Annotated in this window: 41 protein-coding genes (1 of these 41 only partly in view); 18 read left to right on the top strand and 23 right to left on the bottom strand. The window is 65.0% G+C overall.

All coding sequences use genetic code 11. From position 1 onward, the window contains the following. Positions 1-176: 176 nt before the first annotated feature. Complete coding sequence (locus AC0L20_RS30400) at positions 177-950, bottom strand: MBL fold metallo-hydrolase (RefSeq protein WP_473294279.1); 774 nt, start codon at positions 948-950, stop codon at positions 177-179. 12 nt (positions 951-962) lie between these two features. After that, on the bottom strand, positions 963-1,874 hold the full coding sequence (locus tag AC0L20_RS30395; RefSeq protein WP_473294278.1) for a DMT family transporter: 912 nt from the start codon (positions 1,872-1,874) through the stop codon (positions 963-965). 95 nt (positions 1,875-1,969) lie between these two features. On the opposite strand from AC0L20_RS30395, the gene AC0L20_RS30390 reads away from it, so the two are divergent. After that, positions 1,970-2,833 carry a LysR family transcriptional regulator gene (locus AC0L20_RS30390; protein ID WP_473294282.1) on the top strand — a complete coding sequence of 288 codons (864 nt, stop codon included), beginning with the start codon at positions 1,970-1,972 and terminating at the stop codon, positions 2,831-2,833. Here the strand turns inward: AC0L20_RS30390 and pdeM are convergent. The 4 genes from pdeM to AC0L20_RS30370 all read right to left on the bottom strand — a co-directional run bounded on the left by pdeM (position 2,830) and on the right by AC0L20_RS30370 (position 8,575). Next, positions 2,830-3,528: a ligase-associated DNA damage response endonuclease PdeM gene (pdeM, locus tag AC0L20_RS30385; protein WP_473294277.1), complete on the bottom strand. Its 699-nt coding sequence runs from the start codon at positions 3,526-3,528 to the stop codon at positions 2,830-2,832. The two genes, AC0L20_RS30390 and pdeM, sit on opposite strands and share 4 nt — an antisense overlap. A gap of 115 nt (positions 3,529-3,643) precedes the next feature. After that, entirely contained in the window at positions 3,644-6,208 is a 2,565-nt protein-coding gene (locus AC0L20_RS30380; protein WP_473294276.1) for a ligase-associated DNA damage response DEXH box helicase, read from the bottom strand. A 96-nt stretch (positions 6,209-6,304) separates the two neighbouring features. Beyond that, positions 6,305-7,534: an ABC transporter substrate-binding protein gene (locus tag AC0L20_RS30375; protein ID WP_473294275.1), complete on the bottom strand. Its 1,230-nt coding sequence runs from the start codon at positions 7,532-7,534 to the stop codon at positions 6,305-6,307. Positions 7,535-7,648: 114 nt separating this feature from the next. Then, positions 7,649-8,575 (bottom strand): class I SAM-dependent DNA methyltransferase, encoded by a 927-nt coding sequence (locus AC0L20_RS30370; RefSeq protein WP_473294274.1) that lies wholly within the window; start codon positions 8,573-8,575, stop codon positions 7,649-7,651. A 66-nt stretch (positions 8,576-8,641) separates the two neighbouring features. Between AC0L20_RS30370 and AC0L20_RS30365 the strand changes: the two genes are divergently transcribed. The 5 genes from AC0L20_RS30365 (at position 8,642) to AC0L20_RS30345 (ending at position 14,093) form a co-directional block, all read left to right on the top strand. Then, positions 8,642-9,679, top strand: coding sequence for a ligase-associated DNA damage response exonuclease (locus AC0L20_RS30365; protein ID WP_473294273.1), 1,038 nt, complete (start codon positions 8,642-8,644; stop codon positions 9,677-9,679). Continuing rightward, complete coding sequence (locus tag AC0L20_RS30360) at positions 9,676-11,334, top strand: cisplatin damage response ATP-dependent DNA ligase (RefSeq protein ID WP_473294272.1); 1,659 nt, start codon at positions 9,676-9,678, stop codon at positions 11,332-11,334. Before AC0L20_RS30365 ends, AC0L20_RS30360 begins: the two co-directional genes overlap by 4 nt. Before the next feature lie 313 nt (positions 11,335-11,647). Next, the gene (locus AC0L20_RS30355; RefSeq protein ID WP_473294271.1) at positions 11,648-11,953 is read left to right on the top strand and encodes a DUF6460 domain-containing protein; all 306 of its coding nucleotides are present in this window, start codon (positions 11,648-11,650) and stop codon (positions 11,951-11,953) included. A gap of 21 nt (positions 11,954-11,974) precedes the next feature. Then, positions 11,975-12,709: an MBL fold metallo-hydrolase gene (locus AC0L20_RS30350; protein ID WP_473294270.1), complete on the top strand. Its 735-nt coding sequence runs from the start codon at positions 11,975-11,977 to the stop codon at positions 12,707-12,709. A 1-nt stretch (position 12,710) separates the two neighbouring features. Next, on the top strand, positions 12,711-14,093 hold the full coding sequence (locus tag AC0L20_RS30345; protein ID WP_473294269.1) for an MATE family efflux transporter: 1,383 nt from the start codon (positions 12,711-12,713) through the stop codon (positions 14,091-14,093). 91 nt (positions 14,094-14,184) lie between these two features. On the opposite strand, the gene AC0L20_RS30340 is transcribed toward AC0L20_RS30345, so the two are convergent. Together AC0L20_RS30340 and AC0L20_RS30335 are read right to left on the bottom strand one after the other, a co-directional pair. Beyond that, complete coding sequence (locus tag AC0L20_RS30340; RefSeq protein WP_473294268.1) at positions 14,185-15,282, bottom strand: quinone-dependent dihydroorotate dehydrogenase; 1,098 nt, start codon at positions 15,280-15,282, stop codon at positions 14,185-14,187. Further along, the gene (locus tag AC0L20_RS30335; protein WP_456766500.1) at positions 15,279-15,623 is read right to left on the bottom strand and encodes a DUF952 domain-containing protein; all 345 of its coding nucleotides are present in this window, start codon (positions 15,621-15,623) and stop codon (positions 15,279-15,281) included. The genes AC0L20_RS30340 and AC0L20_RS30335 overlap by 4 nt, the downstream gene beginning before the upstream one ends. Positions 15,624-15,827: 204 nt before the next feature. On the opposite strand from AC0L20_RS30335, the gene AC0L20_RS30330 reads away from it, so the two are divergent. Together AC0L20_RS30330 and AC0L20_RS30325 are read left to right on the top strand one after the other, a co-directional pair. Next, positions 15,828-16,481: a S24 family peptidase gene (locus AC0L20_RS30330; RefSeq protein WP_473294267.1), complete on the top strand. Its 654-nt coding sequence runs from the start codon at positions 15,828-15,830 to the stop codon at positions 16,479-16,481. 140 nt (positions 16,482-16,621) lie between these two features. Further along, the gene (locus AC0L20_RS30325) at positions 16,622-17,368 is read left to right on the top strand and encodes a carbonic anhydrase (protein ID WP_473294266.1); all 747 of its coding nucleotides are present in this window, start codon (positions 16,622-16,624) and stop codon (positions 17,366-17,368) included. Between the two features lie 132 nt (positions 17,369-17,500). On the opposite strand, the gene AC0L20_RS30320 is transcribed toward AC0L20_RS30325, so the two are convergent. The 5 genes from AC0L20_RS30320 to AC0L20_RS30300 all read right to left on the bottom strand — a co-directional run bounded on the left by AC0L20_RS30320 (position 17,501) and on the right by AC0L20_RS30300 (position 21,947). Beyond that, positions 17,501-19,144, bottom strand: a complete 1,644-nt coding sequence (locus tag AC0L20_RS30320) for a lysine--tRNA ligase (protein WP_473294265.1) — start codon at positions 19,142-19,144, stop codon at positions 17,501-17,503. A 227-nt stretch (positions 19,145-19,371) separates the two neighbouring features. Further along, on the bottom strand, positions 19,372-20,307 hold the full coding sequence (locus AC0L20_RS30315) for a transporter substrate-binding domain-containing protein (protein ID WP_473294264.1): 936 nt from the start codon (positions 20,305-20,307) through the stop codon (positions 19,372-19,374). A gap of 92 nt (positions 20,308-20,399) precedes the next feature. Beyond that, positions 20,400-20,990 (bottom strand): SCO family protein, encoded by a 591-nt coding sequence (locus tag AC0L20_RS30310; RefSeq protein WP_473294263.1) that lies wholly within the window; start codon positions 20,988-20,990, stop codon positions 20,400-20,402. A gap of 24 nt (positions 20,991-21,014) precedes the next feature. Beyond that, a complete protein-coding gene (locus AC0L20_RS30305; protein WP_027570000.1) occupies positions 21,015-21,209 on the bottom strand; it encodes a hypothetical protein in 195 nt (64 codons plus the stop codon). 267 nt (positions 21,210-21,476) lie between these two features. Then, the gene (locus AC0L20_RS30300; RefSeq protein ID WP_027569999.1) at positions 21,477-21,947 is read right to left on the bottom strand and encodes a Clp protease/crotonase-like domain-containing protein; all 471 of its coding nucleotides are present in this window, start codon (positions 21,945-21,947) and stop codon (positions 21,477-21,479) included. Positions 21,948-22,238: 291 nt separating this feature from the next. Here AC0L20_RS30300 and AC0L20_RS30295 point away from each other — a divergent pair, with 291 nt between their 5' ends. The 4 genes from AC0L20_RS30295 (at position 22,239) to AC0L20_RS30280 (ending at position 25,795) form a co-directional block, all read left to right on the top strand. Beyond that, a complete protein-coding gene (locus AC0L20_RS30295) occupies positions 22,239-23,897 on the top strand; it encodes an FAD-binding dehydrogenase (RefSeq protein WP_473294281.1) in 1,659 nt (552 codons plus the stop codon). Positions 23,898-23,900: 3 nt separating this feature from the next. After that, positions 23,901-24,818, top strand: a complete 918-nt coding sequence (locus AC0L20_RS30290) for an extracellular catalytic domain type 1 short-chain-length polyhydroxyalkanoate depolymerase (protein ID WP_473294262.1) — start codon at positions 23,901-23,903, stop codon at positions 24,816-24,818. Between the two features lie 151 nt (positions 24,819-24,969). Beyond that, the gene (locus AC0L20_RS30285) at positions 24,970-25,320 is read left to right on the top strand and encodes a RidA family protein (protein WP_007599359.1); all 351 of its coding nucleotides are present in this window, start codon (positions 24,970-24,972) and stop codon (positions 25,318-25,320) included. A 109-nt stretch (positions 25,321-25,429) separates the two neighbouring features. Continuing rightward, positions 25,430-25,795: a nuclear transport factor 2 family protein gene (locus AC0L20_RS30280; RefSeq protein WP_063994233.1), complete on the top strand. Its 366-nt coding sequence runs from the start codon at positions 25,430-25,432 to the stop codon at positions 25,793-25,795. 304 nt (positions 25,796-26,099) lie between these two features. Here AC0L20_RS30280 and AC0L20_RS30275 read toward each other — a convergent pair whose 3' ends face one another. Next, a complete protein-coding gene (locus AC0L20_RS30275) occupies positions 26,100-27,020 on the bottom strand; it encodes an amino acid ABC transporter substrate-binding protein (RefSeq protein WP_027569995.1) in 921 nt (306 codons plus the stop codon). Between the two features lie 12 nt (positions 27,021-27,032). Beyond that, positions 27,033-28,328: a dicarboxylate/amino acid:cation symporter gene (locus AC0L20_RS30270; protein WP_473294261.1), complete on the bottom strand. Its 1,296-nt coding sequence runs from the start codon at positions 28,326-28,328 to the stop codon at positions 27,033-27,035. Positions 28,329-28,536: 208 nt separating this feature from the next. Here AC0L20_RS30270 and AC0L20_RS30265 point away from each other — a divergent pair, with 208 nt between their 5' ends. The 4 genes from AC0L20_RS30265 (at position 28,537) to AC0L20_RS30250 (ending at position 33,518) form a co-directional block, all read left to right on the top strand. After that, positions 28,537-29,538: an NADP-dependent oxidoreductase gene (locus tag AC0L20_RS30265; RefSeq protein WP_247405921.1), complete on the top strand. Its 1,002-nt coding sequence runs from the start codon at positions 28,537-28,539 to the stop codon at positions 29,536-29,538. Positions 29,539-29,690: 152 nt separating this feature from the next. Then, positions 29,691-30,500, top strand: coding sequence for a cysteine rich repeat-containing protein (locus AC0L20_RS30260; protein ID WP_473294259.1), 810 nt, complete (start codon positions 29,691-29,693; stop codon positions 30,498-30,500). A gap of 268 nt (positions 30,501-30,768) precedes the next feature. After that, positions 30,769-31,908: an FAD-dependent monooxygenase gene (locus tag AC0L20_RS30255; protein ID WP_473294258.1), complete on the top strand. Its 1,140-nt coding sequence runs from the start codon at positions 30,769-30,771 to the stop codon at positions 31,906-31,908. Then, a complete protein-coding gene (locus AC0L20_RS30250) occupies positions 31,905-33,518 on the top strand; it encodes a benzoate-CoA ligase family protein (RefSeq protein ID WP_473294257.1) in 1,614 nt (537 codons plus the stop codon). Before AC0L20_RS30255 ends, AC0L20_RS30250 begins: the two co-directional genes overlap by 4 nt. Before the next feature lie 169 nt (positions 33,519-33,687). Here the strand turns inward: AC0L20_RS30250 and AC0L20_RS30245 are convergent, their stop codons facing one another. Together AC0L20_RS30245 and maiA are read right to left on the bottom strand one after the other, a co-directional pair. Continuing rightward, a complete protein-coding gene (locus AC0L20_RS30245; protein ID WP_473294256.1) occupies positions 33,688-34,200 on the bottom strand; it encodes a MarR family winged helix-turn-helix transcriptional regulator in 513 nt (170 codons plus the stop codon). Continuing rightward, positions 34,190-34,822, bottom strand: coding sequence for a maleylacetoacetate isomerase (maiA, locus tag AC0L20_RS30240; RefSeq protein ID WP_473294255.1), 633 nt, complete (start codon positions 34,820-34,822; stop codon positions 34,190-34,192). The genes AC0L20_RS30245 and maiA overlap by 11 nt, the downstream gene beginning before the upstream one ends. Before the next feature lie 90 nt (positions 34,823-34,912). Between maiA and gtdA the strand changes: the two genes are divergently transcribed. Continuing rightward, positions 34,913-35,953: a gentisate 1,2-dioxygenase gene (gene gtdA / locus AC0L20_RS30235; protein WP_473294254.1), complete on the top strand. Its 1,041-nt coding sequence runs from the start codon at positions 34,913-34,915 to the stop codon at positions 35,951-35,953. Positions 35,954-36,061: 108 nt separating this feature from the next. Here the strand turns inward: gtdA and AC0L20_RS30230 are convergent, their stop codons facing one another. The 4 genes from AC0L20_RS30230 to AC0L20_RS30215 form a co-directional block, all read right to left on the bottom strand. Further along, entirely contained in the window at positions 36,062-36,886 is an 825-nt protein-coding gene (locus tag AC0L20_RS30230) for an ABC transporter permease (protein ID WP_473294253.1), read from the bottom strand. Next, positions 36,879-37,652: an ABC transporter ATP-binding protein gene (locus AC0L20_RS30225; RefSeq protein ID WP_473294252.1), complete on the bottom strand. Its 774-nt coding sequence runs from the start codon at positions 37,650-37,652 to the stop codon at positions 36,879-36,881. The genes AC0L20_RS30230 and AC0L20_RS30225 overlap by 8 nt, the downstream gene beginning before the upstream one ends. A 252-nt stretch (positions 37,653-37,904) precedes the next feature. Continuing rightward, positions 37,905-38,909, bottom strand: coding sequence for an ABC transporter substrate-binding protein (locus AC0L20_RS30220; protein ID WP_247363014.1), 1,005 nt, complete (start codon positions 38,907-38,909; stop codon positions 37,905-37,907). A 33-nt stretch (positions 38,910-38,942) separates the two neighbouring features. Beyond that, positions 38,943-40,307 (bottom strand): FAD-dependent oxidoreductase, encoded by a 1,365-nt coding sequence (locus AC0L20_RS30215; RefSeq protein WP_473294251.1) that lies wholly within the window; start codon positions 40,305-40,307, stop codon positions 38,943-38,945. A gap of 112 nt (positions 40,308-40,419) precedes the next feature. Between AC0L20_RS30215 and AC0L20_RS30210 the strand changes: the two genes are divergently transcribed. Continuing rightward, a complete protein-coding gene (locus AC0L20_RS30210) occupies positions 40,420-41,304 on the top strand; it encodes a LysR family transcriptional regulator (protein WP_249806803.1) in 885 nt (294 codons plus the stop codon). Positions 41,305-41,349: 45 nt separating this feature from the next. On the opposite strand, the gene AC0L20_RS30205 is transcribed toward AC0L20_RS30210, so the two are convergent. Beyond that, a complete protein-coding gene (locus AC0L20_RS30205) occupies positions 41,350-43,386 on the bottom strand; it encodes a methyl-accepting chemotaxis protein (RefSeq protein WP_473294250.1) in 2,037 nt (678 codons plus the stop codon). Between the two features lie 16 nt (positions 43,387-43,402). Continuing rightward, positions 43,403-44,388, bottom strand: the 3' portion of a protein-coding gene (locus tag AC0L20_RS30200) for a TRAP transporter substrate-binding protein (RefSeq protein ID WP_473294249.1). The gene runs 1 nt beyond the window's last position; the window shows 986 of its 987 coding nt (coding positions 2-987); the start codon is cut by the window's right edge — 2 of its three bases fall inside, at positions 44,387-44,388; its stop codon occupies positions 43,403-43,405.

The raw sequence follows: 44,388 nt of genomic DNA, 5'->3' as shown, positions 1-44,388 counted from the left end.
GCTGTTTGTAAGTCCGCCCCATGGCAACACCTCCAGATGGAAGTGTTGCACTTCGTTTGTGAACTCAGGGGACCCATAACCACAGGCAGTCGTGGTTACGAGGATTTGGAGTTACCACTAAGCGTCAAACTGCTCCTGGGGTAATGGGTCCTGGCTTTCGCCAGGACGACGTTGGGCTACGGCGCCTGCACCACCGTCGGCACCCCTGGCTCCAGCAATCGCAACCTTGTCCCAAAACCCAGCACATCAAACGTCTTGCGCAGATCCTCGCTGTTCTGGCGGAAATGCGCCCAACCCTCCGTATGAACCGGCACGATCATCGCATCGGGGAAGGCGCGTGCGGTCTCGATGGTGTCGTTGGTGTCCATGGTCAGATGGAACGGCCCGCGCGTTTGCGCGGCGCCGGCGAACGGCATCACCACGCCGCATTTGAAACGGCGCGCGACCTCGGCGACGCCGTCGAACCAGGTGGTGTCGCCGCTGATGTAGACCGGGGTGGTATCGGTCCGGCTCGACGACACCACGAAGCCGATGACATCGCCTGACAGCGGCTCGATGCCGGCCGGGCCGTGACGCGCCGGGGTCGCGGTGATCGTCAGCGTGTTGCCGTCACGATCTTTCAGATGCGCCGTGCCCCACGGCGCCAAACCTTCGACATGCCCGCCGAGGCGCTGCGCGCCGGCCTCGGTCGTCAGCACGCGCTTCACATGTTTGATAAAGTCGCGGCCGGAATTGTCGAGATTGTCCGAATGCTGGTCGTGGCTGAGCAGCACGGCATCGATCGGGCCGATCGCATCGGCCTTGAGCGCAGGGCCGATCGTCTTCTCCAGCTTCACATGCGGCAGTTGATAGGCGCCCGGCGCATCGAAGGTCGGGTCAGTGAGCAGGCGAAAGCCATCGATCTCGATCAGCGCAGTGGGACCGCCGATCAGGGTGATGGAAATGGGCATGATGGACTCCTGTTACGAGACGGATTTGGCGGGCCGCGTCACCAGGTAGATGCCAAGTGCGACCGGGATTATTCCGAGCAGATCGCGCGCCTCGACATGCTCGCCGAGGACGAGATACGCAAACAGCATGCCGAGCGGCGGCATCAGGAAATGATAGGCACTGGCAGCCGTCGCGCCACACACTTTCAGGAGATGAAACCAGAGCCAGTAGGCCATGATCGAGCCGCCGAGCACGAGGAAGGCGAAGGCGCCGATCAGGCCCGGCGTGACGTCTATGGCATGAACATCGGCGAAGGTCAGCGCGACTGGCGTCAGCACGATGCCGGCGGCAAGATTCTGCACGCCATTGCCGATCCACAGCGAGCCCTTCGGCGCGAGCAGCTTGAACAAAATGGTGCCGGCGACGAGGGAGGCGAGCGAGGCCAGCGTGAACACGATGCCGTGCAGCGAGTCGGTGCCGACCGACAGGCGGTGCCAGACGATCAAGGTCACGCCGATGATGCCGAGCAGGAGGCCGCTCGCCTTGCGCCAGGTCATGCCTTCGCCGAGCAGCAGCGCGGCGAGGCCCGCCGTGAACACCGGATTGGCCGACACGATCAGGCCGCCGAGACCGGCGGAGACCGATTGCAGTCCGGTGTAGCCGAGGCCGAGATAGAGCGCGTTGTTGGCGACGCCGAGCACGGCGAAGATCGCGGCATCGCGCCACGACAGCGACCAGTCGTCGCCGCGGGCCAGCGTGGCACCAAGGATCAGGATGCCGGCGAGCGAGAAGCGCGCGGCGAGCAGGATCAGGGGCGGGCAATGGGTGACGCCAATCTTGCCGGCGACGAAGGCGTAGCTCCAGAGCAGGCAGAACAGGCCGATCGCAAGCGGAAGCGTGTTGAAGCGGCTGCGGGGAACGGCAAGCGAGGGGGCGAGCGACATGACAATCTCCTGAGCCCTCGATCTAGGGAGCCAGCTTGTCATTTGGAAATTAAATGATTAACTTCCAGTCAGTGGATTTTTGAATGGAGACGGCCATGCTCGATCTGGAGCTCCTGCGCAGCTTCGTGTCGGTGGTCGATGCCGGCGGCTTCACCCGCGCCGGCGAGCGCGTCCATCGGACGCAATCGACCGTCAGCCAGCAGATCAAGCGGCTGGAGGAGGATGTCGGCCAGGTCCTGCTGCATCGCGACGGCAAGGATTTGCGCCCCACCGAAGCCGGCGAACGGCTGCTGTCCTATGCGCGGCGGCTGTTGTCGCTTGCGGAAGAGGCGCGCGACGTGCTGCGCCAGCCGGACGGCGAAGGCGCAATCCGGCTCGGCATTCCCGAGGATTTTGCGGCGTATCAACTGGCAAAGCTGCTGGGGACGTTCTCGCGCTCGCATCCGGGCCTGCGGCTCGATGTGCGCGCCGACCAGAGCAAGAATCTGGCCCGCGATCTCGAACGCGGCGAGCTCGATCTGGCGCTGTTCAAGCGCGAGGCCGGCGCGAAGGGCGCCATTGCGGTGTGGCCGGAGCAGGTGCACTGGGTCACCAGCAAGAGCCATCCGATCCACGCCGATGTCGCCTCGGTGCCGCTGATCGGCTTTCCGCTCGGCTGCCTCTACCGCGCCGGCGCCATCCACGCGCTGGAAAGCGCGGGCCGCATCTGGCACATGTCCTATACGTCATCGAGCCTCGCCGGCATCCAGGCCGCGGTCGCCGCCGGCATGGGCTTGAGCATCCTGTCGGAGATGGCGATCCAGTCCGACCACCGCGTGCTGACCGCAAAGGACGGCTTCGCGCCAATCAACCGGACGGAAGTCGCGTTGATGGCCGCGCCGGGCGCAAGTCCCGCGACGCTGCGGCTGGCGGATCGGCTGGCGGAGTTCTGCGACGACGTGCAGGCGAAGGCGGCTTAGCTGCACCGCGACGCGGCAATCGCGTGGACGCGGCGGTCGCCGAGCAAATGCGCGACAAACCCGTTCTTCGGAAAGATCTTTGCAAACGCCGCGTCGCGGATGCTGAGGCCGCCGGCATAGGCGCCGAAGGCGGGCATCACGGCGCGCATCCCGTCGCAGGCGAAGCAGCGGCGCTCCATCGAGCGGCCGCGCGCGGAGACGCGGGCCTTGGGATGGAGATGGCCGGCGATCTCGCCGCCCGCGCCGGTCGGCTCGTGGCGGAAGGTGATCGGGCCGATCGCGACTTCGTCGGCGACGGTGCCGCCGAGATCGCGCGGCAGCGCCGGATCGTGATTGCCCGAGATCCAGATCCAGTCGCGGCCGGCCTGCAAGGCGGCGACCGCGTCGCGATCCTCGGCCGACAGCCGTCCATGCGCGGTGCGATCATGAAAGCTGTCGCCGAGCGCAATGACGATGCGGGGATCATGGCGGGAGATGACAGCAGCGAGCCGACTGAGCGTCGCGATGGTGTCGTAAGGCGGCAGCAGCACGCCGCGCATGGCGAAGCTGGAACCTTTTTCCAGATGCAGATCGGAGACGACAAGCAGGCGCTGCTCTTCCCAGAACAGCGCGCCGGAAAGATCGGCATGGAACGGAATACCTAGGACGTCAACGCTGCGCGTCGTTGTAACCGAAATTGCCACTTGCTCCGTCATGGCCGGGCTTGTCCCGGCCATCCACGTTCTTGCCGCAGCAACAAAGACGTGGATGCCCGGGTCAAGCCCGGGCATGACGGTGTGGATGGATCAGCGCGCCTCACTGGAAAATTCTCTATCCCATCGCCTCTTTGACGAGCTCGTCGGCGGCCTCCGCCAGGAGCTCGTCTCCCGCTTCGCCATAAACTGACTCGCGGCCGATTTCCAGCATCACGGGGACGGCGAGCGGGGAGACACGGTCGAGTTCCCGATGCGTGATGCGGCCCTGGATGCGGGTGAGCATGTCGCTGAGGCGGCGCAGATCGAGCAGGCCGGTGGCGGCATCAGCGCGGGCGGCGCGCAGCAGCACGTGATCGGCCTGGTGCTTGCGCAAGACATCGTAGACGAGATCGGTCGAGAACAGCACCTGGCGGCGGCTCTTCTCCTCGCCGGTGTGACGGCGCGCGATCAGGCCGGAGATGATCGCGCAATTGCGGAACGTGCGCTTCATCAGCGCGGATTCGGCAAGCCAGGCTTCGAGATCGTCGCCGAGCATATCAGGATCGAACAGCGCGTCGAGGTCGATCCTGCCGTCCCGGATCATGGACGACATGTCGCCGAGCGCCCAGACCGCGATCGCATATTCGTTGGCGACGAAGCCGAGCGGCCGGGCACGGGCACGCTCCAGCCTCCGCGTCAACAGCATGCCGAGCGTCTGGTGCGCGAGACGGCCTTCGAAGGGGTAGCAGACGATGTAATGCTTGTTGGCACGGGGAAAACTCTCGACCAGCAGCTCGCGCACCGCCGGTACGCGCGAGACGTCCTTCTGCAGCGACAGCCAGTCGCGCACCTGCTCCGGCAAGGCGACCCACGCGCGGCCGTCATCGAGCAGGCGACGGACCCGTTCGGCAAGATAGGTCGACAGCGGAAACTTGCCGCCCATATAGGACGGCACTTTCGGATCCTTGTCGTTGGCGCGCGAGACGTAGACCTGGTCCTCGACCAGGGTCTCGTAGCGCACCACCTCGCCCGAGAATACGAAGGTGTCGCCGGGCGAGAGGCCCTCGATGAAGGCTTCCTCGATCTCGCCGAGCAGCCTGCCGCCGCGCGCGATCACGCCTGTCGACCCCGCCCCACCGCCGCGCGATCGCACCAGCCGCACCTTCAGCATGTCGTCCTCGACGATGGTGCCGACATTCATGCGGTAGCTCTGCCGCACCCTGGGATTGGCGACGCGCCAGCGCCCCTCCTTGTCCTGCTTGATGCGTGCGAAGCGCTCATAGGTCTTCAGCGCGTAGCCGCCAGAGGCGACGAAATCGACCACGTCGTCGAAATCCTGCCGCGTGAGATCGGCGTAGGGCGCGGCGGTGCGCACCTCATCGTAGAGCTCGTCGGAGAAAAACGGCTCGCCGCAGGCGCAACCGAGCACGTGCTGGGCCAGCACGTCGAGTGCACCGATCCGCAGCGGCGGCGTGTCCTGCGCATTCTCGGCGATGGCGTCGATCGCGACACGGCACTCCAGCACTTCGAAGCGGTTCGCCGGCACCAGCACCGCGCGCGAGGCTTCGTCGAGCCGGTGGTTGGCGCGGCCGATGCGCTGCATCAGGCGCGAGGAGCCCTTGGGCGCGCCGATATTGACGACGAGGTCGACGTCGCCCCAGTCGACGCCGAGATCGAGCGAGGAGGTACAGACCACGCCACGCAGTCTGCCCGCCGACATCGCGTCCTCGACCTTGCGGCGCTGGGCGACGTCGAGCGAGCCGTGATGCAGCGCGATGGCAAGGTTGTCGTCGTTCATGCTCCAGAGGTTCTGGAACAGCATCTCGGCCTGGCTGCGGGTGTTGACGAAAACAAGCGTGGTCTTGTTGGCCTTGATCAGCTCGTAGATCTCGGGAAGCGCATGGCGCGCGCTGTGGCCGGCCCAGGGCAGGCGCTCGCGCGTGTCCATCATCTCGACCAGCGGCGGCGCGGCGCCGCCGGCCACGACGATGTCGGCCGCCGCTTCCTTGCCGCCGGGCTGCGGCACCAGGAAGCGCGCCAGCGATTCCGGCTCGGCCACGGTCGCCGACAGGCCGATCGCGCGCATCTGCGGCGCCAATCGCCACAGCCGCGCCAGGCCGAGCGACAGCAGATCGCCGCGCTTGGACGTCACCAGCGCATGCAGCTCGTCGAGCACGATACGCTTCAGCGAGGAGAACAGGAATGGCGCGTCGTCGGAGGACAGCAGCAGCGCGAGTTGTTCCGGCGTCGTCAGCAAAATGTCAGGCGGATAGCGCCGCTGCCGCTGCCGCCGCGACGTCGGCGTGTCGCCGGTGCGGGTCTCGATCTTGATCGGCAGCCCCATCTCGGCGACGGGGCGCTCGAGGTTGCGCGCGATATCGACGGCGAGCGCCTTGAGCGGCGAGATGTAGAGCGTGTGCAGGCCGCCGCTGCGTTGCAGACTGCGGCCGGTGGAGATCACCGATTTCGCCGAAATTTTGGGCGCAGAGCTCAGCTCCACCAGCGTCGGCAGAAATCCCGCCAGCGTCTTGCCGGCGCCGGTGGGCGCGATCAGCAGTGCGGACCGGTCCTCGCGCGCCTTCTCCAGCAGCGCCAATTGATGCGCGCGCGGCGACCAGCCGCGAGCCGCGAACCACGCCTTGAAGCGGTCGGGCAACAGCGCGGCAGGCTCGGCCGGGATTTTGCGGATGCGGGGCGGCACGGCATTATAGGTAAGCCGTGGGTGTGGGTTCGTCGAGGGGGCTTACTTCCCCTCTCCCCGCACGCGGGGAGAGGGGAAGAGACAGCGGTGCGCCCCCTATTCCGACATCGGCTTGTCGGAGATGTCCCAGTCCTTGCCGGTGAAGGTGGAGATGAAGAGCGTCTTCATCGGCGTGTAATCGTCAGGCGTGTAGTCGTAGGTGACGCCGTCGAGGAAATAAGGCGAGTGGAAGCCTTTGAGGTTGGAGGCCTGCTTCAGCACGTTGGCGCGGGTGAGCTCGTCGCCGCAGCGGCGCAGGATCTCGCCCATGGTGACGGCCTGGCCGTAGCCGGCGAAGGCGATGGTGTTGTCCTGATCGATCGCCGGCGTGTACTTCTTGCGCAGCTCCTCGAACGCCATCACGTCGGGGTCCTTCTCCCATTTGGGCAGGCCGACTTCCTTGTTGTAGCGGATGGCGACGATGCCGGCGGCGTTCTCGAGGCCCGCGGCATTGAGGATCGAGCGGCCGGTCGAGCCGGCCGACAGCAGCTGCAGCGGCTTCCAGCCGAGCTCGGCCACTTTCCGGATCGACTGCGACGACGCCTTGCCGGTGGAGATGTTGTAGAAGACGTCCGCACCCGATTTCGAGAGGTTGATGAGCTGGGAATCGACGGTCGGATCGGTCAGATCGTAGGTCTGCTCCATGATCACCTTGGCGGTGCCGCCGGCATCTTCCAGAACCTTCTTGAAGGGGCCGAGGAAGTCGCGGCCGAAATCGTCGTTCTGGTAGAGGATGCCGACCTTCGCGTTCGGTTTCACGCTGACGACGTGCCGCGCCAGAATCCGCGCCTCGGTCGGATAGAGCGGCAGGCCCGCCATGGTCCATTTGAACTCTTTCGGATTATTCCACTTCGACGCGCCGGTGTTGAGCAGAAGCTGCGGCACACCCTTCGAATTCAGGTATTTGTGCACGGCGGTCTGCGGCGCGGTGCCGAGCGAGCCGTAGAGCGCGAGCACCTCCTCCTGCTCGACCAGGCGCCGCGTCGCCTCGACGCATTTCGGCGCGCTGTAGGCATCATCCATGGTGAGGAATTTGACCTTGCGTCCGTTGATGCCGCCCTTCTCGTTCAGCATCTGGAAATAGGCTTCGCCGATGCGCCCGAGCACGCCGTAGAGCGAGCCGGGGCCGGAATGCGGCACGGTCTGCCCGATCTTGATCTCGGTGTCGCTGGCCCCCGCATCGTATTTCTTCTCCGCGGCCCAGACGTAGGGCGCCGGCAAGGTGGATGCCGCGATGGTGGCGAGCGCGGCGGCGCTGAAATCGCGCCGCGATGGATTCTTCGTCATTATTCGTTTCTCCCTGGTGCGCGCATTGTGCTGGCATCGCCGCACGGCTCGCAAGTGGGAAGTCACGGCTTTGCGACGCAATGACGCTCAAAGCGCCGTATATAGCGCCTAGACTCAAGTTTTCTCGGCGACCACGACGAGGCCGCGCACCGGCTCGTTGTTCTCGGTGCGTGGCGAGGCCTGCTCCAATGTGAGGAGCTTGAAGCCGGCCTGCCCCATCGCATCGCGCACATATTCCGCCGAATGGGCATAGCGCAGGCCTTCGCCGAGAACGATGCCGCTGCCGTCATGGGTCTCCAGCGTGAACGCAAGCACCCCGCCGGGCGCGAGCACGCGCCTGGCTTCACCGAGCACCGGGGCGAGATCGGGGAGATAGACGAACGCATCGGCAGCGACGACGAGGTTTGCACTCGCCTCGCTCCTGCTGCGCAGGCCTTCGATCATGTCGGCGACTTCGAGCCCGGCATAGAGGCCGGTGGCGCGCGCCTCCTTCACCATGCCGGGCGACAGATCGATGCCGATGAACTGGTCGACCTGTTTTGCGAAGGCGGCGGCCGCGAGCCCCGTACCGCAGCCGAGATCGATGGCGCGCTTGAACAGGGCGGGCTTCTTCGCGGCGACGCGGGCGGCCACCACCGCCTTGAAGATCAACGACGGCGCGCGATAGCCGAGATCGTTGATCAGCACGTGCTCGAATCGCGGCGCGTATTGATCGAACAAGGCCTGCACATAGGCCTTGGGCATCTCGGACAATTGCGCGTCGCCAAGGCGTATCAGATGCAAATGAGCGCCATGCTGATCGCTCGGGTCGGACTCGCGCGATTTGCGAAAGGCCGCAATCGCCTTGTCGCGCTCGCCGAGTTGCGCGCGGATTTCGCCGAGCGTGAACCAGGCCGAGGTGAAATTCGGCGCAAGCTCGATGGTCTGCTCCAGCAGGTCGGCGGCGGCCGCCAGATCGCCCTTGAGCTGGAGGTCGCGCGCGAACTCGAAGCGGCGGTCGGCCATGAGATCGCCGGAGGTCAGGAACAGGCGCAGGGGCATTGGGGAACCAGGAAGCGAAGTGGGCGGGTGACTCGAAGATGCGGGGTCGCAACCTATATAACAGGCATGCGTCCGCAAGACATCCTGCTGCCAGTTGCCGCCGGCCTATGCTGCAAGCCGGGCGGCTTCCATATCGACCCCGTCCGCCCGGTCGAGCGGGCCGTGATCACCCACGGCCATTCCGACCATGCCCGCGCCGGCCACGCCGCGGTGCTGGCGACGCAGGAAACGCTGGACATGATGCGGCTGCGCTATGGCGAGAATTTTGCCGGCTCCACACAGGCGATCCGCTATGGCGAGGAGATCCGGCTCGGCGATGTCAGCGTGAAGTTTCATCCGGCCGGTCATGTGCTCGGCTCGGCGCAGGTCGCGGTCAGCTGCAAGGACACCTGCATCGTCGCCTCCGGCGACTACAAGGATGCGCCAGACCCGACCTGCACGCCGTTCGAGCTGGTGCCCTGCGACGTCTTCATCACCGAGGCGACGTTCGGTCTGCCGGTGTTTCGCCATGGCGATGCGGCCGACGAGGTCAAGAAGCTGCTGGCTTCGGTGGCGCTGTTTCCGGAGCGCGCGCATCTGGTCGGCGCCTATTCGCTCGGCAAGGCGCAACGCGTGATCGCGCTGCTGCGCCAGGCCGGCTACGACGCGCCGATCTATCTGCATGGCGCGATGGAGAAGATCACGCATTACTATCAGAGCCGCGGGATCGAGCTCGGCGAGTTGCGGCCGGTGAAGGGCGTCAAGAAGGCGGCGCTCGCCGGCACCATCACGCTGGCGCCGCCCTCTGCGACATCCGATCTCTGGACCCGGCGGTTTCCCGATCCCGTCACGGCCTTCGCCTCCGGCTGGATGCGGGTGCGCGCCCGCGCGCGGCAACGCGGCATCGAGCTGCCGCTGGTGATCTCGGATCATGCCGATTGGGACGGCCTCACCGCCACGATCGCCGCGACCGGCGCCGGCGAGATCTGGGTCACCCACGGCCAGGAAGACGCGCTGGTGCATTGGTGCCAAAGCAAGGGTTTGCGGGCACGGCCGCTCGATCTGGTCGGCTACGGCGACGAGGAGGAGACCGAGACGCCGCTCGCTGACGAGGCCGAAGCATGAACCGCTTCGCCGAACTTCTCGACCGCCTCGCCTACGAGCCCGGCCGCAACAACAAGCTGCGGCTGATCACCAGCTATTTTCGCGAGGTCGCCGATCCCGATCGCGGCTACGCGCTGGCCGCGCTGACCGGCGCGCTGAGCTTCAAGCACGCCAAACCTTCTCTGCTGCGCGATCTTATCGCCCAACGAACTGACCCGGTCTTGTTCGGTCTATCCTGGGACTATGTGGGCGATCTCTCCGAGACGATCGCGCTGATGTGGCCGAAGGCCGTGGGTGTCCACAACAATCCACCGCCGCCGACGCTGACCGAGGTCGTCACCACGCTGCGCACACTCGGCAAGACCGAGCTGCCGAAGCAGCTCGAGCGCTGGCTCGACGAGCTGGATGAGACCGGCCGCTGGGCGCTGTTGAAGCTCGTCACCGGCGCGTTGCGCATCGGCATCTCCGCGCGGCTGGCAAAGACCGCGGCCGCGGCACTCGGCGACAAGGACCCGCATGAGGTCGAGCTGATCTGGCCGGGTCTCGCGCCGCCTTATCTGGACCTGTTCGCCTGGCTGGAAGGCCGCGGCGACAAGCCGGTCAATCACGATCCCGCGCCGTTTCGCCCGGTGATGCTGGCGCATGCGATCGAAGACACCGATTTCGCCGCGCTCGATCCCGCCGACTACATCGCCGAATGGAAATGGGACGGCATCCGCGTGCAGGCGGTGGCCGGCCGCGACGAGCATGGCCACATCACCGCGCGGCTCTATTCGCGCACCGGAGAGGACATCACCGGCAGCTTTCCGGACATGGTCCCGTCATTGCGGCTACCAGGCGCCATCGACGGCGAGCTTCTGATTCTGCGCGAAGGGCGCGTGCAGAGTTTCAATGTTCTGCAGCAGCGACTGAACCGCAAGGTCGTGTCTCCGAAGCTGATCAAGGAGTTTCCGATTCATCTGCGCGCCTACGATCTGCTCGGCGACGACAAGAACGATTTGCGCGAATTGCCGTTCGCGGAGCGCCGCGAACGGCTGGAGACCTTCATCGGCAAGCTCGACGATCCCCGCATCGATCTCTCGCCCACCGTGCCCTTCGCAAGCTGGGAGGCGCTGACCGCCGCACGCGCCGATCCCGCCAGCGCCGGTGCGGGCGAAGACGCGGACGCCGTCGAGGGCGTGATGCTGAAGCGGCGCGATGCAGCCTATCTGCCGGGACGTCCGAAGGGCCAGTGGTGGAAGTGGAAGCGCGATCCGCACATCATCGACGCCGTGCTGATGTATGCGCAGCGCGGCCACGGCAAACGCTCGTCCTACTATTCCGACTACACCTTCGGCGTCTGGACCGCAGGTGCGGGCAGTGACGAGTTGGTGCCGGTCGGAAAAGCCTATTTCGGCTTCACCGACGAGGAGCTGCTCCAGATCGACCGCTTCGTGCGTCGCAATACCACCGAGAAATTCGGCCCCGTCCGCCACGTCGTGCACGAGCCGGACAAGGGGCTGGTGCTGGAGGTCGCCTTCGAGGGGCTGCAGCGCTCGCCGCGGCACAAATCCGGCGTCGCGATGCGCTTTCCCCGCATCAGCCGCTTACGCTGGGACAAGCCGCCGCGGGAGGCCGACCGGCTGGAAACGCTGGAAAAGATGCTGAAAGCGGAGGCGGCCGAGGTCGAGGCGTGAGGGAGACGGAGTTAGAGCCCAGGTGCAGCCACCCGGCAGGTGCGCTCCCTCGCCCGCTTGCGGGAGAGGGTCGGGGAGAGGGTGCCTCCACATTGGGAATCCCCAAGAGGAGAGAGCCCTCACCCGCGCCTTCGGCGCGACCTCTCCCGCAAGCGGGAGAGGTCGCAGCGAGCCTGCGGCCCGATCATCCCACAACGAAGGCGGCACGCCCTGCCTGCATTAAAATCCCGTAAGCCGATTGACGCGCCGTTGCGGGTTCCCCATGTCCCCCGCCGTGCCCTATACTGGGGCCGAATCCGCTGAGGAGTTTGAGATGGTCCAAGACGTCAGAGATTTGCCGGCCGGCCGCACGGATGGCCTGAACCGCTTTCTCGGCGGCTCGCCGCTGGCAGTCGCGTTTCGCCTGGTCCTGCTCTCGATCCTCGTGGGCGTCGTGCTGGCGGCGATCGGTTTCGATCCCTGGAATATCATCTACAGCATTCGCCTCCTGTTCCAGCGCTTGTGGGATCTCGGCTTCGATACCGTGAACTGGCTGTGGCGCTACTTCCTGCTCGGCGCAGTCATCGTGATCCCGATCTGGCTGCTAATGCGTGTTTTCGGCACGCCGCGCGGCCGGTAAGGTTTTGGAGGTCCGCAGCCGATGCAATTGCGTTTTGTCGGCTGCGGCGACGCCTTCGGATCGGGCGGCAGGCTCAACACCTGCTTCCACATCTCGGGGCGCGAGGCCAACTTCCTGATCGATTGCGGCGCGTCGGCTTTGCCGGCGCTGAAGCGACTCGAGATCGACCGCGATGAGATCGATCTCATCCTGATCACGCATTTCCACGGCGACCATTTTGCCGGGCTGCCATTTGTTCTGCTCGACGCACAATTCTCGCGGCGGACGCGGCCGCTCACGATCGCCGGCCCCAAAGGCATCGAGACGCGGCTGCGTGCGGTGACGGAGGCTCTGTTCGAGCATTCCTCGAAGACGAAACAGCGCTTCGAGCTGTCGGTCGTCGAGCTCGCGCCCGAGCAGAGCCAAAGCTTCGGCGCGGTGACGGTGACGCCCTATCCCGTCGTTCACGGCGAATCCGGCGGACCGTTCCTTGCCTATCGCATCGAAGCGGAAGGCCGCACGCTGGCCTACAGCGCCGATACCGAATGGACGGAGATGCTCATTCCGCTGGCGCATGGCGCCGACCTTTTCATCGCCGAGGCCTATATGTACGAGAAGGTGGTCAAGAATCACCTCAGCCTGAAGACCTTGGAACAGCATCTTCCCGAAATCGGCGCAAAACGCCTCGTGCTCACCCATATGAGCGAAGACGTGCTGTCGCGCCTCGACGACATCGCCCACCTCGCCGCCGAAGACGGCATGGTGCTCGTGTTCTGACATGCACGCACCCGTTCACTTGAAGATCGGCTCCCGCCAGGTGTTCGCCATCGCAGGCCCCGCGATGGTCGCGAACCTCACCACGCCGCTGATCGGCGTGGTCTCGACCACCGCGATCGGACGGCTGGACGATGCCGCGCTGCTCGGCGGCGTCGCCATCGCGTCCGTCATCTTCGATTGCCTGTTCTGGCTATTCGGCTTCCTACGCATGAGCACGCTCGCCTTCACGGCGCAGGCACTCGGCGCCGGCGAGACGCGCGAGCTGACCGCGATCCTGGTGCGCGGCTTCATCGTCGCGGGCCTGATCGGCGTAGCCCTGATCGTGCTGCAACTGCCGCTCGCCGCAATGCTGTTCGACCTGATGGGCGGCAGCGAAGGCGTCACGCGCGCGGCGAAAACCTACTTCGTGATCCGGATCTGGTCGGCGCCGCTCGCGCTCGCCAATTACGTCATCCTCGGCTGGCTGGTCGGCCAGGCCCGCGCCAATCCGGCGCTCGCGCTCCAGGTTATCATCAATCTCGTCAACGCGGCGGCGACGATCCTGCTGGTGTTGGTCTACGACACCGGCATCGCGGGTGCTGCGATCGCCGCGCTGCTGTCTGAAGCGGCCGGATTCGGGCTCGGCATGATGGTCTGCCGCCGCTATGCGGATGGCGGGTTCGCGGTGCCATACGCAGAGCTGTTCGACCGGGCCAAGCTGATGCGGCTGCTGGCGGTGAACTCCGACATCCTGATCCGCACCGCGGCGCTGATCGCGGTGTTTCTATTTTTCACCGCCAAGGGCGCGCGGGCCGGCGACGTCACGCTGGCCGCCAATTCCGTGCTCAACAATTTTCTGCTGGTCAGCGCCTTCTTCCTCGATGGTCTTGCGAACGCAGCCCAGCAGCTTTGCGGCCGAACGCTCGGCGCACGCGACGCCAGGGGATTTGCGGATTCGACCCGGCTGGTGCTGCTATGGGGGCTCGGCTTCGCGCTGGTCGTGTCCGCGCTGTTTGCGCTGTTCGGACCGAACTTGATCGATGTCATGACGACGAGCGAAGCCGTTCGTCGCGGCGCGCGGGAATTCCTGCCGTTCGTCGTGCTTGCGCCCATTCCCGGCGTGTTCGCCTTCGGCTTCGACGGCATCTATATCGGCGCGACCTGGGCGCGCGAGATGCGCAATCTGATGCTGGCCTCGCTCGCGATCTTTCTCGCCACATGGTGGGCGCTGCAATCGTTCGGCAATGCCGGGCTGTGGAGCGCGCTGATCGCCTCCTACGTCTCGCGCGGCGGCTTGCAGGCCGCGCGCTATCCGGCGCTGTACAGGAAGACGTTTCTTTCTTCTCCTTCTCCCCGCTTGCGGGGAGAAGGTCGGGATGAGGGGGAGTCTCGGCAGGAACGGTGAGAGTGGGACTCGCGGAGAGTCCCCCTCACCCGGATTGCATCTTCGATGCAATCCGACCTCTCCCCGCAAGCGGGGCGAGGTGAAGAAAACCCTACATCCCCGGCCAGGCTTCCGCCGTCAACGTGGCGGCGTCGGAGCCGACGATCTCGGAGAGAGAATCCCGCCCGGTGCGCAATAGGGTCGAGGTGAGGTCGCGCTTAATCTCGTCGACGAGTCCTAGGCCCTTGTAGACCAGCGACGAATAGAGCTGGATCAGGCTCGCGCCGGCGCGGATCTTCGTCAGCGCGGCGCCGCCCGAATCAACGCCGCCGACGCCGATCAGGGGGAATGCGCCCTCGACGCGCACATAGGTCTCGGCGACCATCCGCGTCGACAGCCGGAACAGCGGCCGGCCGGACAGGCCGCCCTGTTCCCTGGCGCGCATCTCCTCGCGCAGCGTGCTCGGCCGCGCGATCGTGGTGTTCGACACGATCATGCCGTCGACCCGGCGCGAGCGCGCGACCTGCACGACGTCGTCGAGCTGGGCGAGGCTCAAGTCGGGCGCGATCTTGAGCAGCACCGGCGTGTCGCCGGCGCTCTCGCGCACCCGCTGGCGCGCGTCGATCACCCTGGCGAGCAGATCGTCGAGCAGCGCGCCTTCCTGCAGATTGCGCAGGCCCGGCGTGTTCGGCGAGGAGACGTTGACGGTGAAATAGCTCGCGACCGGCGCAAAGGTCTCGATCAGCCTGACGTAATCATTGACCCGATCGGGCGAATCCTTGTTGGCGCCGACATTGACGCCGACGATGCCGCCGTGCTGCGCGCGCGCCGCGAGCCGGCGCAGGGCTGTCTCCGCGCCGTCATTGTTGAAACCCATGCGGTTGATCACGGCCTCGTCGCGCTCCAGACGAAACAGCCGCGGCCGCGGATTGCCGCTTTGCGGCTTCGGCGTCACCGAGCCGATCTCGACGAAGCCGAAGCCGAGCCGCAACAGCGCATCCGGCACTTCGGCACTCTTGTCGAAACCCGCTGCCATGCCGATCGGATTCGGGAAGTTGAGCCCGAAGGCACGTACCGCAAGCTTGGGATCGTCAGCGTGCGGCTTGCCCGGCGGCAGGAAGCGCAGGCCCTGGATCGCGAGGCGATGCGCATCCTCCGGATCGAGCCAACGCAACACCGGCAGCGAGAGAGCGTCGAAAGCGCGGATCACGGGGCAAGCTCCGGAACGTCGTGGCCGCCGTCGGAGCGCGTGTTGAGGTTGATCACGGCAATCACCGCGCCGAGATCGAGCTCGCCATAGAGATGCGGAAACAGCTCCTCATTGCGCGAACGCTCCCAGCGCAATGCGCTGCCGAGCGCATCGCCGTCGACCTCGACTAGGAACAGCGCGCGCTGCCCGACATAATGCTTCTGCAGGGTCTCGGGAACCTGGGATGCGGTCGAGAAATGGATGAATCCGTCGCGCGAATCGTCCGCGCTGCCGCGGTAGACGCCCTGCCGTTCCGCCTCGCGCCAGGCCGAGGCCGGACAGATTTTGTAGATCTTGACCACCGCTTGCGCAGCCCTGTTTGCCCGTGGAGACAGCTCTTTGAGTCTCCTGGGGATTTTCGTCTCTCGTGGGTCGTTAAATCCCGGGCGGGACCGTAAAGGCCACCCCTGCCGAACTCAAGACTTAGACGCCGCCTCTTGCACCGAAAACGGAAAACCGGTTGATTTGAGGATAGTTTTCCTGAGTTGCGACGGGCTGGACCTTCCATGGTCAAGCAGGCCAAAGCGCAGAGGATGCTCACCCACGACCAGATCTGGGGCGCGCTGGATCGGCTGGCGGCGCATGCCGGCCTGTCGCCGTCCGGCCTCGCCAAGCGCGCCGGGCTCGATCCCACCACCTTCAACAAGTCCAAGCGCGTCACCTCCGACGGCCGCGAGCGCTGGCCCTCGACCGAATCGATCGCGAAAGCGCTGGCGGCGGCAGATTCGTCGATCGACACCTTTGCAAGGCTGGTCGCCGACGAGGCAGGCGGCGGCCGCTCGGTGCCGCTGCTCGGCTTCGCGCTGGCCGGCGCGAGCAGCGCCTTCGACGAGTCCGGCTTTCCCACCGGCAAGGGCTGGACCGAGTTTGCCCTTCCCGACGTCGAGGGCAACCACAGCTTCGCGCTGCAGATTTCCGGCGAAGCGCTTGCGCCCGCCTATCGCGACGGCGACATCATCCTGGTCGCCCCCGGCGCGCCGATCCGCAAAGGGGATCGCGTGGTGGTGAAGACCAAGGCGGGCGAGGTGGCGGTGGCGACGCTGAAGCGCCGCACGGCAAAGGGCCTGGAGTTGCAGCCGCTCGATACCTCTCAGGCCGAACGCAGGATGACGGCGAGCGAGGTCGGCTGGATGGCGCGGATCGTGTGGGCGAGCCAGTGATCGGGTCTCGCTTGGGCGTCGTGACCGGGCGATGGCGTCAGCCGCGCCGCATTCGCCGCGGGCAGCCTTGCGACTCATCATCTCTCTCGCATAGGTTGCCGCCACTCATTGCCGAGCAAATTCATGTTAGGGGGAATATGATGAACCGCCGTCACGCATTGAAGGCCCTCGCGGGCCTTGCGCTTTGTCCGCTCTGCAAGCCGGCCTTCGCCGCCGAAGGTGCGCATTGGAGCTACGAAGGCGCCGGCGCCAAATGGGGCGATCTCGACGCGGCCAACAAAGCCTGCGCGGTCGGCCTGCAACAATCGCCGATCGACATCGAGGCGACGGTCAAATCGCAACTACCAGCGCTGAAGCTGAACTGGGGCAAGAGCGCCGACACCATCATCAACAACGGGCACACGATCCAGCTCAACTTCGCCGAGGGCAGCACGCTCACGCTCGGCGACGTCAAATACAAGCTGCTCCAGGTGCATTTCCACCGGCCGAGCGAGCACATGATCGGCGGCAAGAATTTTCCGATGGAGGCGCATTTCGTCCATCGCAACGAGGCCGGCGGGCTCGCCGTGGTCGGCGTGCTGATCGCCGAGGGCAGGCCGAACCTGGCCTTCGCCAAGATCGTCAAGACCATGCCGGCCGCCGAGGGCCCCGCCGTGAAGGCGGATACGACCATCGATCCCCACGCCATGCTGCCCACGAAGCTCAGCTACTTCCGCTATCCCGGCTCGCTGACGACGCCACCCTGTTCGGAGGTCGTCGAATGGCTGCTGCTGACCAACCCGATCCAGGTGTCGGCCACCGATGTCGCCGCGTTCGCAAAGCTCTATCCGATGAACGCGCGCCCGGTGCAGAAGGACAACCGGCGCTACGTGCTGCGGTCGATCTGAGCTGCGGGCGAAGGTCCGTAGCCCGGATGAGCGAAGCGACATCCGGGGTTTTTGCTAGCTAGCCGCACCAGCGGTCCCGGATGTCGCTACGCTCATCCGGGCTACGAGGTCGCTAGAACGGAAGCTGTCGCGTCACGCACTCCGCGCCAGCGCGCCGTCGATCATGTTCACCGCGTTCTGCACGCCATACACCGCGACAAAGGAGCCGAAGCGCGGGCCCTTTTCCTGGCCGAGCAGCACCTGGTAGAGCATGTTGAACCAGTCGAGTGTCACGCCGGGACGGCCGTCCTTGCCCTTCTTGACCTGGTCGAGGAACGGCTCGCGCCGGCCGATCTCGTAGACGACGTTCTGGATGTCCTCGGCCGAGGCGTCCTGCGGCAGCTGCGATAATGCATCCCGCAAATCCTGCAGCGCCGCGCGCTCGGTCTCGGTCGGTTCGCGGAACGTCTTCGTCGGCGCGACGAAGTCGCGATAATAATTGATGGCATAGCCGACCATCGCATCGAGCTTGGGATGCGTCTGCGGGCTCACGCCGGGCCGATAGCGGCCAATGAAACCCCACAGCGTCTCGGCATTCTCCGCATTCGACGACGACACCAGCGTCAGCAGGAGCTGGAACGTGACGGGCATATCGAACTTCGGCGGATGGCCGCTGTGGACATGCCAGACCGGATTGCCGAGCTGCTGCTTGGCGTCCTGCTTGGCATAGCCGTCGATGAACTGCTGGTAGTCGTCGACGTTGCGCGGGATGACGTCGAAATACAGCCGCTTGGCCGCCTTCGGCTCGCGATACATGAACAGCGACAGCGATTCCGGCGAGGCGTAGCGCAGCCATTCGTCGATGGTCAGCCCGTTGCCCTTCGACTTCGAGATCTTCTGGCCCTTGTCGTCGAGGAAGAGCTCGTAGTTGAAGCCTTCCGGCGGCGTGGCGCCGAGCGCCCTCGCGATCGCACCGGAGAGTTTGACCGAGTCGATCAAATCCTTGCCGGCCATCTCGTAATCGACGCCGAGCGCGACCCAGCGCATCGCCCAATCGGCCTTCCACTGGCACTTGACGTTGCCGCCGGTGACCGGGGTCTCGACTTCCTGGTTGGTATCGGGATCGAGATAGGTCACGGTGCCGGCCGCAACGTCGCGGCGGATCATCGGCACCTGCAGCACCACACCCGTGGTCTTGCTGATGGGGAGGAACGGCGAATAGGTCGCGCGGCGGTCGGGTCCGAGCGTCGGCAGAATGATTGCCATCACCTTGTCGTAGGCCGCTAACATCTTGAGCAGCGTCGCGTCGAAACGGCCGGACGTGTAATAGTCGGTCGAGCTCGCGAACTCGTAGTCGAAGCCGAAATGATCGAGGAAGGCGCGCAGCCGCGCATTGTTGTGGTGCCCGAACGACGGATACTCGTTTGAGAACGGATCCGGCACGCGTGTCAGCGGCTTGCCGAGATGCGCGGCCAGCATCTCCTTATTGGGGACGTTGTCGGGCACTTTCCGAAACCCGTCCATGTCGTCGGAGAACGCGAGCAGGCGCGTCTTGATCTTGTTCTCGGTCAGCACATGAAAGGCGTGCCGCACCATCGAGGTGCGCGCGACCTCGCCGAAGGTGCCGATATGCGGCAGGCCTGATGGCCCGTAGCCGGTCTCGAACAGCACCTCGTCCTTCGGGCTTTTCTTCAGCCGCGCGACAATGGCCTTCGCCTGCTCGAACGGCCAGGCGTTGGATTGTTCGGCGAGCGCACGCAGATCGCTCGGGTTCGCGGCAAGATCGACAACGGACATCTAAGGGGCCTCCGGGGCGCGGAAAATAGCGATTTCCGGGCAGAATGCAAAAGGTGGTGCGGCCTTCGCCGCGCTTACTCCCTCGCCCCGTTCTTACGGGGAGAGGGTTGGGGTGAGGGGCTGCTTCCGCAATCACGGTGAGAGACGGACTCGCGGAGACTCCCCCTCACCCGGAATTTGCTCTCGCAAATTCCGGCCTCTCCCCGCAGGCGGGGAGAGGCGAAGAGCTAAAACGGGCTCACCGAGAAATACCGCAGCCACAGATCGGTGTAGCGGCCCTTCTCCCAGACGCGGAACATCGCCCAGTTCAGGGCTTGGCGCAGCACATCGTTGCCCTTGCGCACGGCGATGCCGATGCCTTCGCCGAAGAAGCGGCTTTCGAGGAAGGGACCGCCGGAGAAGGCGCAGCAATCGCCGGAATCGGTGCCGTTGATCCAGAACGCCAGCGCGATGGCGTCGCCGAAGATGAAATCGACCTCGCCCTTGCGCAAGGCGCCGCGCATGGCGTCGTCGTTGGGATAGGGGTGCAGCTCGGCGTCGGTGAACATCGCCTTGAGATAGGCTTCATGCGCGGAGCCGGCGATGACGCCGACTTTCTTGCCTTCGAGATATTCGGGCCGGATCTCCGGCATCACCGCGTCCTTGCGCGAAGCGAAGCGCGCCGGCACGCGGTAATAGGGGTCGGTGAAGTCGACCCGGGCGCGCAGCTGCGGGCTCACCGCCATCGAGGCGATGATGGCGTCGCCCCGGTTGGAGGCGAGCGCGTCAACCAGCGTCTCGAAGCGGCGCATCTGCACCGTGCAGGTGACCTTGATCTCCTCACACAGCGCGCGGGCAAAGTCGACGTTGAAGCCGGCCGGATTGCCGTCGGCGCCGGTATAGTTGAACGGCGGATAATCGGTCTCGGTCAGGAAACGGATCACGGTCAGGCGCGACAAATCCGGCCGCTCCGGCCGCCGCCGCGGGTCCCAGAAGCCCGGTACGGCCTGCGGGGCGGCTTGCGGCGCGACCGGGGGTGAGGCTTGCGGCGCCGTTGGGGGCTGCTTGGCCGGGGCCTGCGCCTGCGCGCACGGCGCAGCAGCGAGCAGGCAGACGCCGGCGACCAGCCCGGTCAGCAAGCCACGGGCGGATTTGGACGATTTCGCCTGTTGCGATGGAGCCATCGGCTGAAAATGAACGAATTTCGTTGGGATCGGAGGGCCTTATAGCCCATCCGGCCGGGAACGCGAGCGCGGATTGCGGCCAATAGGGAAGCCTATAGATACCGCTTCAAGTCCACCGCGGCCTCTTCAGGCGTGCGCTTCAGGTTGAACGGCGAGACGAAGCGGCCGTCGCGGTCCATCAGGTAGATCAACGCGGTGTGGTCCATGGTGTAGTCACCGTCCTTGGTCGGGACCTTCTTGGCGTAGACCCGGTAGGAGGTGATCACCTTGGCGGTCTCGGCAGGATCGCCGCTGAGGCCCTCGAGGTGCGGGTCGAAGCTCGACAGATATTCCTTCATCGCCGCCGGCGTATCGCGCTCGGGATCGACCGAGATGAAGACGGCATTGACCTTGTCGGCGTCCTTACCCATCGCGCGCAGCACTTCCGAGATCTCGAACAGCGAGGTCGGGCAGACGTCGGGGCAATGGGTGTAGCCGAAGAAGATCAGGGTCGGCTTGCCCTTGAGGTTCTTGTCGGTGATGGCCTTGCCGTTCTGGTCGGTGAGCTGGAACGGGCCGCCGATCGCGGCCGGCTGCGCCACCTTGCTGACCCCGCCCATGGCCCAGAATACGATCAGCAGCCCGAGGATGAGGCTTGCGGCGAAGGCGGTCGCGATCACCAGCGGACGGGCGGCGGAGCTCATGGGCGGAAAACTTCCTGTCGCGGGTCAGAAGCAGGCGGCGAAACCGGTCCTGATCATTTCGAAGAACACCTGGCTGCCGTAGTGGAACCAGAGCGCGAGCACGCCGAGCACGACCAGGCCGCCGACGCCAGCACCCGCCAACAGCAGCACGAACGGCATCCGGCCGGCAGTGGGCGAATTGTCCGATACAGGATGGGCGGGGTGCAGTGGTTGAGCCATGACAACGATCGGGGTGAAGGGTTCCCTGGCTCTCAAATAGGCGCTGGGGCGGGGCCGGGCAAGCACGGTGGGCGGGCCAGAGATCAATTGGTGCGGAGGATCTCCGTCATGCCCGGGCTTGTCCCGCCTGCGCGGCCGAAGCGGCTTCGGCGAGGCGAAGGCCCGGGCATCCACGTAATTCTCGCCCGGGCCAAGAACGTGGATGGCCGGGACAAGCCCGGCCATGACGAAGGATAGAGATCAGCGCTGAAAACGACCGACTGCGGCCTACCGCGGCGACGGCTTGTTGGCCGAGGCCTGCGCGTCGAGGTAGCAGGGCTTGTACATGGCCTGGAGCTGCCTGCCCTTCAGGAACAGCATATGCGGGGTGAGGCCGCCGCGCTGATTGATCCAGCGTTTCACCTGCGAGGGATACATCGCATAGAGCATCTGGGTCGCTTCGGTATTGGTGACGGCGCGGCCGTTGCTGCCGAAATCCCAGGCCGCGTGGAAGCCAAGTGTCGCGTGCGACGTCACGCAGATGCGGTCGGGCGGGATGGCGCCGAGGACGATGGTGCAGGCAGAGGCGCAGAGACCGTCGATGATGACGGTGTCGCCCGACTGCCGCAGGTCCTGGTATTTGTCGACGTAGGTTCCGATCCGGCCACCGCGGTCATCCGCGATCCGAACCACCGCGTGAGAAGCGCCCATGCTCGCGATCAGGAGAACCGCCGCAAGCAACCCCGTCAGAAACTTCATTGGCCCCCGCCCCAGTCGAATTCGAATCTGTGTGTCAGGTGGTGATGCCCTGCTAGGGTCCGTCGTAACCGCGGTTTTGTCTAGGCATGCCGGCTCGCTCAAAACAAATTCAAATCCAGTGTTGCGCCGGCGCTGCACTCAGCCGGTCTTTTTCCCGAAGTGGAACAAGTTAACGATGTCTTGCGCGCCGTCCTCTTGATCTCAGTTGCAACCGCCGGCTTCAATCCGGGCAACTACAGGGGGGAACCTGGAGGGGGAAACACATGAAGGGGGAAACATATGGCCGAACAGATGACTGAAGAGACTGACGTCATCGTTGTCGGCGCAGGACTGTCGGGCCTCGTGGCCGCAACCGAGATCGCGGACGCCGGCAAGCGCGTGATCGTGGTCGACCAGGAGGGCGAGCAGTCGCTCGGCGGCCAGGCATTCTGGTCGTTCGGCGGATTGTTCCTGGTCGATTCGCCGGAGCAGCGCCGGCTCGGCATCAAGGACTCCTTCGATCTCGCGATGCAGGACTGGCTCGGCACCGCCGGGTTCGACCGTGACGAGGATTTCTGGCCGCGGCAATGGGCCGAGGCCTATGTGGCGTTCGCGGCCGGCGAGAAGCGCGCTTGGCTGCGCGCGATGGGCCATCGCATCTTCCCCGTGGTCGGATGGGCCGAGCGCGGCGGCTATGACGCGATGGGCCACGGCAATTCGGTGCCGCGCTTTCATGTCACCTGGGGCACCGGGCCCGGCATCGTCGAGCCGTTCGAGCGCCGCGCGCGCGAGGCGGTCAGAAGCGGCCGGCTGAGCTTTCGGTTCCGCCATCGCGTCGATGCGCTCTCGATCACCAACGGCACGGTGGATGGCGTCGGCGGCGCCATTCTCGCCCCGGATAATGTCGAGCGCGGCAAGAGCTCGTCGCGCAAAATCGTCGGCGAGTTTGCGTTGAAGGCGCAAGCCGTGATCGTGGCGTCCGGCGGCATCGGCGGCAATCACGATCTGGTGCGGCAGAACTGGCCGAAGCGGCTCGGCGCGCCGCCGAAATTCATGATCTCCGGCGTGCCCGAGCATGTCGACGGCCGCATGATCGGCATCACCGAGAAATCGGGCGCGCGGCTGATCAACCGCGACCGCATGTGGCATTATGTCGAAGGCATCCAGAACTGGTCACCGATCTGGCCGCGTCACGGCATCCGCATCCTGCCCGGCCCCTCCTCGATGTGGTTCGACGCCACCGGCACGCGCTTGCCGGCGCCGTTGTTTCCCGGCTCCGACACGCTCGGCCAGCTCCAATACATCATGTCCACCGGGTACGATTATTCCTGGTTCATCCTGACCCAGAGCATCATCAAGAAGGAGTTCGCCCTGTCGGGCTCCGAGCAGAACCCCGACCTCACCGGCAAGAGCTGGCGCATGACCATCAAGCGCGCCACCAACAAGGGCGCGCCGGCGCCGGTGGAAGCGTTCAAAAGCCATGGTGTCGACTTCATCGTGCGCGACAAGATCGAGGACCTCGTTGCGGCCATGAACAAGCTGGCCGGCAGCCACCTCCTCAAGCTCGAGCACATCAGGATGCAGATCGAGGCGCGCGACCGTGAGATCGCCAATCCTTACGTCAAGGATGCGCAGGTGATGAACATCCACAATGCGCGGCGCTATATCGGCGACAGGCTGATCCGCACCGCCTCCCCGCACCGCATCCTAGATCCCGCGCAAGGGCCGCTGATCGCGGTCAAGCTCAACATCCTCACGCGCAAGACGCTGGGCGGTTTCGAGACCGACCTCTCTTCGCGCGTGTTCGGCGAAGAGGGCAGCGTCATCCCCGGTCTCTATGCAGTGGGCGAAGCCGCCGGCTTTGGCGGCGGCGGCGTGCACGGCTATCGTTCGCTGGAAGGCACATTCCTCGGCGGCTGCCTGTTCTCGGGCCGCAATGCGGGCCGGGCCGCGGCGAAGGCCGTGGGCTAGATCATGCGGTGGCGGCTGCGCATCGCGGCGTTTGTTGCGGCATTGGCCGCCGCCTCGGCTGCGTCCGCCGATACGATCGACGTCGACGGCGTGAAGCGGTCCTACACTGTGCAATTGCCGGCGAAGCGGCTCGTGCCGCTCGTCGTCGTGCTGCATGGCAAGACCCAGCGCGGCGCCGACATGATGACGCGGACGGCGTGGCCGCAGGTCGCAAAGCGCGAAGGGTTTGCGGTGGTCTTTCCCGATGGCCTCAACCACGCCTGGGCCGATGCGAGGACCAAGGCGGGACCGGCGCTCCGTGGCCCGCCCGCAGGCACCGACGACGTCGCCTTCATCGCAAAGCTCGTCGAGAAGCTGGTGGCGAACGGCACCGCCGACCCTCGCCGCGTCTATGTCACCGGCATCTCCAATGGCGGCGCCATGGCCATGACGCTGGTCTGCGCCCGCGCCGATCTGTTTGCTGCCGGCGCGAGCGTGAGCATGAACCTCACCGATGAGGCCGCGGTCACGTGCCATCCGTCGCGGCCGCTTCCGATGCTGCTGATGAACGGCACGGCCGATCCGCTGGTCCCCTACGAGGGCGGCCGCGGATCGAGCTATTATGCTGCAGACGGATTCTGGTCCACCGACGAGACGCTTGCGTTCTGGCGCAAGCTCAACGGCTGCGAGACCGACAATTCCGACATGACCGATTTGCCCGACAGGGCGCCCGCAGACCAGTCCACGGTGACACGGATCTCCTCGCGCTGTCCTGGAGGGCACGACGTCGTGCTTTATCGCATCAATCAAGGCGGTCACCGCATGCCCGGATTTTCTCCGGATGCCCGCTTCCCGAAAGTCGCCGCCAGCTTGCTCGGATCGCAGAACGGCGACATCGACGCCGCCGAGACGATCTGGACGTTCTTCGGCCAGTTTCCTTGAAGCGCGACGCATGCATAGCCAGCGACGCATGCGTGCCCGGCAACGCATGCGTGCCCGGCAACGCATGCGTGCCCGGCAACGCATGCGTGCCTGGGGTGGCACAGGGCAGGCCGCTGCGCTAGACAGAGCCGCCATTCAAAGGAGACTCCCAATGAGCATTCAGCGTCTTGAAACCGGCCCGCGCATGAGCCAGGTCGTCGTGCACGGCAACACCGTCTATCTCGCCGGTGTCGTCGCCAACAACGCCGCCGGCGAAAGTGTGACGAAGCAGACCCAGGACATCCTGGCGACCATCGACAGCCATCTCGCCAAGGCCGGCACCGACAAGTCGAAGCTGCTCTCGGCCACGATCTACATCACCGACATGAAGACGTTTGGCGAGATGAACGCGGTGTGGGACGCCTGGGTCTCGCCCGGCAACACGCCGGCGCGCGCCACCGTCGAAGCCAAGCTCGCGGCAGCACAATACACCGTCGAGATCATGGTCACTGCGGCGAAGTAACCGCGGAAAATTTACGCGCGCTGATGACCTCAAAGGTAATCGATCAGCGCGCGTGAACCTTCGATAGTCAGGTCAGCCGAACGACACGGCGCCATCGAAGGAGACGACAATGACCGACCCCATCACCATCGCCCGCCGCTACATCGATCTCTGGAACGAACGTGCAGCCGGCCGCCGGCGCGAACTGCTGAGCCAGAACTGGACGGCGGATGCGAGCTATGTCGATCCCCTGATGAAGGGCGACGGCCATGACGGCGTCGATGCGCTGATCGCAGGCGTGCAGCAGCGCTTCCCCGATTTCAAGTTCAAGCTGATCGGCGAGCCCAACGGCTACGGCGACCATGTCCGCTTCAGTTGGGGCCTTGGTCCCGAGGGCATCGACAGCCCGATCAAGGGGACCGATTTCGCCGTGCTGAAGGACGGCCGCATCAGGAGCATCACGGGATTTCTGGACCAGGTACCCGCGGGCGCGTGAGCGCGCGCTGATCGTTGCTGCGCCCTCTCCCCTTGTATGGCAGGGCGATCGCATATGACGAAGCATATGGCTGCAAGCTCGACTGCGGCCATCCTTCGAGACGCCCGCCTGCGGCGGGCCCTCAGGATGAGGGATGCGTCTGCGGCAGCATTCAACGCAGATGGATGCAGCTGAGCCTCATCCTGAGGAGACCGCGAAGCGGTCGTCTCGAAGGACGAGGCGCTCGCTCAGAGGTCGCTGAGACGTCATATGCGATAGCCCTGCCTTTTAAAGCGAGGGCGCAGCGGCGCTCGTCGCACAGGCACTAGTTATTCGCGCTCGCAGAATCGTCCATCGCCTTGAAGGCTTCCTCCAGCTGCAGCGAGATCGGCACGTTCAGCCGTTCGCCGGTCGGAAGTCGTGCGGTGAACCATTTGTTGTAGAGCGGGACGAGGTCGTGGTTGGAGCCGAGCTTGCGGAAGGTGCGATCGACCACGGCCGTCAGTTGCGGCTCGCCCTTGCGAAACATGATGCCGTAGGGGTCATAGGACAGGTAATCGCCGGTGACGCGGAACTTGTCCTGTGCCTTGTGGCGCACGATCAGGCTGGACAGCAGGATGTCGTCGGTCGCAAACGCATCGGCTTTGCCGTCGACGAGCATCTGGTATGACTGTTCGTGATCAGCACCGACAACGATGGTCAGTCCCAACGAGGACTTCTTGTCGGCCGCCTGGATCGCCTGCTCGTTGGTGGTGCCCTTCGTCACCACGATGGTCTTGCCCTTCAGATCAGTCAGTGACTGGACGCTGGAGGCCTTCGGCACCATCAGTTTGGTGCCGGCGACGAACATCAGCGGCGAGAAGGCGACGCGCTTGCCGCGCTCGGCATTGGCCGTGGTCGAGCCGCATTCCAGGTCGATCTTGTTCTGGAGCACGGCGTCGATGCGGTCATCCGAGGTGACCTTGACGTAGGCGATCTTGAGATTGGGATCGTCGACCTCGACGCCGATCTCCTCGACGATGGCCTCGCAGAGCTCGAGGCTGTAGCCGATCGGCCGGTTGGCCTGGTCGAGGAAGGAGAACGGCGGCGAGCTCTCGCGATAGCCGAGCCGCACGGTGTGCGCGGTCTTGATCGCTGACAGCGTCGGGCTAAGCCCTTCGCTGCCACCGGTCTGGGCGGAGGCACCCGTGGCCAGCTGGCACGCTGCCAAAAACAAGCCGCCCGATATCGCCATTGAAAGGCGCATGATGCACTCCGATCAATGGCCGGCCATCGCAGGCACTTCGCCGGGGATCATGTCCCCCGGCACGGCATCGCCCGCTCCAAGCTCGTGCTCGGGCCCGAGCTCGCCTTCCCACTTGGCAACGACCGAGGTCGCGAGCGTGTTGCCGATCACGTTGGTGGCGCTGCGGCCCATGTCGAGGAAGGTGTCGATGCCCATGATCATCAACAGCCCGGCCTCGGGGATGCCGAACTGCGACAGCGTCGAGGCGATCACCACGAGGGAGGCGCGCGGCACGCCGGCGACGCCCTTCGAGGTGATCATCAGGGTCGCCAACATCGCGAGCTGAGTGCCTAGCGGCATGTCGATGTGGTAGCTCTGCGCGATGAAGACGCTCGCGAAGGTGCAGTACATCATCGTGCCGTCGAGATTGAAGGAATAGCCGAGCGGCAGCACGAAGCTCGATATCCGCGACGAGGCGCCGAACTTGTTCAGCCCCTCCAGGGTTTTCGGATAGGCCGCTTCGGAGCTCGCGGTGGAGAACGCGATCATCAGCGGCTCGCGGATCAGCTTCAGCAGATGGGCATAGCGCGGCCCGATCACGATGAAGCCCACGACCACCAGGATGCCCCACAGCAGCGCGAGCGAGAGATAGAAGCCACCCATGAAGACGATGAGCTTCCAGAGCACCAGCAGGCCGTTCTTGGCAACGGTCGCGGTGATGGCGGCCCAGACCGCGAACGGCGCGAACAGCATCACATAGCCCGTCACCTTGAGCATGATGTGGCCGATATCATCGATCAGCGCCAGGATCGGCTTGGAGCGCTCGGGCATCGAGCCCATCGCCACCGAGAAGAACACGGCAAAGATCACGATCTGCAGGATCTCGTTCTGCGCCATCGCATCCGCGATCGAGGTCGGGATCAGATGGGTCAGGAATTTTTCGATCGAGAAGGCGGAAACCGGCAGGCCGGTCGATTGCGCCTTGTCAGGCAACGTGCCGGGGAAGTTCGCGCCGGGCTGGAGCAGATTGACCATCACGAGGCCGAGCATCAGCGAGATGAAAGAGGCGCTGACGAACCAGCCCATGGTCTTGGCGAAGATGCGGCCAAGCTTGGAGCCCGAACCCATATGAGCAATGCCGCCGACCAGGGTCGCAAACACCAGCGGCGCGATGATCATCTTGATCAGGCGCAGGAAAATCACGGCGATCAGGTTGATGGACGAGGCCCAGTCGCCCCGCGTGTCGGGCAGGAAATTGTAGATCGCCGCGCCCATGATGATGCCGAGCACCATCGCCACCAGAATGAATTGCGTAAACCTGTTCGACATTGAACACCCCCGCTACACCGACCGCTTCATGATGTCGCAGATATGATGATGACGCAACACGCTTGGCGTGCGATCGCCGGGGCGGATGTTCCCGTTGCGCAACTGGCGCTCGCGATCTAGCCTTCATGCAGCGCACAACGAAAGCGGCTTGCACGTTTTTCTTGCGGCAGCTGCATCAATAATCGTCAAACGACCGAGGGGAAACATCATGAGCGGCAGCGTCAATCGTCAGATTCTTTTGGTGGAAAAGCCCAGCGGCAAGCTCGGCCCCGAGCACTTCAAGCTGGTCGAAGGTGCGGTGCCTGAGCCGAAGGACGGCGAGGCCTTGCTGCGCGTGCGATACATCTCGCTCGACGCCGCCAACCGCGCCTGGATGCACGGCGCGACCTATCGTTCAGCGGTCGAAGCCAACAGCGTGATGGCCGGCGGCGCCATCGCCGAGGTCGTCAGTTCAAAGGCGCCGGGGCTTGCGCCGGGCGACATCGTGTTCGGCGACACCGGCTGGCAGGAGTTGGCGGCAGTCCCTGCCAAGCATCTCACCAAGATGCCGAAGCTCGAGCCGATGACGCATCTGCTCAGCGTGTTCGGCATTGCCGGCCTCACCGCCTATTTCGGCCTGCTGGAGATCGGCAAACCGAAGGAAGGCGAGACGGTCGTGGTCTCCGCGGCCGCAGGCTCGGTCGGCTCGATCGTCGGGCAGATCGCGAAGATCAAGGGATGCCGCGTGGTCGGCATCGCCGGCGGCGCCGACAAGTGCAACTGGCTGACCTCCGAGCTCGGCTTCGATGCGGCCGTGGACTACAAGGACGGCGCGGTGTTCAAGGCGTTGCGCGCGGCGGCGCCGAAGGGCATCGACGTCTATTTCGACAATGTCGGCGGCGACATTCTCGAAGCCTGCCTGCCGCAGATGAACAATTACGGCCGCATCGCGTGCTGCGGCGCGATCTCGCAATATGACGGCGCGCCCTCGGCACACGGCCCGCGCGGCGTGCCCGGCCTGATCGTGGTGAAGCGGCTCGTCATGCAGGGCTTCATCGTGATGGACTACATGAAGGAAAGCCAGCGTGCGCTCGCCGACCTCCAGGCATGGGTCACATCCGGCAAGCTGAAGGTGCAGGAGGACATCATCGACGGCCTCGAGAACACGCCGAAGGCACTGATCGGATTGCTGGCGGGCGACAACCGCGGCAAGCGGATGGTCAAGCTCTGACGACGTAGTTAGGTCGCAATTGCAAAGCCAATATCTACTTGCGGTAGAGGTCGCGGCGGCCAATGATGCCGCGCGCGGCATCACCCGCGACCATTGTTTGCATCACATTTGAAAAATTGTCGGCGTTACCGACAGGGCGGGAATTCACTCAGATGTTCAACATGTTGAAACATGCGTCGGCACGCGGGACGTTGCTGGCGGCGGCTCTCTTCGCAACTGCAGCAGGCGCGTTCGCACAAGCACCGACCGAGGCGCAGAAGAGCGCGATCCGCTCCGCATGCCGTTCGGACTTCATGGCGCACTGTTCGAGCGTCACGCCCGGCGGCGTAGAAGCCTATCAATGCCTGCAGAAGAACATGTCCGGTCTGTCATCGGGATGCCAAACCGCGGTACGCGCCGTCGAGCCAGCTGCGGCGCCGAAGACCGAAGCTGCACCCAAGGAGGCTGCACCCAAGGCGGAGACCGCGCCTGCCGCGCCGAAGGCTGAAGCCGCTCCCGCCGCAAAGCCGGCGGCTGCGCCCAAACAGCCGAGCAGCGCGCAGGTCGCTGCCGTCAAGAGCGCGTGCCGCGCCGATTATCCCAAGGTGTGCGCCAGCGTGCCGCCGGGCGGCGCGCCCGCGCTCGAATGCCTGGAGAAGAACAAGGCAAAGGTTTCGCCGGCCTGCGAGAAGGCCGTGACCGCCGCGGCCGGGGGCGGGGGCACAGCAGCAACGGCGGCACCTGCGGGCGCGGCTCCTGCGGCGGCAGCAGCACCGGCGGCCGCGCCCGCCGTGATCGTGCTGCGCCCGCTGCGGCCACGCGAAGAGCTGTTCATCGTCCAGTCCGCATGTCGCGAGGATGTCCGCACGCTGTGCGGCAGCGTGGCGCCAGGTGGCGGTCGGATCATTCAATGCGTTGCCAGCAACGCCGCGTCGCTGTCGCCCGCCTGCAAGGACGTGCTGGCGCCGTTCGCTGCACGCTAGAGAAGCGTGAGATCCGGTGGTCCGCTGTACCAGGGTGCTGGTGGACGGGGTTTACGTGAAGCGCTGCGTCTGACGGTGCGGATGGCCAAGCCGGCGTGGTTTGGATATGCTTCGCGAGGTCACTGCTTCGGACACGCGCCAAACGCGTGTCCGGACATGAGCTTCGGCGTGCCGCGCGCTTCGCCGATAATTCCGCTGGCGCGGGAAGCCGGAGCACATTAGTCTACCCCTAGATAGTAAGTATACTGTCAATCAGGGAGGACAGACGTTGCGGATCGCCGTGATTGGCGGGGGGCCCGGTGGGCTCTATTTCGCCTATCTCTGGAAGAAGCGTCACCCCGAGGATCAGGTCGACCTGTTCGAACAGAACCCGGCCGACGCGACCTGGGGCTTTGGCGTCGTGTTCTCGGACCAGGCCCTGGAATTCCTGCGTGCCGACGACCCCGAGACGGTCGACGCGATCGCGCCGCACATGGAGAGCTGGGAGAACATCACGCTGAACCTGAGCGGCGACAGCGTCGCCATCGACGGTGTCGGCTTCTCCTCGATCGGCCGGCTCGAGCTCTTGCGATTCCTGCAGCAGCGCGCGCTCAATGCCGGCGTCACCCCGCGCTTCGACACGCCGATCCACTCCATCGACCAGCTCAACGGCCATGATCTGATCGTCGCCGCCGACGGGCTGAACTCGCTGGTACGCCGCGCCTTCGAGGGCGATTTCGGCACCTCGCTGTCCTACTCCTCCAACAAGTTCGTCTGGTACGGCACCTCCAAGCGCTTCGACACGCTCTCGCAGACCTTCGTCAAAACCGACCGCGGCGCCTTCAACGCCCATCACTACCGCTACTCGCCGACCATGAGCACGTTCCTGGTCGAATGCGATCACGCGACCTGGCAGGCCTACGGTTTCGCCTACAAGGACGTGGAGCAGTCCAAAGGTGTCTGCGAGGAGGTGTTCGCCGACACGCTCGGCGGCCGCTCGCTGGTCTCCAATAAATCGGTCTGGCGCAACTTCCCCTGGGTCTGGAACGAGCACTGGTCGTTCAAGAACATGGTGCTGCTCGGCGACGCGCTGCACTCGGCGCATTTCTCGATCGGCTCTGGCACGCGGCTCGCGATCGAGGACGCCATTGCGCTGGTCAAGGCGCTGGAATCGGACGCCCATCTCTCCACCGCCCTGCATCGCTACCAGGCCGCGCGAAAGCCGGTGGTGCAGAAGCTCGTCAACGCCGCGCGGACCAGCGCGTTCTGGTACGAGCACTTTGCTCAGCACATGCAGCAGGGCCTGATGGACTTTGCCTACAGCTACATCACCCGCTCAGGCCGCATCGACGACTCCCGCCTGCGCGCGATGTCGCCGGCTTTCATGGCGCGCTACGAAGCCGCCAAGAACGGTGGGGACGAGGCATGAGCGGGCAGATTAAAGACCAGGTGCCCGCGGACTGCGCGGGCGCGCGCGAGATCGGCTTTTCCGTTCCGCAGGTCTACAATGCCAGCCGCGTGCTGTTCGACAATGTCGGCAAAGGCCGCGGCGACAAGCTCGCACTCATTGGCCCCGCGGGGACGCGCACCTACGCGGAGCTCTGCGCGGAAGCCGGACGCTGGGGCAACGGCTTTGCCTCGCTTGGCCTCAAGCGCGGCGATCGCGTGCTGCTGTTCCTCGATGATACCCCGGCCTATCCGGCCGCGTTCTTCGGCGCGGTGCGCGCCGGCTTCGTGCCGCTGCTGATCAACACGCTGACGCCGCCGGATCTGCTGCAATTCTATCTCGCCGATTCCGGCGCTTCTGTCGCGGTGGCGGATGCCGAGTTCTGTGCACGGTTCAACGCCGAGGCTTGCAAGGACACGGCCCTGCATACCCTGGTGGTCGTCAATGGTGCGGTGGGCGATCACGCAGCACCAAACGCCGTTTCCGCCGCCGGCTGGCTCCCGCAATTTCCGACTGAGCTCGCGGAAGCCGACACGCATCGCAACGAGATGGCGTTCTGGATGTACTCGTCCGGATCGACTGGCCGGCCCAAAGGCATCGTGCATCTCCAGCACGACATGGCCTATAGCGAAGTCGCCTTTGCGCAGAACGTCTTGAAGCTGACGCCGGACGACATCTGCTTCTCGGTGCCAAAAATCTTCTTCGCCTATGGCTTTGGCAATGCGATCACCTTCCCGTTCTCGGCGGGCGCGACCACGCTGCTGTTGCCGGGCCAGCCGAAGCCCGCGGCGATCTTCAAGGCGATCGAGCAATACAAGCCGACGGTCTTCTTCGGCCTGCCGACGCTTTATACAGCGCTGACCAAGGCCGAGGGTGCCGACCAGACCGACTTCTCGTCGCTGCGCATGGCGCTCTCGGCCGCCGAGGTGCTCTCGGCCGACGTCTTCAATGGCTGGAAGACGCTCACCGGTCTCGAGATCGTGGAAGGCCTCGGCTCGACCGAGGTGCTGCACATCTATCTCTCCAACCGCCCCGAGCAGAAGAAGCTCGGCGCCGCCGGCCTGCGCGTGCCCGGCTACGAGGTCGCGCTGCGCGACAAGGACGGCCGCGATGTCGGCGACGACGAGGAAGGCATCTTGTGGGTGCGCGGCGATTCCAACACGCCGCTATACTGGAACCGGCCGGACAAATCCGCCGAGACCATCCGCGAAGGCGGCTGGATCTACACCGGCGACCGCTTCGTCCGCGATGCCGAGGGCTTTCACTTCTTCCGCGGCCGCGCCGACGATCTCATCAAGATCTCCGGCCAGTGGGTCTATCCGCTTGAGGTCGAGCTGTGCCTCGCCGACCACCCGGACATCCGCGAATGCGCGGTGTTCGCCGCCGAGCTGCCGGACCGGCGCATGACCCTGAAGGCCGTCGTGGTGATGAACAGCCGCGCAGCCGATCAAAGCGAAGCGACCCGGCGGCTGCAGGATTACGTCAAGGGCAAGCTGCTTCCCTACAAATATCCGCGCGAGGTGATCTTCATCGACGAGCTGCCGAAGACGGGCACGGGGAAGATCGACCGGCAGGCGCTGTTGAGGATGTGAGGGGCGGCGCGCGGCTTCATATTTGCTGTCGTCCCGGCGAAGGCCGGGACCCATACGCCGGGGCAGCAGTGTGGCGCTAGAAGGTCATTGCCTGTCTTCGCCAAACCAAACTCGGTGGTTATGGGTCCCGGCCTTCGCCGGGACGACGGCGGTATTTGACGCCCGCCCCTCACCCCGCCTTCCCCAGATGCTCCAGCGCGTCCTCGGCCCGGAGCGGCACCCGCGATGCCTCGTTGTTGAGATCGACGAGCTGCAGCAGGAGCCCCATCAACGCCTTGCGGTCCGCAGGCTTGAGCGGCTCGAGCATCCGCATCTGGGCGCGTTCGACGGCGGGAATGATGTCGCGCAGGATCGCCGCGCCTGATTTGGTCAAATAGAGCAGCTTGATCCGCTTGTCTTCCAGCGCAGGCCTGCGCTCGACGAAATCCTTGGCCTGAAGCCGCTCGATCACGCTGCCGAGCGTGGAGCGGTCGAAGGCGATCACCGCGGACAGCCGCGTCGCGTCGATGCCGGGATGGGTGTGGATCGCGATCAGCGCCGCGTATTGCACCGGCGTGAGGTCGAACGCCTTGCATTCCTCCATGAAGATCGAGACCGCGATCTGCTGCATGCGCCGGAACAGATAGCCCGGCGCGGCATAGACTGCGTCTATCGTGATCGGAGGGGCAGGCTTACTCGGCATCGGGCTGGTTCTCCGGCGCGGCGTTGACGAACGCCGGCAGCGCCTTGGCCGCAGCTTCCGCCTCGAGCAGACGCGGATAGGCGGAGACGTCGACGCCGAACCGGCGCGCATTGGCGAGCTGCGGCACCAGGCAGAGATCGGCGAGCGTCGGCGCATCCCCGAAGCAAAACGAACCCGGCTCGTTTCTGATCAGCGTCTCGCAGGCCGCGAGCCCCTCGCGATTGACCCACGCCGCCCAGTCCTGAACCTTCTCCTCCGCAAGGCCGAGCTCGCGCAGCCGCGCCAGCACCTTCAGATTCTGCACGGGGTGAGTGTCGCAGGCGATCGCCAACGCGAACGCCCTCACCTTGGCGCGCTGCAGCGTATCGCTCGGCAGCAGCGGCGGGTTGGGATGGATCTCGTCGAGCCATTCGATGATGGCGAGCGATTGGGTCAGCACTGCGCCCGCATCGTTCTCCAACGCGGGCACCAGGCCCTGCGGATTGATGGCGAGATAGGCCGGCGCGCATTGCTCGCCCTTGCGAAGGTGATGCGGCAGGTGCTCGGCACTGAGACCCTTGAGGTTCAGCGCGATCCGTACCCGGTAGGCGGCGCTGGAGCGGAAATAGCCGTGCAGCTTCATCGGAACCCTCCCGTTTCGTTCTCGTTCGCACGTTGACGCTACCTAGATCGTAAGTATACTGTCAATCAACAAAACGACGGGAGCCGCACCATGGAAGCCGTGACCAAGACGCCGGAACGCGAGGCGTTCTACAAGAAGATCGACGGCGAGAATCTCACCGCGCTCTGGACCGTCATGAGCGACCTGATCACGCCGGAGCCGAAGAGCGCTTGCCGGCCGCATCTGTGGAAGTTCGACATCATCCGCGACTACATGACCGAAGCCGGCAGACTGATCACGGCGAAAGAAGCCGAACGGCGCGTGCTGGTGCTGGAAAATCCCGGCCTGCGCGGACAGTCGAAAATCACCACGTCGCTCTATGCCGGCGTGCAGATGGTGGTGCCCGGCGACGTCGCGCCCGCCCACCGGCACAGCCAATCGGCACTGCGCTTCGTGCTCGAAGGCAAGGGCGCCCACACCGCGGTCGACGGCGAGCGCACCGCGATGGAGCAAGGCGACTTCATCATCACGCCGTCGATGACCTGGCACGATCATTCCAACGAGACCGACCAGCCGATGTTCTGGCTCGACGGTCTCGACATTCCGCTGGTGCAGTTCTTCGACTGCTCCTTCGCGGAAGGCTCCAACGAGGACCAGCAGAAGATTACGAGGCCCGCCGGCGACAGCTTCGCGCGCTACGGCCACAATCTGCTGCCGGTCGACGTGAAGCGGAGCTCGAAGACCTCGCCGATCTTCAGCTATCCCTATGCCTACACGCGCGAAGCACTGGAGAAAGCCCGCACGAGTCAGGAGTGGGACGCCTGTCACGGGCTGAAGCTGAAATTCAGCAACCCCGAGACCGGCGACTTCGCGATGCCGACCATCGGCACCTTCATCCAGTTGCTGCCCAAGGGCTTCAAGACCGCGCGCTATCGTGCGACGGACGCAACGGTGTTCTGTCCGATCGAAGGCCACGGCCGTACCCGCATCGGGGACGCGACCTTCGAATGGGGCCCGCGCGATTTGTTCGTGGTGCCGAGCTGGCAATGGGTGACGCACGAGGCCGACATGGACGCGGTGCTGTTCAGCTTCTCGGATCGCCCCGTGCAGCAGAAGCTGGACTTGTTCCGGGAAGATCGCGGGAACGTTTAGGCTGCGCTGTCAGCCTCATCGTCATTGCGAGCGCAGCGAAGCAATCCAGAGTCTTTCCGGGGAGGCAGTCTGGATTGCTTCGCTGCGCTCGCAATGACGGAGTAAACCTCACCGCCAGTGCAGCAGCCGCGTCTCCAGCCAGTTGATCACCCGCCCCACCATCAACCCAAACACCGATAAAATCACCACGCCCGCGAGCAGCTGATCCGTTTGCATCAAATTGCCGGCCTGCAGCACGAACGCGCCGATGCCGTATTGCGCGCCGATCATCTCGGCGCTGACGACGAGCAGCAGCGCCACCGACGACGTGATGCGGAAGCCGGCGAGGATCGCGGGCAGCGCGCCCGGCCACATCACCTTGCGCACGATGGTGGCGAACGGCACGTTGAAGCTTTGCGCCATGCGGATCAGATTGCGCGGCACCGCGTCGACGCCGCTATAGACCGAGATCGCGGTCGAGAAGAACACGCCAAGCGCAATGGTCGCGATCTTCGGCTCTTCACCGATGCCGAGCCAGAGGATCAACAGCGGCAGCAGCGCGATCTTCGGGATCGGGAACAGCGCCGAGATGAAGGTGATGCCGACGCTGCGCGCCAGCCGCGACAGGCCGATGGCAAAGCCGACCGCGACACCGGCCGCCGTGCCGAGCAGCCAGCCGACACCGATGCGCATGAGCGACGCGGAAAGGTGCTGCCACAGTGCGCCCGAGATCGCGAGCTGGTAGATCGCACGCGCGATCGCCGATGGTGGTGGCAGGAACAGCGGATTGACGAGGCCGGTGCTGCCCGCCGCCTGCCAGATCGCAATGACCAACGCGAGCGCGATCCAGCCGCCGAAACGGCTGCTCGCCGGCACGAAGCCGGCGCCGCGAAAGCGGACGGGTCGGACCGCGTCAGCCTTCGCAGATGTCCCCACTGGCGCGCGATCAAGCATGCTGAACCTCACGCTCGGCATCGATCGCCTCGTGGCGGATCAGCGACCAGATCTGGTTCTGCAGCGCGAGCAGCTTTTCACGGGCTGCAATGTCACCGCGCTCAGTGCGCGTCATCGGCACCGCCACGACTTCGCGAATGCGGCCAGGACGCCGCGACAGCACCACGATGCGGTCGGCAAGCCGCGCCGCCTCTTCGAGATTATGCGTGACATAGACCGCGCCCATGCCGCCATCGGCGAGCAGCCGGACGAAATCCTCCATCAGCAGTTCGCGGGTCTGCGAATCCAGCGCCGACAACGGCTCGTCCATCAGGAGGATGGCCGGCCTGACCGCAAGCGCGCGCGAAATGCCGACGCGCTGGCGCATGCCGCCGGACAGCTGCTTCGGATAGGTTTTGCGAAAATCGGTCAGGCCGGTGCGGCGCAAGGCGTCGTCGACCAGCGCGCGGCGCTGCACGGCCGAGAGCTGGGTGTGCAGCAGCGGGAATTCGACGTTCTCCTCCACATTGGCCCAGGGCAGCAGCGCAAAGTCCTGGAACACGAAGGTGAGCGGATTGAGACTGTCCGCCGGCGGCGATCCACGCAGCTCGGGCGCGCCGGAGGTCGGCAGCAACAGCCCGCCCAGGATCGACAGCAGCGTGCTCTTGCCGCAGCCCGAGGGCCCCACGATCGCCACCACCTCGCCCGCGCTGACGGTGAACGAGACGTCGTCGAGCACGGCGAGTTCGCCGAAACGATGGGTGATGTGGTTGGCGATCAGGTCCATGTCATGGCCTCAGGGTCGTCCCGGCGAACGCCGGGACCCATACGCCGAGTGGCAGTGTGGCGCAAAGTGGTCATTGCCTGTCTTCGCCAAATTCAATTCGGTGGTTATGGGTCCCGGCCTTCGCCGGGACGACACTGAGGGCGCGACTGCATCCGGGCTGTGCATCCTTCGAGGCTCGCTTCGCGAGCACCTCCAGCGACAACGGCTTTGCCGTTGCGCGGGGATGACGGAGATCGTTGCGAGCGCGCATCATCAATCCGCCTTCACAAATTCCTTTGCGATGATCGCATTCGCGTCAAAACCCTTGTCGGCAAAGCCCTGCTCCTGGAGCCATTTGATCTGGTTGTCGACGTTCTTCACATCCAGCTTGCCGTCGGGATCGATATAGGCGCAGTTGCCGACCACCTGCTCGACCGGGAGATTTGTATATTTGGCGATGATCTCCAGCAGCGGCTTTGTCTTGTCATTGATCGGCGCGACACCGTCTTTCATCGCAGCAAGGATGACGTCGTGATATTCGCGGTCGGCCTTTGCCAAAGCGCCGAGCAGCTTCGTCACCAGCACCTTGTTGGTCAACGTCTTCGGCGAGGCGAACACCGCGCCCAATTGCCAGGGTGTCTCGTCGCCGACCCAGCCGAGAAACTTCGCACCGCCGTCATCCATCAGCTTTCGCGCGGTGGAGATCGGCAGCAGCGCTGCGTCCACCGTTTCGCCCTTCAGCGCGGCCGCCGCATTCGACAGCGATTGCAACGGCACGATCTTCACGTCGGCGAGCTTGAAGCCGTATTTGTCGGCAAGCAGGCCGAGCGAATAGTGAAAGGAGGAGCCGACCTGCGTCATCGCCACGCGCTTGCCCGCGAGGTCCTTCGGCGTCTTCAGGCCGCTCGCATAGGCGTTGTTGCTGGCGAAATAACCGATCAGGGGATAGCCGGCCTTCTCGCGGCTCATGCCGCCGATCACCTTGAGCACGCCCTTGCCGGCGAGATTGTAGAGACCGGCGGTGAAGGCGGTGACGCCGAAATCGATGTCGCCGGATGTGGTGGCCACCGCGATCGGCTGCGCCGCATCGAAGAATTTCAGCTCGACGTCGAGGCCGGCCTCGCGGAAATAGCCCTTGTCCTGCGCGATGAAGACCGGCGCGGAGGAGGATAGCCTGAGCACGCCGATCCTGGCCTTCAGCGCGTCCTCGGCTCGGGCCGTGCCCATCGCTGTGATCGCCATCAGGGCAGCTAGCGCGAGCCGCACAATTCCGGTCATTTCGTTTCCTCGCCGTCGTTATCTTGCAGTCGGTTACAGGCCCTCGGGCACGGGCTGGTCCCGTCCGATGAAGGCGCCCTGTTGTTTCAACGTTTCCTGCAGCTTTTCAACGGGGATGTCACGCGGGATCCGGTTTCCGGAGAGCGCCAGCGCGGCGGCGGAACCGGCCGCCTCCCCCATCACGAAACAGGCACCGGAGACCCGGGCCGCCGACTGGCCCTCATGGGTCATCGAGGCGCAGCGGCCGGCGACCAGCAGATTGTCGACGCCTTCGGGCACCAGCATGCGGTAGGGCAGCTCGTTATAGCCGCGCGATTCCGGGATCGGCGGGAAGGTGAAGACGACGTCTCCGGGGACATGGGCCTCGATCGGCCAGCCATTGACCCCGATGGAATCCTCGAACGAGGCGCAGCCGAGCACGTCCTCGCCGCTGAGCTGATAGCCGCCATTGATGCGGCGGGTTTCGCGGATGCCGAGCTGCGGCGGCAGGTCGACGATGTAGGATTTTTCAAAGCCCGGCACGGTGCGCAGGAATTCGAACGCGGCGAGCGCTTGCTTGCGGCCCTCGATCTCGCCGCGGGTGAGATCGTCAGGCTCGATGCCGTTGATGGCATGGCCGTCCTCGCGCGCCACTTGCGTGAAGTTCACCCGCCATTCGATGCCGGACTTTTGCGGCCGCACGATCGCGCTCTTGCGCGGGAATGTGTGGGTGCCGGCGGCGGTGGCCTGCTCCATCAATTGCGGGATGGTGCGCCAAGCATCGCCCGCTTTCGTGGGATCGATGCCGTTGAGGCGGAGCATCATCGAGGGATACATCGGATGGCCGTGCTCGTCGCCGAATTCGAACGGCGCGCCGGCCCAAACCGCGAGATCGCCGTCGCCGGAGCAATCGATGAAGATCTCCGATCGCACCGCCTGCCGGCCGGCCTTGGTCTCGACCATCAGCGCATCGATGCGGCTGTTATCGCCCATCACCACGCCGGCGCCGAGCGCATGGAAGAGGATGTGCACCTTGTGACTGGCGAGCAGCTGGTCGGCCGCGATCTTGTAGGCGGCGGTGTCGTAAGCCTGGGCGAAGACCTTGCCAAGGATCAGATGCGGCGCGTTAAGGCCGTTCAAATGGTCGATCCGCGCCAGCAGCTCCGACGCCATGCCCTGCACGAGCCGGTGGGCCTGGCCATAAACATTGCCGTGCAGGCCGCAGAAATTGGTGACGCCGGCCGCGGTGCCCATGCCACCGAGAAAGCCGTAGCGCTCGATCAGCAGCGTCTTCCGTCCCGCGCGTGCGCTTGAGGCCGCCGCCACGATGCCGGCCGGACCGCCGCCGAGCACGACCACTTCATATTCGCCATAGATCGGCACATGGCGTGCCGGTTCTTCGATCGTCGTGGCCTGCATGGCGCGTCCTGCTCCCGAAATCTCTTGCTTGGGCCGACTATGAATTAACGCGTGCCGGGCTACAATCCACCAAAATACACGATCAGCTTTCACGAATCGAGAAAGGTGGAAAATGGACGTCCTCGTGAACCTCCAAGCCTTCCTCGCCACCGCGGACGCCGCTGGATTTTCCGCCGCGGCGAGAAAACTCAATGTCGCGACTTCGGTGGTCGCAAAGCGGGTCACCCAATTGGAGGCACGGATCGGCACGCCGCTGTTTCATCGCTCGACGCGGCAATTGCGGCTGACCGCGGCCGGCCAGGAATATGTCCAGAGGGCGCGGAGCGTGGTCGCCGATGTCGGCGATCTCCTGTCGCGCATGGGCGAGAAAGGACATGATCTAATCGATCATTTGCGTATCAAGGCACCGACATCGCTGACCATCGCCCGGCTTGCCGATGTGTTCAGCGCGTTCCAGACCCAAAACCCGAAGCTGAAACTCGAAATCGTCTTGATCGACCGTCCCGTCGATCCGGTGACGGAAGGCTTCGATATCGCCATCGGCGCGTTTCCGCATTCGTTTGGCGGCGTGGTCGACGAACCCCTATGCCGATTGAAGCGCCTGTTGTGCGCGTCGCCGGCCTATCTCGGCGCGCACGGCATGCCGCGCCACCCGCGCGATCTGGTCGATCATCGTTGCCTGAGTTTTCTTCCCACCGGCCCGGACTGGGTGTTCGACGGGCCGCGCGACCGTATCACCGTTCAGGTCCGCCCGCTGCTGAGTTCGAACGAGGGCCACGTGCTCGTGAAGAGCGCGATCGCCGGCAACGGCATCGCCTTCATCTCGCACTATCTTGCGGAAGAGGCTCTACGCCAAGGCACGTTGCAGGTCGTGTTGCCGGATTTTCCAATCCCCGATTTATGGGTCAAGGCCACCATTCCCGAGCGACGGGTCCAGGCTGCAGCGGTTCAGGCGCTCTTGCGCGAATTGAAGAGCTCGCTGTTGCCGGTGCTGTAAGCCCGTTTCGTTTGCACCGGCGGCGTCGCCGATTTCAACGGGAATTCAGGCCGCCGAGCGGATGGTGTGGAGGAAATCGTCGACGTTCGACTTCATCGAATCCGCCTGCTGCTTCAGGGCCGCCGCGACCGTAAGAGCGGCTTCGGCACCGGCGTCGGTCTCGCCCGCGACCGCGCGCACCTGACCGATTTCCTGCGTCACCGCCGTGGTGCCGTTGGCCGCCTCTTCGACGTTGCGCGCGATTTCGCCCGTTGCCGCGCCCTGCTCTTCGACCGCCGCGGCGATCGCGGTGGCGATGTCGGCCATTTCCTTGACGGTGGTGCCGAACTGCTTAATCGCCTGGACCGATTGGCCGGTCGCACTCTGGATCGTCGCGATCTGGCTGGCGATCTGCTCCGTCGCCTGCGCTGTCTGGGTGGCGAGACTCTTGACCTCGCTGGCGACGATCGCGAAGCCCCGGCCGGCGTCACCGGCGCGCGCCGCTTCGATGGTCGCGTTCAGCGCCAGCAGATTGGTCTGACTGGCGATGGCCTGAATCAATTGAATGATGTTGCCGATCTTTTCAGCCGCATCCGACAGCCCATGGATCAAATCGGAGGTCCGGTTGGTCTCGTCGGTCGCCCGGTTCGAGACCGCGACGGAGCGGTGCACCTGGCTCGAGATTTCGCGGATCGAGGCCGCGAGCTGCTGGGTGGCGGAGGCGACGGTCTGCACGTTCATCGATGCCTGCTCGGCGCGGGTCGCGACCGCTTCGGCGAGCCCGCGACCACGCTCGGCGACCTTTGCCAACTCCTCGGCGCTGCGCCCCATGTCGTCGGCGCGGCCGCCGACACCGGCAATCACCCCCTGCATGCCCTGCTCGAAGCGGCCGGCAAGATCCGACATCATGCGGGCACGGTCGGCCTCGGTGGCTTCGCGCTGTGCCGTGGCCTCGCCTTCCATACGACGAACCGCCAGTGCGTTTTCGCGGAACACCTCGACGGCGCGCGCCATGCGGCCGATTTCGTCGCGCGATTCGCCGCCCGGAATGGGATCATCGAGCTCGCCCGCCGCCAGCGATTGCATCCGGTCCGTCATGCCGCGAATCGGGCCGGATACGCTGGCTCCGATCAGCCATGCGAGCATGGCTCCCAGCAGCAGCGCGCCGGCCGCGGTCGCGATGACGGTCTGCTTGGTTTGATCGACCGCTGCCGAGGTCTTGTCGCCCTGCTCGGCGCGCACGGTGCCGAGCTTCGCATTGATCTTGTTGACCTGATCGTCGATCGCCGCACTCGCCTTCTTCAGTTCGGCCTGCCTGGCGCGCAGATCGGCGGCAACCTTGATGACCTCTTCGAGCGCTGTCGTGTCGGCGGCGATCGCGGTCTTGAGTGCTGCGACCAGCGTCTTCAATTTGGGGGCGTCCGCCGTCGCCAGCTCAGCCTCGGTGTCTGCGATCGCCAACTGGGCATAGGACAACGCCTGCTTGGCGTCGTCGGCATCGCCCGTCGACAAAGTGGATCCATAGCGCATCACGGTGACGCGCAACGCGTCGACGACGCCGGCCAGCCGCATCGGATTGACAAGCCGTTCCGCATCATCCGAGCGATTGGCAAGCGCAACCTGAATGCCGCTGACATTGAGGCCGGCGGCCGCGCCCTGGGCGTCGGTCTTCGTGGTGGCGGCGCGCAGCCGATCCGCGGCATCCGCCGCCGCGGTGAACGACGAACGATAGGTTTCGAGCGCCGTCTTGACCGGGCCGATGCCTTCCGCGATCGCTTGCAGCTTGCCGAATTGCCGATCGGCCTGATCGGCCAGTTTGCCCACACCGTCGATCGCCTTGGCTGCGGCATCCTTGTCGCCGACATTCCAGGTCCGGATGAATTTCTCGACCGCCGAGTTCGCTTCCAAGAGCGCGGCACGCGCCTGTGACATGCCGGCGTCGCCGGCGGCGCTGGTCACGAGGTCATTGACCGTTCCGCCGATCCGCTCGACCTGGACCACGGCGAAGCCCGCCAGCACGACCAGGAAGCTCAGAACCAGCGCGAAACCGCCAAACACGCGCGGACGAACACCGACCCGGGACATCATGTGCGATAATTTCATGGGAATCCCGAAATCTTTACTGGGTGGACCGGATGGTGGCGAGCAGATCCTTGCCGAACCGCTTCTCGAATTCCTGATCGAGCGACTTGACCGCGTCGACGAAGGGTTGGCGATCGAATTTCTCGATCACGTCCATGCCGCCGCTGCGCACCTGCTCGAGCGACGCTGCATCGAGCTTCGCCTGCCATGTCGCCTCCGCTCCCGCTTTTGCCTGCGCGATCAACGTTGCCTGGTCGGCCGGAGTGAGCTGCTCGAACATGGCCCGGTTGGCGATGAACACGACCGGCGCGAAGAAGTGCCCGGTCAATGTGAGGTATTTCTGGACTTCATAGAGACGGGAGCCGGCAATGGTCGGCACCGGATTTTCCTGCCCATCGAGCCGGCCGTCCTTGAGCGCGGTATAGACCAGCGGAAATTCCATCGGGACCACTTCGGCACCGAGCGCCTTGAACGTCATCTGATAGATCGGGTTCGGGATGACACGAATCTTCAGACCCTTGATATCCTCGGGCGTGCGAACGGGCCGTTTGGAATTCGTGACGTTGCGGAAGCCCTGTCGGCCAATCGCCAGCAGGGTCAGCCCCTTGTCGCCGAATTTGGCGGCGATTGCCGCGCCGGCCGGACCTTGCGCCACGGCCTTGGCGTGAGCCGTATCGCGAAACAGGAAGGGAATGTCGAACACGCCGAGTTCGGGGACAACCGCACTGACCACCGAACCCGACAGCACCGCCATATCGACAGCGCCGGACTGCGTCGCTGCGAGAATGGCGTTCTCGCTACCGACTGCATTGGTGGCGCGCTGGTCGATCACGATGGGCTTGCCGGGCAATGCCACCAGCTTCTGGCGAAACTCATCCGCCCCGATCTGCTGCGGGCTCCCAAGCTGGGAATTGAACGCCAGAGAGACCAGCCGAGGTGAAGCGGCAACCGGATGCAGGACCAGCAGCGTTGCCGCCGCGACGATCGATCCGGCCTTCCAAAATCCCAGAACTTCTCTGTGCA

It is taken from the genome of Bradyrhizobium sp. Kon58, from assembly GCF_055807455.1.
Note: the sequence above shows the minus strand (reverse complement) of the source record. Positions and strands in the feature narration are given on the sequence as shown.

Bases quoted from the DNA above. Each gene is read 5' to 3' on its own strand.
- pdeM (WP_473294277.1), bottom strand. From the start codon at position 3,528: ATGACGGAGCAAGTGGCAATTTCGGTTACAACGACGCGCAGCGTTGAC.
- AC0L20_RS30360 (WP_473294272.1), top strand. From the start codon at position 9,676: ATGAACCGCTTCGCCGAACTTCTCGACCGCCTCGCCTACGAGCCCGGC.
- AC0L20_RS30375 (WP_473294275.1), bottom strand. From the start codon at position 7,534: ATGACGAAGAATCCATCGCGGCGCGATTTCAGCGCCGCCGCGCTCGCC.
- AC0L20_RS30390 (WP_473294282.1), top strand. From the start codon at position 1,970: ATGCTCGATCTGGAGCTCCTGCGCAGCTTCGTGTCGGTGGTCGATGCC.
- AC0L20_RS30315 (WP_473294264.1), bottom strand. From the start codon at position 20,307: ATGGCTCCATCGCAACAGGCGAAATCGTCCAAATCCGCCCGTGGCTTG.
- AC0L20_RS30355 (WP_473294271.1), top strand. From the start codon at position 11,648: ATGGTCCAAGACGTCAGAGATTTGCCGGCCGGCCGCACGGATGGCCTG.
- AC0L20_RS30225 (WP_473294252.1), bottom strand. From the start codon at position 37,652: ATGGACCTGATCGCCAACCACATCACCCATCGTTTCGGCGAACTCGCC.
- AC0L20_RS30220 (WP_247363014.1), bottom strand. From the start codon at position 38,909: ATGACCGGAATTGTGCGGCTCGCGCTAGCTGCCCTGATGGCGATCACA.
- maiA (WP_473294255.1), bottom strand. From the start codon at position 34,822: ATGAAGCTGCACGGCTATTTCCGCTCCAGCGCCGCCTACCGGGTACGG.
- AC0L20_RS30295 (WP_473294281.1), top strand. From the start codon at position 22,239: ATGACTGAAGAGACTGACGTCATCGTTGTCGGCGCAGGACTGTCGGGC.
- AC0L20_RS30215 (WP_473294251.1), bottom strand. From the start codon at position 40,307: ATGCAGGCCACGACGATCGAAGAACCGGCACGCCATGTGCCGATCTAT.
- AC0L20_RS30350 (WP_473294270.1), top strand. From the start codon at position 11,975: ATGCAATTGCGTTTTGTCGGCTGCGGCGACGCCTTCGGATCGGGCGGC.
- AC0L20_RS30330 (WP_473294267.1), top strand. From the start codon at position 15,828: ATGGTCAAGCAGGCCAAAGCGCAGAGGATGCTCACCCACGACCAGATC.
- AC0L20_RS30285 (WP_007599359.1), top strand. From the start codon at position 24,970: ATGAGCATTCAGCGTCTTGAAACCGGCCCGCGCATGAGCCAGGTCGTC.
- AC0L20_RS30325 (WP_473294266.1), top strand. From the start codon at position 16,622: ATGAACCGCCGTCACGCATTGAAGGCCCTCGCGGGCCTTGCGCTTTGT.
- AC0L20_RS30300 (WP_027569999.1), bottom strand. From the start codon at position 21,947: ATGAAGTTTCTGACGGGGTTGCTTGCGGCGGTTCTCCTGATCGCGAGC.
- AC0L20_RS30275 (WP_027569995.1), bottom strand. From the start codon at position 27,020: ATGCGCCTTTCAATGGCGATATCGGGCGGCTTGTTTTTGGCAGCGTGC.
- AC0L20_RS30345 (WP_473294269.1), top strand. From the start codon at position 12,711: ATGCACGCACCCGTTCACTTGAAGATCGGCTCCCGCCAGGTGTTCGCC.
- AC0L20_RS30400 (WP_473294279.1), bottom strand. From the start codon at position 950: ATGCCCATTTCCATCACCCTGATCGGCGGTCCCACTGCGCTGATCGAG.
- AC0L20_RS30245 (WP_473294256.1), bottom strand. From the start codon at position 34,200: ATGCCGAGTAAGCCTGCCCCTCCGATCACGATAGACGCAGTCTATGCC.
- AC0L20_RS30270 (WP_473294261.1), bottom strand. From the start codon at position 28,328: ATGTCGAACAGGTTTACGCAATTCATTCTGGTGGCGATGGTGCTCGGC.
- AC0L20_RS30370 (WP_473294274.1), bottom strand. From the start codon at position 8,575: ATGCCCCTGCGCCTGTTCCTGACCTCCGGCGATCTCATGGCCGACCGC.
- AC0L20_RS30320 (WP_473294265.1), bottom strand. From the start codon at position 19,144: ATGTCCGTTGTCGATCTTGCCGCGAACCCGAGCGATCTGCGTGCGCTC.
- AC0L20_RS30250 (WP_473294257.1), top strand. From the start codon at position 31,905: ATGAGCGGGCAGATTAAAGACCAGGTGCCCGCGGACTGCGCGGGCGCG.
- AC0L20_RS30290 (WP_473294262.1), top strand. From the start codon at position 23,901: ATGCGGTGGCGGCTGCGCATCGCGGCGTTTGTTGCGGCATTGGCCGCC.
- AC0L20_RS30210 (WP_249806803.1), top strand. From the start codon at position 40,420: ATGGACGTCCTCGTGAACCTCCAAGCCTTCCTCGCCACCGCGGACGCC.
- AC0L20_RS30230 (WP_473294253.1), bottom strand. From the start codon at position 36,886: ATGCTTGATCGCGCGCCAGTGGGGACATCTGCGAAGGCTGACGCGGTC.
- AC0L20_RS30305 (WP_027570000.1), bottom strand. From the start codon at position 21,209: ATGGCTCAACCACTGCACCCCGCCCATCCTGTATCGGACAATTCGCCC.
- AC0L20_RS30365 (WP_473294273.1), top strand. From the start codon at position 8,642: ATGCGTCCGCAAGACATCCTGCTGCCAGTTGCCGCCGGCCTATGCTGC.
- AC0L20_RS30205 (WP_473294250.1), bottom strand. From the start codon at position 43,386: ATGAAATTATCGCACATGATGTCCCGGGTCGGTGTTCGTCCGCGCGTG.
- gtdA (WP_473294254.1), top strand. From the start codon at position 34,913: ATGGAAGCCGTGACCAAGACGCCGGAACGCGAGGCGTTCTACAAGAAG.
- AC0L20_RS30395 (WP_473294278.1), bottom strand. From the start codon at position 1,874: ATGTCGCTCGCCCCCTCGCTTGCCGTTCCCCGCAGCCGCTTCAACACG.
- AC0L20_RS30265 (WP_247405921.1), top strand. From the start codon at position 28,537: ATGAGCGGCAGCGTCAATCGTCAGATTCTTTTGGTGGAAAAGCCCAGC.
- AC0L20_RS30310 (WP_473294263.1), bottom strand. From the start codon at position 20,990: ATGAGCTCCGCCGCCCGTCCGCTGGTGATCGCGACCGCCTTCGCCGCA.
- AC0L20_RS30260 (WP_473294259.1), top strand. From the start codon at position 29,691: ATGTTCAACATGTTGAAACATGCGTCGGCACGCGGGACGTTGCTGGCG.
- AC0L20_RS30280 (WP_063994233.1), top strand. From the start codon at position 25,430: ATGACCGACCCCATCACCATCGCCCGCCGCTACATCGATCTCTGGAAC.